Annotated in this window: 50 protein-coding genes (2 of these 50 cut by a window edge); 14 read left to right on the top strand and 36 right to left on the bottom strand. The window is 62.0% G+C overall.

Features of this window, described 5'->3' with window-relative positions:
- The 6 genes from ureC to dps all read right to left on the bottom strand — a co-directional run.
- Positions 1 to 1049, bottom strand: the 5' portion of a protein-coding gene (gene ureC / locus EET67_RS12795) for an urease subunit alpha (RefSeq protein ID WP_128626569.1). The gene continues 664 nt to the left of window position 1, outside the view; 1049 of the gene's 1713 nt are visible here — the first part of the coding sequence; the start codon lies at positions 1047 to 1049; its stop codon lies beyond the left edge, outside the window.
- 18 nt (positions 1050 to 1067) lie between these two features.
- Entirely contained in the window at positions 1068 to 1376 is a 309-nt protein-coding gene (locus EET67_RS12790) for an urease subunit beta (RefSeq protein ID WP_128626568.1), read from the bottom strand.
- Positions 1373 to 1942 carry a HupE/UreJ family protein gene (locus EET67_RS12785; protein WP_128626567.1) on the bottom strand — a complete coding sequence of 190 codons (570 nt, stop codon included), beginning with the start codon at positions 1940 to 1942 and terminating at the stop codon, positions 1373 to 1375. Before EET67_RS12785 ends, EET67_RS12790 begins: the two co-directional genes overlap by 4 nt.
- 15 nt (positions 1943 to 1957) lie before the next feature.
- Entirely contained in the window at positions 1958 to 2260 is a 303-nt protein-coding gene (locus tag EET67_RS12780; RefSeq protein WP_128626566.1) for an urease subunit gamma, read from the bottom strand.
- Between the two features lie 10 nt (positions 2261 to 2270).
- Positions 2271 to 3119 carry an urease accessory protein UreD gene (locus EET67_RS12775; RefSeq protein WP_165899892.1) on the bottom strand — a complete coding sequence of 283 codons (849 nt, stop codon included), beginning with the start codon at positions 3117 to 3119 and terminating at the stop codon, positions 2271 to 2273.
- 211 nt (positions 3120 to 3330) lie between these two features.
- Positions 3331 to 3852 carry a DNA starvation/stationary phase protection protein Dps gene (dps, locus tag EET67_RS12770; RefSeq protein ID WP_128626564.1) on the bottom strand — a complete coding sequence of 174 codons (522 nt, stop codon included), beginning with the start codon at positions 3850 to 3852 and terminating at the stop codon, positions 3331 to 3333.
- Positions 3853 to 4125: 273 nt separating this feature from the next.
- On the opposite strand from dps, the gene glpD reads away from it, so the two are divergent.
- The 8 genes from glpD (at position 4126) to glpK (ending at position 13397) form a co-directional block, all read left to right on the top strand.
- Entirely contained in the window at positions 4126 to 5655 is a 1530-nt protein-coding gene (gene glpD / locus EET67_RS12765; RefSeq protein ID WP_128626563.1) for a glycerol-3-phosphate dehydrogenase, read from the top strand.
- A gap of 16 nt (positions 5656 to 5671) precedes the next feature.
- Complete coding sequence (locus tag EET67_RS12760) at positions 5672 to 6751, top strand: ABC transporter ATP-binding protein (RefSeq protein ID WP_128626562.1); 1080 nt, start codon at positions 5672 to 5674, stop codon at positions 6749 to 6751.
- 9 nt (positions 6752 to 6760) lie between these two features.
- Complete coding sequence (locus tag EET67_RS12755; protein ID WP_128626561.1) at positions 6761 to 7828, top strand: ABC transporter ATP-binding protein; 1068 nt, start codon at positions 6761 to 6763, stop codon at positions 7826 to 7828.
- Position 7829: 1 nt separating this feature from the next.
- Complete coding sequence (locus tag EET67_RS12750) at positions 7830 to 8696, top strand: carbohydrate ABC transporter permease (protein ID WP_128626560.1); 867 nt, start codon at positions 7830 to 7832, stop codon at positions 8694 to 8696.
- Between the two features lie 100 nt (positions 8697 to 8796).
- A complete protein-coding gene (locus tag EET67_RS12745; RefSeq protein ID WP_245450910.1) occupies positions 8797 to 9615 on the top strand; it encodes a carbohydrate ABC transporter permease in 819 nt (272 codons plus the stop codon).
- Positions 9615 to 10019, top strand: coding sequence for a DUF2160 domain-containing protein (locus EET67_RS12740; protein WP_128626558.1), 405 nt, complete (start codon positions 9615 to 9617; stop codon positions 10017 to 10019). Before EET67_RS12745 ends, EET67_RS12740 begins: the two co-directional genes overlap by 1 nt.
- A 74-nt stretch (positions 10020 to 10093) precedes the next feature.
- Positions 10094 to 11818, top strand: coding sequence for an ABC transporter substrate-binding protein (locus EET67_RS12735; protein ID WP_128626557.1), 1725 nt, complete (start codon positions 10094 to 10096; stop codon positions 11816 to 11818).
- A gap of 88 nt (positions 11819 to 11906) precedes the next feature.
- Positions 11907 to 13397 carry a glycerol kinase GlpK gene (gene glpK / locus EET67_RS12730; RefSeq protein ID WP_128626556.1) on the top strand — a complete coding sequence of 497 codons (1491 nt, stop codon included), beginning with the start codon at positions 11907 to 11909 and terminating at the stop codon, positions 13395 to 13397.
- Positions 13398 to 13464: 67 nt separating this feature from the next.
- On the opposite strand, the gene EET67_RS12725 is transcribed toward glpK, so the two are convergent.
- The 16 genes from EET67_RS12725 to EET67_RS12650 form a co-directional block, all read right to left on the bottom strand.
- Positions 13465 to 14586 (bottom strand): CaiB/BaiF CoA transferase family protein, encoded by a 1122-nt coding sequence (locus EET67_RS12725; RefSeq protein ID WP_128626555.1) that lies wholly within the window; start codon positions 14584 to 14586, stop codon positions 13465 to 13467.
- Entirely contained in the window at positions 14583 to 15323 is a 741-nt protein-coding gene (locus EET67_RS12720; RefSeq protein WP_128626554.1) for a FadR/GntR family transcriptional regulator, read from the bottom strand. Before EET67_RS12720 ends, EET67_RS12725 begins: the two co-directional genes overlap by 4 nt.
- Positions 15324 to 15473: 150 nt before the next feature.
- Positions 15474 to 16691 (bottom strand): acyl-CoA dehydrogenase family protein, encoded by a 1218-nt coding sequence (locus tag EET67_RS12715; RefSeq protein WP_128626553.1) that lies wholly within the window; start codon positions 16689 to 16691, stop codon positions 15474 to 15476.
- Positions 16692 to 16700: 9 nt separating this feature from the next.
- The gene (locus EET67_RS12710) at positions 16701 to 17822 is read right to left on the bottom strand and encodes a phosphotransferase family protein (protein WP_165899891.1); all 1122 of its coding nucleotides are present in this window, start codon (positions 17820 to 17822) and stop codon (positions 16701 to 16703) included.
- Positions 17797 to 18552, bottom strand: a complete 756-nt coding sequence (locus EET67_RS12705) for an SDR family NAD(P)-dependent oxidoreductase (RefSeq protein WP_128626551.1) — start codon at positions 18550 to 18552, stop codon at positions 17797 to 17799. The genes EET67_RS12710 and EET67_RS12705 overlap by 26 nt, the downstream gene beginning before the upstream one ends.
- A gap of 388 nt (positions 18553 to 18940) precedes the next feature.
- Positions 18941 to 19285 carry a RidA family protein gene (locus tag EET67_RS12700; protein ID WP_170313230.1) on the bottom strand — a complete coding sequence of 115 codons (345 nt, stop codon included), beginning with the start codon at positions 19283 to 19285 and terminating at the stop codon, positions 18941 to 18943.
- Between the two features lie 14 nt (positions 19286 to 19299).
- On the bottom strand, positions 19300 to 20703 hold the full coding sequence (gene hglS / locus EET67_RS12695) for a 2-oxoadipate dioxygenase/decarboxylase HglS (protein WP_128626549.1): 1404 nt from the start codon (positions 20701 to 20703) through the stop codon (positions 19300 to 19302).
- A 78-nt stretch (positions 20704 to 20781) separates the two neighbouring features.
- On the bottom strand, positions 20782 to 22212 hold the full coding sequence (locus EET67_RS12690; RefSeq protein WP_128626548.1) for an FAD-binding oxidoreductase: 1431 nt from the start codon (positions 22210 to 22212) through the stop codon (positions 20782 to 20784).
- Between the two features lie 46 nt (positions 22213 to 22258).
- Positions 22259 to 23623, bottom strand: coding sequence for an NAD(P)/FAD-dependent oxidoreductase (locus EET67_RS12685; RefSeq protein WP_128626547.1), 1365 nt, complete (start codon positions 23621 to 23623; stop codon positions 22259 to 22261).
- Complete coding sequence (locus EET67_RS12680; RefSeq protein ID WP_165899890.1) at positions 23620 to 25185, bottom strand: FAD-dependent oxidoreductase; 1566 nt, start codon at positions 25183 to 25185, stop codon at positions 23620 to 23622. Before EET67_RS12680 ends, EET67_RS12685 begins: the two co-directional genes overlap by 4 nt.
- A 73-nt stretch (positions 25186 to 25258) precedes the next feature.
- On the bottom strand, positions 25259 to 26938 hold the full coding sequence (locus tag EET67_RS12675) for an ABC transporter ATP-binding protein (protein ID WP_128626545.1): 1680 nt from the start codon (positions 26936 to 26938) through the stop codon (positions 25259 to 25261).
- Positions 26935 to 27783 (bottom strand): ABC transporter permease, encoded by an 849-nt coding sequence (locus EET67_RS12670; RefSeq protein ID WP_128626544.1) that lies wholly within the window; start codon positions 27781 to 27783, stop codon positions 26935 to 26937. The genes EET67_RS12675 and EET67_RS12670 overlap by 4 nt, the downstream gene beginning before the upstream one ends.
- A complete protein-coding gene (locus tag EET67_RS12665; RefSeq protein ID WP_128626543.1) occupies positions 27780 to 28745 on the bottom strand; it encodes an ABC transporter permease in 966 nt (321 codons plus the stop codon). The genes EET67_RS12670 and EET67_RS12665 overlap by 4 nt, the downstream gene beginning before the upstream one ends.
- A gap of 26 nt (positions 28746 to 28771) precedes the next feature.
- On the bottom strand, positions 28772 to 29386 hold the full coding sequence (locus tag EET67_RS12660; protein WP_128626542.1) for a glutathione S-transferase family protein: 615 nt from the start codon (positions 29384 to 29386) through the stop codon (positions 28772 to 28774).
- 98 nt (positions 29387 to 29484) lie between these two features.
- Positions 29485 to 31086, bottom strand: coding sequence for an ABC transporter substrate-binding protein (locus EET67_RS12655; protein WP_128626541.1), 1602 nt, complete (start codon positions 31084 to 31086; stop codon positions 29485 to 29487).
- Positions 31087 to 31323: 237 nt separating this feature from the next.
- Positions 31324 to 32613, bottom strand: a complete 1290-nt coding sequence (locus tag EET67_RS12650; RefSeq protein WP_165899889.1) for an NAD(P)/FAD-dependent oxidoreductase — start codon at positions 32611 to 32613, stop codon at positions 31324 to 31326.
- A 350-nt stretch (positions 32614 to 32963) separates the two neighbouring features.
- On the opposite strand from EET67_RS12650, the gene EET67_RS12645 reads away from it, so the two are divergent.
- The 3 genes from EET67_RS12645 to EET67_RS12635 all read left to right on the top strand — a co-directional run bounded on the left by EET67_RS12645 (position 32964) and on the right by EET67_RS12635 (position 36140).
- Positions 32964 to 33656, top strand: a complete 693-nt coding sequence (locus EET67_RS12645; protein WP_128626539.1) for a GntR family transcriptional regulator — start codon at positions 32964 to 32966, stop codon at positions 33654 to 33656.
- Between the two features lie 33 nt (positions 33657 to 33689).
- Entirely contained in the window at positions 33690 to 34610 is a 921-nt protein-coding gene (locus EET67_RS12640) for a 2-hydroxyacid dehydrogenase (RefSeq protein WP_128626538.1), read from the top strand.
- A gap of 72 nt (positions 34611 to 34682) precedes the next feature.
- Positions 34683 to 36140, top strand: coding sequence for an NAD-dependent succinate-semialdehyde dehydrogenase (locus tag EET67_RS12635; RefSeq protein ID WP_128626537.1), 1458 nt, complete (start codon positions 34683 to 34685; stop codon positions 36138 to 36140).
- A gap of 50 nt (positions 36141 to 36190) precedes the next feature.
- Here the strand turns inward: EET67_RS12635 and EET67_RS12630 are convergent, their stop codons facing one another.
- The 8 genes from EET67_RS12630 to EET67_RS12595 all read right to left on the bottom strand — a co-directional run bounded on the left by EET67_RS12630 (position 36191) and on the right by EET67_RS12595 (position 45723).
- Positions 36191 to 37180, bottom strand: a complete 990-nt coding sequence (locus tag EET67_RS12630) for a branched-chain amino acid ABC transporter permease (RefSeq protein ID WP_128626536.1) — start codon at positions 37178 to 37180, stop codon at positions 36191 to 36193.
- A gap of 8 nt (positions 37181 to 37188) precedes the next feature.
- Positions 37189 to 38070: a branched-chain amino acid ABC transporter permease gene (locus EET67_RS12625; RefSeq protein ID WP_128626535.1), complete on the bottom strand. Its 882-nt coding sequence runs from the start codon at positions 38068 to 38070 to the stop codon at positions 37189 to 37191.
- A gap of 98 nt (positions 38071 to 38168) precedes the next feature.
- Positions 38169 to 38801 (bottom strand): ABC transporter ATP-binding protein, encoded by a 633-nt coding sequence (locus tag EET67_RS12620; RefSeq protein ID WP_210211122.1) that lies wholly within the window; start codon positions 38799 to 38801, stop codon positions 38169 to 38171.
- Entirely contained in the window at positions 38794 to 39600 is an 807-nt protein-coding gene (locus EET67_RS12615) for an ABC transporter ATP-binding protein (RefSeq protein WP_128626534.1), read from the bottom strand. The genes EET67_RS12620 and EET67_RS12615 overlap by 8 nt, the downstream gene beginning before the upstream one ends.
- 24 nt (positions 39601 to 39624) lie before the next feature.
- Entirely contained in the window at positions 39625 to 40989 is a 1365-nt protein-coding gene (locus tag EET67_RS12610) for an ABC transporter substrate-binding protein (RefSeq protein WP_128626533.1), read from the bottom strand.
- A gap of 116 nt (positions 40990 to 41105) precedes the next feature.
- Complete coding sequence (locus tag EET67_RS12605; protein WP_165899888.1) at positions 41106 to 42887, bottom strand: hydantoinase B/oxoprolinase family protein; 1782 nt, start codon at positions 42885 to 42887, stop codon at positions 41106 to 41108.
- A gap of 48 nt (positions 42888 to 42935) precedes the next feature.
- Positions 42936 to 45005 carry a hydantoinase/oxoprolinase family protein gene (locus tag EET67_RS12600; RefSeq protein WP_128626531.1) on the bottom strand — a complete coding sequence of 690 codons (2070 nt, stop codon included), beginning with the start codon at positions 45003 to 45005 and terminating at the stop codon, positions 42936 to 42938.
- 73 nt (positions 45006 to 45078) lie between these two features.
- On the bottom strand, positions 45079 to 45723 hold the full coding sequence (locus EET67_RS12595; RefSeq protein WP_128626530.1) for an isochorismatase family protein: 645 nt from the start codon (positions 45721 to 45723) through the stop codon (positions 45079 to 45081).
- A gap of 289 nt (positions 45724 to 46012) precedes the next feature.
- Here EET67_RS12595 and EET67_RS12590 point away from each other — a divergent pair, with 289 nt between their 5' ends.
- The gene (locus EET67_RS12590) at positions 46013 to 46903 is read left to right on the top strand and encodes a LysR family transcriptional regulator (RefSeq protein WP_128626529.1); all 891 of its coding nucleotides are present in this window, start codon (positions 46013 to 46015) and stop codon (positions 46901 to 46903) included.
- Positions 46904 to 46940: 37 nt separating this feature from the next.
- On the opposite strand, the gene EET67_RS12585 is transcribed toward EET67_RS12590, so the two are convergent.
- The 3 genes from EET67_RS12585 to EET67_RS12575 form a co-directional block, all read right to left on the bottom strand.
- Complete coding sequence (locus EET67_RS12585) at positions 46941 to 48929, bottom strand: ABC transporter permease (RefSeq protein ID WP_128626528.1); 1989 nt, start codon at positions 48927 to 48929, stop codon at positions 46941 to 46943.
- The gene (locus EET67_RS12580; protein ID WP_128626527.1) at positions 48926 to 49954 is read right to left on the bottom strand and encodes a quaternary amine ABC transporter ATP-binding protein; all 1029 of its coding nucleotides are present in this window, start codon (positions 49952 to 49954) and stop codon (positions 48926 to 48928) included. The genes EET67_RS12585 and EET67_RS12580 overlap by 4 nt, the downstream gene beginning before the upstream one ends.
- 105 nt (positions 49955 to 50059) lie before the next feature.
- Positions 50060 to 51013 carry an ABC transporter substrate-binding protein gene (locus EET67_RS12575; RefSeq protein WP_128626526.1) on the bottom strand — a complete coding sequence of 318 codons (954 nt, stop codon included), beginning with the start codon at positions 51011 to 51013 and terminating at the stop codon, positions 50060 to 50062.
- A gap of 179 nt (positions 51014 to 51192) precedes the next feature.
- Here EET67_RS12575 and torR point away from each other — a divergent pair, with 179 nt between their 5' ends.
- Positions 51193 to 51927 carry a two-component system response regulator TorR gene (gene torR, locus EET67_RS12570; protein ID WP_128626525.1) on the top strand — a complete coding sequence of 245 codons (735 nt, stop codon included), beginning with the start codon at positions 51193 to 51195 and terminating at the stop codon, positions 51925 to 51927.
- A gap of 24 nt (positions 51928 to 51951) precedes the next feature.
- Here the strand turns inward: torR and torS are convergent, their stop codons facing one another.
- Positions 51952 to 54876 (bottom strand): TMAO reductase system sensor histidine kinase/response regulator TorS, encoded by a 2925-nt coding sequence (gene torS / locus EET67_RS12565; RefSeq protein ID WP_128626524.1) that lies wholly within the window; start codon positions 54874 to 54876, stop codon positions 51952 to 51954.
- Positions 54877 to 54942: 66 nt separating this feature from the next.
- Here torS and torT point away from each other — a divergent pair, with 66 nt between their 5' ends.
- Complete coding sequence (gene torT, locus EET67_RS12560; RefSeq protein WP_128626523.1) at positions 54943 to 56010, top strand: TMAO reductase system periplasmic protein TorT; 1068 nt, start codon at positions 54943 to 54945, stop codon at positions 56008 to 56010.
- A gap of 52 nt (positions 56011 to 56062) precedes the next feature.
- Here the strand turns inward: torT and EET67_RS12555 are convergent, their stop codons facing one another.
- Complete coding sequence (locus EET67_RS12555; RefSeq protein ID WP_128626522.1) at positions 56063 to 56908, bottom strand: ABC transporter permease; 846 nt, start codon at positions 56906 to 56908, stop codon at positions 56063 to 56065.
- Position 56909: 1 nt separating this feature from the next.
- Positions 56910 to 57671 carry the 3' portion of an ABC transporter permease gene (locus EET67_RS12550; protein WP_128626521.1) on the bottom strand. It continues 135 nt past the right edge of the window, so the window shows 762 of its 897 coding nt (coding positions 136-897); its start codon lies beyond the right edge, outside the window; its stop codon occupies positions 56910 to 56912.

Raw genomic sequence — 57671 nt, 5'->3', positions numbered from 1 at the left:
AGGATGTCCTCGGCGGCGATCGTTTCCAGCCGGATGCGGCTTTCAGCAAAGGCCAGGTCTTCGGGAATGTTGGGGTCGAGGTGATGCGCGGTCATCACCATATCGAGATGCTCATCCACCGTGTTGCGGGTGAATGGCATGGTCGGGTTGGTCGATGACGGCAGCACATGCGACAAGCCGGCCAGCTTGATGATGTCGGGCGCGTGGCCGCCGCCTGCACCTTCGGTGTGGAAGGCGTGGATCGTGCGCCCCTTCATCGCGGCAATCGTCGATTCAACGAAACCGGATTCGTTGAGCGAATCGCTGTGCAGCATCACCTGCACGTCATAGTCTTCGGCGACCGAAAGGCAGCAGTCGATTGCCGCCGGCGTCGCGCCCCAGTCCTCGTGCACCTTGAGGCAGCCGGCGCCCGCCTCGATCTGCTCGGCCAGCGCGCGCGGGCTGGACGAACTGCCCTTGCCGGAGATGACGAAATTCATCGGGAAGGCGTCGAGCGCCTGCATGATGCGCCCGATATGCCACGGCCCCGGCGTGCAGTTGGTGGCCATCGAGCCGGCAGCGGGTCCCGTGCCGCCGCCGACCATGGTGGTGGTGCCGGCGGCAAGCGCCTCATCGATTTGCTGCGGGCTGATATAGTGGACATGGGTGTCAATCGCGCCGGCAGTGACGATCTTGCCTTCGCCGGCCACGATCTCCGTGCCCGCGCCGATGATGATGTCGACGCCCGGCTGCACATCTGGATTTCCTGCCTTTCCGATGCCGGCGATGCGCCCGTCTTTAATGCCTATATCGGCCTTCACGATGCCCCAGTGGTCGATGATCAAGGCGTTTGTGATGACGGTATCGACCGCGCCTTCGGCGCGGGTCGCCTGCCCCTGCCCCATGCCGTCGCGTGTCACCTTGCCGCCGCCGAACTTCACCTCCTCGCCATAGGTGGTGAAGTCGCGCTCGACCTCAACGAGCAGTTCAGTGTCGGCAAGGCGCACCCGATCGCCGGTCGTCGGCCCGAACATGTCGGCATAGGCGGCGCGGGAAATGCGAAAAGCCATGCGTATCTCCTTCGATGATCAGTCCAGCGCGCCCATAACCTTTGCGCCGAAGCCATAGGCCTTGCGCGCACCCCTGAAGGGAACGAGCGTCACTTCGCGCTCCTGTCCGGGCTCGAAGCGGACGGCGGAGCCGGCCGGAATGTCGAGCCGCAGACCGTGCGCCCGGCTGCGATCGAAGTCCAGCGCCGCATTCGCCTCGGCGAAATGGTAGTGCGAACCGACCTGGACCGGGCGGTCGCCGCGGTTGGCGACGATGAGCGTCACCGTCGGTGAGCCTTCGTTGAGCTGGATGTCGCCAGGTCCGGTCAGGACCTCTCCGGGGATCATGCCATCCCTCCAAAGATGAACAGGCCGCTGCCGGCGATCAGCACGCCCAGGGCACGGGCGAGCAGGCGCTGCTGGCCGAGCACGCCACCCACCGCCAGGCCGCCTGCATGCAAAAGCACGGTGGCAGCGGTGAAGCCGAGGCCGAACAGGAGCGCAGAACCGGTGAGTTCAGCGCCATGCGCCTGCCCGTGGAACAGTCCGAACAGGGCTACGACAGCCATCGACGGCGCAAGCGGCAGCCGCGCGGCCGTGGCGATCATCATACCCAATACGACGACAGAAGCCGCGATGCCGGGCTCGATTGCTGGCAGCACCATACCGTTCATACCGAAAACAAAGCCGGCGATCATGGCCGACACGAATGCGGCGGGAACCAGCCAGAAGGCACGCCCGCCGAGGAGGGCGGCCCACAGGCCGACCGCTACCATGGCAAGGATATGATCTGCGCCCGAGAGCGGGTGCAGGAAGCCGAAAAGCACACCCGCCTCGCCATGCCCGGGGTGCGCAAGGGCCGGCACAGTCATGGCGACAAGAGCGGCGGCAGTCAGGAAAGGACGCTGTTTCATGGGACCTCCGGTCTATCAGCGGATTGGATGATGAATGGTGACGAGCTTGACGCCGTCGGGAAAGGTTGCCTCGACCTGGACGTTGGGGATCATCTCGCCCACGCCGTCCATGACCTGGGCGCGCGAAAGCACATGCGCGCCGGCTTCCATGAGTTCGACAACCGTGCGCCCGTCGCGCGCGCCTTCGACGACGAAATCGCTGATGAGGGCCACGGCCTCGGGATGGTTGAGCTTGACGCCGCGTTCGAGGCGCCGGCGGGCAACCATCGCCGCCATGGCAATCAAGAGCTTGTCCTTCTCGCGTGGTGTCAGTTGCATATTTTTTTCCTCAACAGGTCCATAGTCGCGGAAGCAAACGCGGATATCGCAAGATTGCAAGAGCCGGAATCATCGCGCTTCTGAGCAACATTCCGCTTGGTGCTGTAATCCGGGCCACCAGCACATCGCCAACGATGCTGGCGCCCGCCGCCGCCGCCTCGACAGCGGCGAAGCCTGTACGCATCGCGTCGCGCTTTGCTTCCAGATCCTTGCCGACATGGACCAGGGTGGCCATGGCGGCACGGCCGCCCAGCGTGGCGGCATTGCCCACTGTCGCAGCGAAGGCCTCGGCGATGCGCGTTGCGTCGGCAAAGATCAATCCCCCGTCGCGCCGAATCGTCCAGAAATCGGCAAAGAACCCGCTTTCCACGGCTTCGCCCATGGCGGCACGGCCAAACAGGATGGATTCGGCAATCGTCGCCTCGGCACTGCCGTGCAGTTCCACTTCGAAGCGCCGCCGCAGGCGGCTCTTGTCAAACAGGATGGTTTCCTGAGGCAGCCAGTCGAGCCGACCGCCTTCGAGGACGGTCAGGCGCTGCTCCATTACTACATCGTCTTGAAGCGACCGATAGATGCGCTCGGAGCCGGGCGTGGTCACCGTCGCGCTGGCATTCGCGCCAACCGTGACGTCGATCGACACCTTGTCGCCACCGGTCAGCCCGCCCGCAGTGTTGATGACAACGACTTCCGCGCCTTCGCCGCAAGGCGAGCGCGGCAGGCGCAGTTTCAGGCACCCATCCTGGAAAAGGGTCCGTACCCCCGTCGCACCATTGCCCTGCCGGTCAAGACAAATTCTGGCCTGCCCATGCGACCGTTGCAGCTTTGCGACCGCATCGCTTTTTCGGAGAACCGCACCCAATCTTCTGAACCCTGACTCGAACGCAAACCAGACAATAACGCGCCCCAACCACGCCCGCTATCCGATGGTGAGTTCTCATCGTCAGCAAGCGGGTTCAAAGATTTTTAGCGCATCAAATAACGGCGCCACGGTGCCTCATCTCGGCGCCACATTCAAGGCGCTGCCGAGCTTGCTCCGTGGATAAGGAGCCCATCTTTTCAATGCGCCGCGCCTATTCCGATTCCTGCGTATGCGCCTCGAGAAACCACAGGGATTTATCGAGCGCCTGCGAATAGGCCGTGAATATATCCGCGGTTCCCATGTCGCCCGCCTCTTCGGCCTCGGCAATGGCCTCGCGCGCCTTCGTAGCGGCAAGCGCATAGCAATCGATCAGCGCCGCCAGATGATCCTTGGTCTTGAAGATATCCGTCGGATATGGCTTCAGCGGCGTCCTTTCGGCGACAATTTGAGTGGTGCCAAGAGCGGTGCCACCCAGTTGCACCGCACGTTCGGCAATGGTGTCGACATGCATGTCGAGATCGGCCCGGAATCTATCGAGCATTTCATGGACAGCGATGAATTGCGGACCCTTGACGTTCCAGTGGGCCTGCTTGGCGACCAGGGAAAGGTCGATGGCATCGGCCAGACGGGTATTCAGCAGTTCGATGGACATGTTTCTTGCGTTTTGGTTGAGATCATTTCGCGTGCTATGAACTATCAACAGCCACTCCTTATGCGTAAGTTTAGAATACATTATAGATGTGGACATTTTATTTTATTTTTCAATATTTTATTTCTGTAATTTCGATTTGTAGGTCAACATCATTTGAGACGCTACCAGATTCATCTTCCCTGCAAGCAATCCAACCTCATTCATAACCAGGAAATTCAACCCCGCGCCTTGAGCCGCCGTCGCTCTCCCCTACAAGCCGACATTTCGTTTGACATTCGTTCTGTTTTCGAAATAATTCCGAAAAGGTTTCGAATAGCAATAATTGCTGCGTTGCGAAATCGAGGGAGGCCTTTCTTGGACGCATCCCCGATCCATGACATCATCGTCATAGGCGGCGGTATCAATGGCTGCGGCATCGCGCGCGATGCGGCAGGGCGCGGCTTTTCCGTATTGCTTGCAGAGATGGACGATCTTGCCAGCGGCACGTCCTCCGGCTCGACCAAGCTGATCCATGGCGGCCTGCGCTATCTCGAATTCTACGAATTCAGGCTGGTGCGCGAAGCGCTGATGGAGCGCGAGGTCTTGTGGCGCAACGCGCCGCACATCATCTGGCCGATGCGCTTCGTGTTGCCGCATGCCGAGGGGCTGCGTCCGGCTTGGCTGCTGCGGCTCGGCCTGTTTCTTTACGACCATATCGGCGGCCGCAAGCTTCTGCCGCCGACAAAAACACTGGATATGCGCAGCGATTCTGCAGGAAAGCCGCTGAAGCCATTATTTTCAAAGGCCTTCGAATATTCAGACGGCTGGGTCAACGATGCTCGCCTCGTCGTTTTGAATGCCCGCGACGCCGCCGACCGCGGCGCCATCATCCGCACGCGGACCAAGGTGGTTTCTGCCCGGCGCGCCGATGGGCTCTGGACGGTGGTTCTGCATGACCTGAATGCCGACCGCCGCGAAGAGGTCAAGGCAAGGCTTCTGGTCAACGCTGCCGGGCCATGGGTCGACCACGTTCTTTCCGAAGTGGTCGGCCAGAACGCCGTGCACAATGTGCGGCTGGTGCAAGGCAGCCATATCGTCGTGCCGAAGAAATTCGACGATCCGCGCGCCTATTTCTTCCAGAACAAGGATGGGCGCATCATCTTCGCCATTCCTTACGAGGAGGAGTTCACGCTGATCGGCACGACGGACCAGGATTATCCGGGCGATCCGCATGAGGTGAAGATCAGCGAGGCGGAGATCGACTATCTGTGCGCAGCAGCAAGCGAGTATTTCGCCGAACCGGTCATACGTGCCGACATCGTATGGACCTATTCGGCGGTGCGGCCGCTTTACGACGATGGCGCTTCGAAGGCCCAGGAGGCGACTCGCGACTATGTGCTGAAAGCGGATGGCGGGCACAACGGCGATGCGCCGCTCCTCAACGCCTTCGGCGGCAAGATCACGACCTATCGCCGCCTTTCCGAGGCGATGCTGGAAAAGATCGAGGGCTTTCTGGGCAAGCGTGGCAAGCCGTGGACGACGACTGCGCCGTTGCCGGGCGGCGATTTTGCGGCAACCGGGTTCGAGGCCGAAGTGGCGAAGCTGAAGAAGGCCTATCCGTTTCTCGATGCCCGACATGCCAGGCGCCTTACGCGCCTTTACGGCACACGGGCGCATTCCCTGCTCGGTCTTGCCAAATCCAATGCCGATCTCGGCCGGAATTTCGGCGTGGACCTCTACGAGGCGGAAGTGCGCTATCTTGCCGCCAATGAATGGGCGCTGACGGCGCAGGACATCCTGTGGCGCAGGACAAAGCGCGGCCTGCGCCTTTCGCCGGAACAGATTTCGGCGCTTGATGAATTCATGCGAGGCCTGGGCAGCCGGCATTCGGCGGCAGCGGAATAGCGCGGGAGAGGCTCGGATGCTGGAACTGAGAAATGTGTCGAAGGTCGTGGGGGCAGATACCCACATCGCGGATGTCTCACTGACCCTTCACCACGGTTCGCTCAATGTGCTGCTCGGGCCGACGCTGTCGGGCAAGACCAGCCTCATGCGCCTGATGGCCGGTCTCGACGCGCCCACCAGCGGCTCCGTCTGGTTCGACGGCAAGGACGTCACCGGCCTGCCCGTCCAGAAGCGCAACGTCGCCATGGTCTACCAGCAATTCATCAATTATCCGGCCATGACCGTTTATGAGAATATTGCATCGCCGCTGCGGGTTGCCGGTATCGACAAGGCCAGGATCGACAGCGAGGTGCGCAAGGCAGCCGAACTGCTAAAGCTCACGCCCTATCTCGACCGCATGCCACTCAACCTTTCGGGCGGCCAGCAGCAGCGCACCGCGCTTGCCCGCGCCATCGTCAAGAACGCCAGCCTGGTGCTGCTCGACGAACCGCTTGCCAATCTCGACTACAAGCTGCGCGAGGAGCTTCGCGAAGAGCTGCCGAAGATATTCGCCAAGGCCGGCACCATCTTCGTCTATGCCACGACCGAGCCGCATGAGGCGCTTCTTCTCGGCGGCAACACGGCAACCCTGTCGCAAGGGCGGGTCACGCAGTTCGGGCCAACCATCGAGGTTTTCCGGAAGCCGGTGGACCTGGTGACGGCCAGGACCTTCGCCGATCCGCCGCTAAACACGATCGTGCTTGCCAAGAACGGCAACCACTTCCTGCTAGATGGTGGGGTCAACCTCCCGGTGCCGGTTGGCCTCGCCGGCATTGCCGATGGCAATTACACCATCGGCTTTCAACCCCACCATCTTTCTCTCGAACGGCTTGGTGCGGCCGCCGTCCCGGTGCGCGCCAAGGTGTCGGTCACCGAGATCACCGGATCGGAAAGCTTCGTCCATCTCGATTTCGCCGATGTCCGCTGGGTCATGCTTGCCCACGGCATACGGCAGTTCGCACCCGACGACGAGGTCGAGGTCTTCATCGACCCGCGTCACATCATGGTGTTCGACGACAGTGGACGTGCGGTGGCCGTGCCGCAGTTGGCAGCATAGGGGCGAGCGATGGCACGTATCGACGTCAACCACATCCGCCATTCCTATCTGGCCGAACCGCGCAAGGACAGCGACTTTGCCCTGAAGGAAGTGCACCACACTTTCGAGGATGGCGGCGCCTACGCGCTGCTGGGGCCTTCCGGTTGCGGCAAGACCACCTTGCTCAACATCATCTCCGGCCTGCTCAAGCCCTCGCATGGGCAGTTGCTGTTCAACGGCCGCGACGTGACCGGTCTCTCGACGCAGGAACGCAACATTGCGCAGGTGTTCCAATTTCCGGTCATCTACGACACGATGACGGTCTACGACAATCTCGCCTTCCCGTTGCGCAATCGCGGCGTGCCGGAGGCGGAGGTCGAGCGCAAGGTGCGCGAAACACTCGACATGATCGACCTTTCCGATTGGGCGAAGCGCAAGGCCAGGAGGCTCACGGCCGACCAGAAGCAGAAGATTTCGCTCGGGCGCGGCCTGGTGCGTTCTGACGTCAATGCCATCCTTTTCGACGAGCCGCTCACCGTTATCGATCCGCATATGAAGTGGATGCTGCGCTCGCAGCTCAAGCAACTCCATCGCCGCTATGGCTACACCATGGTCTATGTGACTCACGATCAGACCGAAGCGCTGACCTTCGCCGAGCATGTGGTGGTCATGTATGACGGCGAGATCGTCCAGATCGGCTCGCCGGCCGAACTGTTCGAAAGGCCGCGCCACACTTTCGTCGGCTATTTCATCGGCTCGCCTGGCATGAATGTCGTGCCGGTGTCGATCGAAGGCAAAACCGCCCGCCTCGGCTCGCAGTCCATCGAACTGCCGGGCGCGCCCAAGGCGGCAGGCGACAATATCCAGCTTGGCATTCGCCCCGAATATGTCCACGTTGGTTCCCAAGGCATGCCTGTCACGGTGACCAAGGTCGAGGATGTAGGGCGCCACAAGATCGTCCGGGCAACGCTGGAAGGCCGCGATATCGCAGCCGTGATGAGCGAGGACGATCAGGTGCCGGCCGAGCCGAAAGTCCGGTTCGAGCCAGCCGGCATCAATATCTACGCCGACTCCTGGCGCATCGAGATGGGAGGCTGACGTGGAAAGAACCTGGAACAACAAAGCCTGGTTTCTCGTGCTTCCAGTGCTCGTCCTGGTAGCCTTCTCGGCGGTCATCCCGCTGATGACGGTGGTGAACTATTCGGTGCAGGACACCTTCGGCAACAACCAGTTCTTCTGGGCCGGCACCGAATGGTTCGAGGAACTGCTCGCCTCCGATCGCTTCTGGCAGGCGATGGGCCGCAACATGGCCTTTTCCTTCATCATCCTGGCGATCGAAGTGCCGCTCGGCATCTTCATTGCGCTCAACATGCCCAAGAAGGGCTGGGGCGTGCCGGTCTGCCTGGTGCTGATGGCCTTGCCTCTGCTCATTCCGTGGAATGTCGTCGGCACCATCTGGCAGGTGTTCGGGCGCAACGACATCGGCCTTCTCGGCTACACCGTCAACGCGCTGGGCTTCGACTATAATTATGTCCAGGACCCGTTTGATGCCTGGGTCACGGTCATCGTCATGGATGTCTGGCACTGGACGAGCCTGGTCGTGCTGCTCTGCTATGCCGGGCTGGTCTCGATCCCCGACGCCTTCTACCAGGCCGCCAAGATCGACGGCGCGTCGCGCTGGTCGGTGTTCCGCTATATCCAGTTGCCGAAGATGCAGCGCGTCCTGCTGATCGCCGTGCTGCTGCGCTTCATGGACTCGTTCATGATCTATACCGAGCCCTTCGTCGTCACCGGCGGCGGACCTGGCAATTCCACCACCTTCCTGTCCATCGATCTCGTCAAGATGGCGCTCGGCCAGTTCGATCTCGGCCCGGCAGCGGCGATGTCGCTGGTCTATTTCCTCATCATCCTCCTGTTGTCATGGGTGTTCTACACCGTGATGACCAATTATGACGCGGAGCGCTGACATGAGTGGCGCCAATGAGAGAATTGGAGAGAGCCAGGTGGAAGCGCCGGTCGCTGCAGGCAAACAGGCCGGTGCGTCCCAAGACGCCATTGCCCGCCTGATGCACAGACGCGGCGAGGAATCGAAATGGTGGTGGGTCGTACCGGCCCTCTACATCGTCTTCCTGATGCTGCCGATCTACTGGCTCATCAATATGAGCTTCAAGACCAACACCGAGATCGTCTCTACGCTCACGCTCTACCCGCACGAGCCGACGCTCAGGAACTACCGCATCATCTTCACCGATGCCGCCTGGTATTCGGGTTACATCAACTCGATTACCTATGTGCTTATCAACACAGTGATTTCAATCGCGGTAGCTCTGCCGGCGGCCTATGCCTTCTCGCGCTATCGTTTCCTTGGCGACAAGCACCTGTTCTTCTGGCTGCTCACCAACCGCATGGCGCCGCCGGCCGTCTTCGCGCTGCCGTTTTTCCAGCTCTACTCGGCCTTCGGGCTCATCGACACCCATATTGCGGTCGCGCTTGCTCATTGTCTGTTCAACGTGCCGCTCGCCGTATGGATATTGGAGGGCTTCATGTCGGGCGTGCCTAAGGAGATTGACGAGACCGCCTATATCGACGGCTATTCGTTCCCACGGTTCTTCGTGAAGATATTCATGCCGATGATCGCAAGCGGGATCGGCGTGGCAGCCTTCTTCTGCTTCATGTTCTCCTGGGTCGAACTGCTGATTGCCCGTACCTTGACGACGACCGACGCCAAGCCGATCGCCGCCGTGATGACACGCACCGTGTCGGCCTCCGGCATGGATTGGGGACTTTTGGCCGCTGCCGGCGTGCTCACACTGATCCCCGGCGCGCTCGTCATCTGGTTCGTGCGCAACTACATTGCCAAGGGCTTTGCCCTGGGGAGAGTGTGATGAGGGGTCGCCACTGGCAAACCGCACTCGCACTTGTGGTGCTCGTCTTCCTGCTGGCCGCGGGACTGCTGGTATCCATCGTCCCGATAAAGGACGGCGCACGCGACTGGTTCGCGCCACTGGTTGCAGGCGGCTGGATGGCCTGGACCTTCCCCACGGCCGCCTTCTTCCTGACGATCTTTGCGCTGCTGTCGCTGATGGCCGTCTGGGAATACGCCTCGCCGGGCGGCAATCCGCGTATCGGGCTGTTGCGCTTCGAGACGACGCGCGGCGACCGCCTTTTCATTTCGCTGCTTGGCAGCGCCTTTATCCATCTCGCTTGGCTGGGCCTGGTCGGCGCCAGCCTGTGGTGGGCTCTCGCTCTCTCCGTAGTCTACGCGATAGGAGTGTTTCGCTACGTATAGAGGGGGAAATCGTTGGAGCGGCCGCGTGCCGGTGACCGCTCCGATCGCACATGCAACCTTACTGGAGGAAACCAATGCGACGGCAGCTTTTAACATCCACGACTGCCCTTGTCCTCCTGCTTGGCGCAGGCAATGCCTATGCCGGCATGGACGAGGCGAAAGCCTTTCTGGACAAGGAGATAGGCGACGTTTCGAGCCTGGACAGAGCAGGCCAGGAAGCCGAAATGCAATGGTTCATCGATGCGGCCAAGCCTTTCCAGGGCATGGAAATCAAGGTCGTCTCGGAAACCATCACCACCCACTCCTATGAATCGGAAGTGCTGGCTCCCGCCTTCTCGGCCATCACCGGCATCAAGGTCACTCATGACCTGATCCAGGAAGGCGACGTGGTGGAGAAGATCCAGACCCAGATGCAGACGGGTCAGAACCTCTATGACGCCTGGGTGAACGATTCCGATCTGATCGGCACGCATTGGCGTTACCAGCAGGTGCGTAACCTCACCGACTTCATGGCCAATGAAGGCAAGGACGTCACCAACCCGAACCTCGACCTGGCCGACTTCATCGGCACGTCCTTCACCACCGCGCCGGACAAGAAGCTCTACCAGCTTCCCGACCAGCAATTCGCAAACCTCTATTGGTTCCGCTACGACTGGTTCAACGACGAAAAGAACAAGGCCGATTTCAAGGAAAAATACGGCTACGACCTCGGTGTCCCGGTCAACTGGTCAGCCTATGAGGATATCGCCGAGTTCTTCACCGGCCGCGAGATCGACGGCAAGAAGGTCTATGGCCACATGGACTACGGCAAGAAGGACCCCTCGCTCGGCTGGCGCTTCACCGACGCCTGGCTTTCCATGGCCGGCAATGGCGACAAGGGCATCCCGAACGGCCTGCCCGTCGATGAATGGGGCATCAAGGTCGACGAGAATTCGCGCCCCGTTGGCTCCTGCGTGGCGCGCGGCGGCGATACCAACGGCCCGGCTGCTGTCTACTCGATCCAGAAATATCTCGACTGGCTGAAGGCCTATGCACCGGCCTCCGCGCAGGGCATGACCTTCTCCGAATCGGGTCCGGTTCCGGCCCAGGGCGAGATCGCCCAGCAGATCTTCTGGTACACCGCCTTCACCGCCGACATGGTCAAGGACGGCCTGCCGGTGGTGAACGAGGATGGTTCGCCCAAGTGGCGCATGGCTCCCTCGCCGCATGGCGTCTACTGGAAGGACGGCATGAAGCTCGGCTACCAGGACGTGGGGTCGTGGACGCTGATGAAGTCCACGCCTGACGACCGCGCCAAGGCCGCCTGGCTCTATGCGCAGTTCGTGACCTCCAAGACGGTGGACGTGAAGAAGGCCCATGTCGGCCTCACCTTCATCCGCGAGAGCACGATCCATCACCAGAGCTTCACCGACCGCGCGCCGAAGCTCGGCGGCCTGATCGAGTTCTATCGGTCCCCGGCCCGCGTGCAGTGGTCGCCGACGGGCACCAACGTTCCGGACTATCCGAAGCTGGCACAGCTGTGGTGGCAGGCGATCGGTGACGCTTCCTCAGGTGCCAAGACCGCACAGGAAGCAATGGACTCGCTCTGCGCCGAGCAGGAAAAGGTGATGGAACGCCTCGAGCGTGCCGGCATCCAGGGCGATATCGGTCCGAAGCTCGCCGAGGAACACGATCTTGAATACTGGAACAAGGATGCCGTTTCCAAGGGCAACCTGGCTCCGCAGCTCAAGATCGAAAACGAGAAGGAGAAGCCGATCACCGTCAACTATGACGAACTGGTCAAGAGTTGGCAGAAATAGGCTAGCGCGGGTGGCTTTGCCCAAGTCATGAAAGAAGGGGGAGACGGCGTTGCCGTCTCCCCTGTTCTTGTCGGTTGAGGGGGATTTGATGAGCGGTCTTGTGCTGGCGATCGACCAGGGAACGACGTCGAGCCGCGCGGTTCTGTTCGATGGCGACATGAAGGTGGTCGGCGTTGGCCAGAAGGAATTCACACAGCATTATCCGGCCTCCGGCTGGGTCGAGCATGATCCGGAAGAAATCTGGGCAAGCGTGGTCACAACCGTCAAGTCGGCCATGACCAAAGCCAAATGCGGTGCTGCCGATATCGCGGCGATCGGCATCACAAACCAGCGCGAAACGGTCGTCATCTGGGACAAGGCTACCGGCAAGCCGATCCACAACGCCATCGTCTGGCAGGATCGCCGCACCGCGCCGCTCTGCGCAAGGCTGCGCAAACAGGGCCTGGAGCCGAAGTTCAGCCGGAAAACCGGTCTGCTGCTCGACCCATATTTCTCCGGCACCAAGATCGCCTGGATGCTGGACAAGGTGAAGGGCGCGCGCAAGCGGGCCGAGAACGGCGAGCTGTTGGCCGGCACCATCGACAGTTTCCTGACCTGGCGGTTGACAGCTGGCAACGTCCACGCCACCGACGCCACCAACGCCTCACGCACGCTCGTCTACAACATCGAGAAGAACGAGTGGGATACCGAGCTTCTGCGTATCCTCGGCATTCCGGCCGCGATGCTGCCGCAGGTGAAGGATTGCGCCGCCGATTATGGGAGCACGGACAAAAGCCTGTTCGGCGCAGAGATCAGGATTCTCGGGGTCGCCGGCGACCAGCAGGCTGCGACCATCGGTCAGGCCTGTTTCCAGCCAGGCATGATGAAATCGACCTACGGCACCGGTTGCTTTGCGCTGCTCAACACCGGCGCCGACATGGTGCGTTCGAAGAACCGGCTGCTCACCACCATTGCCTACCGGCTGGACGGCAAGACCACCTATGCGCTTGAAGGTTCGATCTTCATCGCCGGCGCAGCCGTCCAGTGGCTTCGCGACGGGTTGAAGATCATCGGCAAAGCCGACGAAACCGGCAAGCTTGCCGCCGAAGCGGACCCTACCCAATCCGTCTATCTGGTGCCGGCCTTTGTCGGCCTCGGAGCGCCGCATTGGGATGCCGATGCGCGCGGCGCTATCTACGGCCTGACCCGCAATTCCGGTCCGGCCGAATTCGCCCGCGCCACGCTGGAATCGGTTGCCTTCCAGACGCGCGACCTGCTTGATGCCATGCGCAAGGATTGGAAGAGCGGCAATGCCAGGACCGTCTTGCGCGTCGATGGCGGCATGGTCGCCTCCGACTGGACCATGCAGCGCCTGGCAGACATTCTTGACGCGCCGGTCGACCGTCCGACGATCCTGGAAACGACGGCGCTGGGCGCAGCCTGGCTGGCCGGTTCCAAGGCCGGCGTCTGGCCGACGGCAGAGGAATTTGCGGAAGCCTGGGCGCTCGACCGCCGCTTCACACCGCAAATGGATGCCGCCACGCGCAACACCAAGCTGAAAGGCTGGCGCGACGCCGTGCGGCGCACCCTGAGCGCATAGGGCAGGCACGATCAGGAGTTCGCCGCGCGGGGCCGCCCCCACGCGAGGTGTGGACGGCATCGACACATCAGTCATTGTCCGCTTTTTTCGTGCCGGCAAAGCGGGCACCCCGATGCTCGTCGAGCCTCGGCGCCCGGACCAGTTCAGCGATGCCGTATTCCGAGAAGCGGATCGGTTGGCGGACAACCCACTGCTTGACGCCATCGGCGCGGGTGAGTTCCTGCAGCATACCGCGCGCCTGAAGCTGCCTGTCGTGCTGCAGATCGGCGAGCCGGTTCACCGGCCCCCACATCTGACCCGAGGCATCCATGATCCTTTCCCATTCCTCCCGGCTGCGCGTTGCGATCGTTGCAGCAATCCGGTCACGCAGGACGGTCCGCTCCGCGACGCGCGCCGACCGTTTCATTCCCGCCAGATCGGCGAGACCCAGATCGAGGCACAGCCGGTCCCAATAGGCATCCTCATGCGCGATCGACAGGGTGATCCATTTTCCGTCAGCGCAGCAGAAAATGTCATAGGCAGGCTCCGCCTGCGGCGGCGGAACGTCCTGCTGGCCAACCATGCCCACAAAAGGCGTGAGGAGCGCCGTTACCGAATCCGACATGGCGACGTCGACATAGCTGCCGCGTCCCGTCCGCTCGCGCGCCTGCAACGCCGAAAGAATGCCGATGACGGCAAAGAGGCCCGAAGCGTTATCGCCCAAAAGAAGCGCAGGCGGCTGCCCGGTTACGGCACCGTCGAGCCGCTCCTCCAGCGCCCCGCCGACGCCTTGCAAGGACAGGTCATGCGCAGGGCGGTCGCGATATGGACCGGTCTGGCCATAACCGGAGATCGAACAATAGATGAGTCGCGGGTTCAACGCCGATAGGGCAGCATAGCCCAGCCCCTGCTTCTCAAGCTTGCCGGGCCGGAACCCCTCGATGAACACATCTGCCGTAGCGACCAGGTCCAGGAGTTCCTTTTTTTGCGCCGGATCTCGTATGTCCAGCGCCACGCTGCGCTTGCCCCGGTTCAGCGCCTCGTAGAACCCGGTGAGAAAACGTGAGGGGTCGCCGCTCCCCGGCCGCTCCACCTGGATCACATCGGCGCCCAGATCGCCGAGAACCATTGTCGCCAGCGGGCCGGGATACTGTTCGGCCATCGACAGGATGCGCAGACCGGCAAGCGGCAGTTTGGGGCTGTCGGTCATGCCTGCACCGGCTTTCCGTAGGCTACCGGCCGGTCGAAATCGAGCGCCGCCTTCAGATAGAAGCGCTTGAAATCTTCGATGTGGCGGCGCGCCCAGGCCTCCGCCTCCACCCCGTCGCGGTGTTCGATGGCAGCGACGATCCGTTCATGCGCGGTAATCATGCGCTCCGACGTGTCGATCGTATCGACCAGATCCGAGACCATCGGCAGGAACAGGTCGTGCAGCGGCTGGCGCATAGTCTGGAAGATCTCGTTGTTGGTCGCCTCGCAGACCAGAAGGTGGAACTCGGCATCGAGAGCCGAGAGCTTTACCTGATTGTCCACCGCAGCCCGGCTTTCCCGCAGGTTGCGGTGCAGCCGCGCGATCTGGGTGCTGCTCGCGCTGGCCGCAGCCAGCCGCGCCAGAACCGGGTCGAAGGCGAGGTTGGCCTCGTAGAGTTCGCGCACGGTGATCTGGCGCATGATCAGCGCCTGCGCGGTACGGTCGGCCAGATGGGTCCCGTCAGGTACGCTGACCACCAGCCGTTTCTGCGACTTGCGCCGCAGCATCCCGGTTTCTTCCAGCAGACGGATGCCCTCGCGCACGGTCGATCGATGCACCCCAAAGCGTTCGGCCAGGGTAATCTCGGGCGGCAATTGTTCGCCCGGCCGGATTTCCCCGGCAAGTATCTGTTCGGAGATCCTGTCAGCGAGCACCCGATAGGCCGGTTGGTTTTGGGCAGTCACGCCATCCGTCATTTCTGTCCTTCACTTTTGCGGGTCAGCCGCTGATCTGCGTAGCGATGCGGCGAGAGTCGAACGTGGGCGCGGGCGGATGGCGGCAGGCTGCGCTGTGGCTCCTACAGTCCTAAATGGCGGCAACAGCATGCACTCTCCTTCTCGCCCGGCTCAGAAATCCGTCAGGTCCGGCAGCATTTCGCTCTCATTCGGCAGCGCGCGGCGGCCGATGGCCATGCGATGCGCCTCGGAAGGGCCGTCATAGATGCGGAAGGCGCGGATCGACCGGTATATGTGTTCGACCGGCGTCATGCTCGTCACCCCCAGCCCGCCGAGGATCTGCACTGCCCGGTCCGCGACCCTCGAAGTTGCCTCGGAGACGAAAACCTTAGCCATGCTGCTTTCGTGACGACCGGTCGCCCCGCTGTCGAGCACCGCGCAGGCATGTGCCGTCACCTGGCGCGCCGCATAAAGATCGATTTCGTTGTCGGCGAGCATGAAGCTTGCACCCTGGTGGCGGCCCAGCACATTGCCGAAAAGATGCCGTTGCGCCGCATGCGACCGCGCGACGTCGTGGCAGCGCACGGCCGCGCCCAGCCAGCGCATGCAATGGGTCAGCCGGGCCGGAGCGAGCCGCACCTGCGCATAGCGGAAGGCCTCCCCCGGCTCGCCCAGGATCTGATCCTTGTGAACCCGCACATTGTCGAGATCGACGATGCAATGGCCGCCGGTGCTGTCATGGGCCATGACCTCCATCGGGCGGATGATGTTGATGCCGGGCGTATCGATCGGCGCCAGGAACATGGTCGGCGGCGCATCTGCCGCCATACCGTCGCGCGCCATGATGATGGCAAAGGCCGCGCCGATCGCGCCGGTAATGAACCATTTGCGCCCGGTTATGACGTAGTCGTCGCCATCGCGCACCGCGACGCTCTTCATCATGGCCGGATCGGCACCGGCACCACCAGGCTCGGTCATCAGAAAGCACGACCTTTCGCCCTCGCATAGCGGGCGCAGATATTCCTCGCGCTGGCTGCCCTGCGCCACGACGTGCAGGAGATGCTGGTTGCCCTCGTCTGGCGCGGCACAATGCAGTGCCGGCGGTCCAAGCAGCGAATAACCCGCCGCCTCGAGTATCTTGGCTTTGCCGCGGTGGTCCAGATCGCGTCCGCCGTAAGCCGAGGGAAGATGCAGCCCATAGAGACCGGCAGCGCGGGCACGCGCCATCAGTTCGCGACGCAGATCCTCGCTCACCTCATGGCCGGTGGCACGCCAGGCCGCCTCCTCCGGAATGCACTCGCGGATCACAAACTCGCGGACGCGCGCGGCCAGATGGTCGATTTCGTCCGCCTCGTCCTTGACCGTCACATGGCTGTATCGATTTGTCATCGCAACACCTCAAATCAATTTGCCGTCAAGCGCATCAAGCCCGAGCGCAAAAGCGCCAGGGGCGGCTGCGCCGAATTTCTCGTTGCGTGCATATCCGGCCGGATCGGCCTGGAAGCGATCATAAAGCTGCAGGTAGATTACCCCGAGCTTTGCAAAAGCAAGGCCGATGAAAAAGCGCAGCTCGGCCTCATCGCGCCCACGATCCCGGCCGCAGGCACGCATATAGGCCTCGACCAGTTCGCGGCGCGTCAGGGCACCCGGCGCCTCGGAATGGGTCAGGTTTATCGCTCGCAACTGAGGCGGATCGTCGGGCGCGGCCCAATAGGTCAAAAGCGTCGCCAGATCGAAGAACGGCGAACCCAGCGTCGCCATATCCCAATCCAGCACGGCTTGCGGCACAAGTGTCGCAGGATCGACCACGATATTGTCGAGTTTGAAATCATTGTGGATGACCGAAACCCGGCCTTCCCCGGGCAGGCTTTCGGCCAGCTTGCGGCACAATAACTCCGCCTCAGGCGGCGATGCGGTTCGCGCGCCATCCAGCCGCGCCGTCCAGCCGCGCAAGGTGCGTGCGGCAAAACCCTCGGCCCGGCCAAGAACTCCCGCGCCGATGGCCGCGATGTCAAATCCATGAAGCTGCGTCAGGATGTCGACCTGCAACGCCGACAGATCTCGCGCCTGCGCCGGCGTCATCGCCGTCCCCAGTGGCTGCTGGCCATGTAGCGGCAGGCCGGCGCGGAACTCCGAAATCAGGAAAGGCGCGCCAAGCACCGCAGGGTCATCGCAAAACGCCATTGGACGCGGCGCAAGCGGCCAGACCGGCGCCAGCACCGACAGCGCCCGGAACTCGCGCCCCATATCGTTGCCGCCCTTGGGAATCTCGCCCAGCGGCGGGCGGCGCAGGACGGCCCATTCTTCGCCGACCCGGATCAGATAGTTGAGATTGCCATAACCGCCCGAAAATTGCAGCGGCCGGGCGGAGGCGTCGAAATCCTGTCCCCTTCCCGCGAGATAGCGCGCCAGCGCCTGGCGATCGAAGGCCACCGTCGCGGCTGGACTTCGCAATAGCACGGCGGCAACGGGGAGTTCGGGCCCCTGATCCATCTCAGACAGCCCAGCTTTGCGCATCATCGACGGCAATTGCCGCGCCATTCACAAAGCTGCTAGCCGGATCGCAGAGAAACAGGAGCGCACTGTCCAGATCCTGCGGTGCGCCGACCCGGCGGCGCGGCAGGCGGGCCAGTTCAGCCTTGCCGCGCTCGGTTTCCCAGAAACTGTCGTTGATCTCGGTCCGGATATAGCCGGGACAGATCGCGTTCACCCTGATTCCGTGCCGCGCCCACTCCAGCGCATGGCTCGCGGTCATGTGCCGCAAAGCGGCCTTGGACATGCAATAGAGCGAAACACCCGCCCCGACGCGCTCGGACAACATCGACGCAATATTGACGATGGCACCACCTGTCTTGTCGGCAATCCAGCCGGAGGCACAAAGCTGCGACAAGCGCCAGGGCGCGCGCAGGTTCACCGCCATGGTCTGCTCAAATTCCGCAAGCGTATTCTCATGCGCCCGGCCCGGCAGGCTGATCCCCGCATTGTTCACGAGGATCGTCGGCGCCCCGAGCTTTGAGCGGACCCCGGCTACCAGCGCATCCGGGGCACTCGGATCGACGGCGTCGAAGGCGAAGGAGGCACAGGAAATGCCTTCGGCCCGCAGCCGGCCCTCCAGCGCCTCCAGCCGGTCCAGCCGACGCGCCGCAAGGGCGACCGCGGCCCCATGACGACCGAGCACTTCGGCAAAGCGTGTGCCGAGTCCACCCGAGGCACCTGTCACAATGGCAATTTGTCCATGAAGATCGGTCATCTCTCTCCTCCAAGAGCCCGAGCCTCTTAAATATCAGGCATATCCCGCATAATGTCGGACATTTTGAGATTTGCAACAAGAAAGGAGCGCTACTTCCCTTACATTGACAGAAATAGCTTGCTCAAATGCCCGACAATATGTCGGACATTGAGCAAGCGTAGGCCCAGATTGTGGATTACGGTATCGGTGCTGACGCCTGCGGCGGTTGGCATACCCATCAGTCATGCCGGGTTTGTCACTGGAGCCCTGACGGCTCTGTCTTGTTGCACTTCATCGTGCCTTTAACGATTAGAAATAGGGATGATGCAGGGAAACGGCCATCGGATGGCGTGCCGTCCGGGCACGCCTGTCAAGAAGATGCCCCCATTTCAATCGAGGCGATCCAGAGCTAAACGGCCGCAGTTACGACGATCTCTACCTTGTATTCAGGAAGCGCGAGACGGACTTCGCCGGTGGCCCGCGCCGGCGCGTTTCCGGGAGCCACCCATGCGTCCCATACCTTGTTCATCTCGTCGAAGTCGGCCATGTCGGCCAGCCAGATCGTGGCCTGGAGAAGCCGTGACTTGTTGGTTCCGGCTTCCTCGAGCAGCCGGTCGATCGACGCAAGGATGGTCCTTGTCTGCTCGCCGGCATTGTCCCCGGGCTTGCCGACCTGGCCAGCTAGATAGACCGTCTGGTTGTGGATGACGATCGCGCTGGACCGAGGGCGGGTGCCGATGCGCTTGATGGTCAAGGCGCTTCTCCTGTCTATGCCGTGACGCATTTGGCGAGTGCCGCCAGACACGCATCGATCGAGGCCTGCTCGATCCCGGCATATTGCTCGAAACTGTCGATCACCCTTGCGCCAAGCTGCTGTTCGAACAGCTTCTGGTTCGGGCTCTCGGCAAAATGCTGCGCCTCGTCATCGCCCAGATTGGAGCGGAAGATGCCAGCCGCGCTGACCGGTAGGAAATCTTCATAGACGATCGGATCGAACTGGAGGACACCCGCCTCGACGAGCTGATTGATGTCGCCCGCAGCAACCGCCTGCTGCGAGGCATTCTTGCCATCACCGGCGAGCGAATAGGAGAAATAACCGAGCCGTTCCTTGCGGATCGCCGCCCACTCGTCGGGGAAGGCCGCAAAAGCGCCCGCCAGCGCATCGACATAGGCGGCCGCATTGCTGCCGTCGGCAGTGGGGCGAATATGCTTGCGCGTCTCTTCCAGCAGCCGGTCATAAAGCGAGCGGCCTTTCGGCGTCAGGGCGATGCCGCGCTGTTCGACCTCGCCGAAGCGGGCGGTGTGGGAACCTGTCGTCCAGGTGCCGTCGCTGCCACGGAAGGAGATGTCTTCCTCCAGCGCCTTGAACGAGGTCTGGCGCAGCAGGATCGGGCACTGGCGCGTGGGCGGGCCCTCAACGAAAGCCTTCGGCGCGATGCCGCGGGCTGGCATGCCACGTTGCACGGCGTCGATGTCGAGCGTGCGCGGCGTCAGATGATTGATGTGGGGACCGTTGAACGACACCACGTCGGCGACCAGCCGGTGCGCATCGTGCAACCGGCGGTAGAGATCGGCATCCACCCTGGCCCTATCATGCCAGCGGAAGGTTTCCAGCACCTCGGCAACGAACAGAGCGGCGTCGCTTTCGTCAAGCCCGCCGTCACGCTCGGCCGTTTCGACCAGGCGGCGCGTCGTCGGCGTGAAGATGTCGCGCGCAGCCAGGGTTTGACGGGCTTCCTCGCGTAACGCCTCGTCGGCCAGAAGGTCGAGCCTAAGCAGCGAAGTGAAGACCCGGAAAGGATTGCGATTGAGCGCTGCTTCGTCGATCGGCCGGAAGGCGGTCGAATGGACCGGCACGCCCGCCGTGCTAAGGTCGTAATAGCCGACCGGGTACATGCCCATGACGGCAAAGACCCGGCGCATCATGGCCAGCTCCTCTGCCGTACCGAGGCGGATCGCCCCGTGCCGCTCTTCCGAGATGCGGTCGAGAGAATCCGAGCGCTCGAGCCGGCTGCGCAATTGCGGGTCATGCTCCAGCATGGCGCGGTTCACCTCTGCCACCAGCGACAGGAGTTCACCATAGGCGGGGACCTCCTTGCGATACATCTCCGACATCGCCGCCGAGAAGGCGGACCTGATGTCATCGGCCGAAACGAACATTTTTTGCTGCATGGCCATTCCTTTACCCATCTAGAAAAAACCCGGCGCTATACGAGGTTGCACCAATTTCTTTGCCAAACTTACGAAGTCTCAGGCGGTGCCGATCACCTTGCCGGGGTTCATCGTGCCCGAAGGGTCGAGGGCGGCCTTGACGCGCTGCATCAATTCCAGCTCGATCGGCTCCTTGTAGTGGCTCAATTCGCCGGCCTTCAGCAGCCCGATGCCATGCTCGGCCGAGAACGAGCCGCCAAGCCGGACGGCGATGCCATGAACGATATCGTTCATCTCCCGCCAGCAATCGAGAAAGGCCTGGGGATCCATGCCTTCCGGCTGGGTCAGATTGTAGTGAAGATTGCCGTCGCCGAGATGACCGAAGGCACACAGGCGCGTGCCGGGCCTTGCCGCGATGACCGCAGCATCGGCCGCGCGCAGGAACTCGGGAATGCGCGAAACAGGGACCGCCACATCATGCTTGATGCTGGCGCCCGCCGGCTTCTGTGCCTCCGGAATACGCTCGCGCAGGCGCCAGAAGACAGCCGCCTGGTCAAGGCTCTCGGCAATCACCGCGTCCTGGATGAGTTCCTGTTCGAGCGCCTCGCCGAGCACCTCTTCCATGGTTTCGCGCAGCGCATTGCCGCCCTGTGATCCGGAAAGCTCCAGCAGGACAAACCATGGATAGGCATCCGCAATGGGCTTTGCATCGCCACTATGGGCGCTCGCCAGATCGAGCGCAAAGCCCGACATCAGCTCGAAGGCGGTGATGGCTTCGCTGGCCCGTGCCTTCAGCCTTGCCAGCAGGGCCAGGGCATGGTCGACATCGGCAAGCACGCACAGCGCGGTATGCCGCTCTCGCGGCAGCGCAAATAGTTTCAGCACCGCCTTGGTTATGATGCCGAGCGTCCCTTCCGACCCGATGAAGAGATGCTTCAGCGCATAGCCGGTATTGTCCTTGTGAAGCGCGCGCAGGCCGTTCCAGATGCGGCCGTCCGGCAACACCACTTCGAGACCGAGCACAAGGTCGCGCGTATTGCCATAGCGCAGCACATTGATACCGCCAGCATTGCTGGCGATGTTGCCGCCAATCTGGCAGCTTCCCTCGGCCCCGAGGCTTAACGGAAACAGGCAATCCTTTTCTTCGGCGGCATTCTGGATCGTCTCCAGAATGGCCCCGGCCTCGACCGTCATGGTGTAATCGATCGCATCGACGCCGAGTATGCGGTTCATGCGCTTCAGCGATATCACCACCTCCCCGGCACCGGTGACTGCGCCACCGACCAGACCGGTATTGCCACCCTGCGGCACGACCGGAACACCCGCCTCGGCACAGATGCGCACCGCCGTCGCCACTTCCTCTGTCGATCGCGGCAGGACGGCGATTTTCGCAGCACCGCGGTAAAGGCCGCGCTCCTCATGCAGGAAGGGCTCAAGGCCGTCGGAATCGGTAATGACGCGATCGTCGCCGAGCGCCTGCCTCAGCCGGGCGGCCAGATCGTCACTTGCGATGGCAGTGGTGGCGTCCATGTTCAAGATCTCCGGTCGGCTTTCATCCATGCTGCACGCATTTGGCCTACAGCCCCAGCCATTGCTCGAGCCGGTCGCGGGTCCGGTAGTAATTGCCGATGATGGGCAGGAACCAGGGGTTGCCCCGGTAGAGCGGATTGGAAGGAAACGCCAATTCCTCGAAGACGGACGGACCGCTGTTACGGCCAAGCAGTTTGCGCGCCGTCTGGTGGCCGAGATGGGTTGCCATCGTCACGCCGGTGCCCTGGCAGCCGCCGGCAAAGTGAATGCCGCCTTGCTCACCCATATGCGGCAGCATGTCGAAGGAAAAGGCGACATTGCCCTTCCAGGCATGGGTGATCCTGGTGTTCTTCAATTGCGGCCACACGTTGCACATGAAGCGATGCAGGGTCTGCGCCGTTTGACGCTCGGCTGAATCGCGAAAGCTCGCCCGTCCGCCGAAAATGATGCGCCTGCGGTCTGGCGAAAGGCGGAAATAGTAGAGAATCCGCTTTGTATCCACGAGCATGCGGCCATTCGGATTGAGTTCACGGATAAGGTCCTCGGGGAGCTCTTCCGTCGCGATGATGAAGCTCGCAATCGGGATCAGGCGACGCTGCAGATAGGGCAGGACACGGCCGCTATAGCCGTTGGTGGCAACGAAAACCTTTTCGGCCCAAAGGTCGCCGCTGGCGGTCTTCAACCGGAAGCCGCCCTGGCTCCGTTCGATCGAAGTCACCGCGCTGAGGCCGTGCAGGCTGCCGCCGGCAGCCTGGAACGCCTGACGCAGCGAGCGGTGATATCGCGCCGGGTTAAGGCCGCCGCCATCAGTGACAAGCATGCCGCCGTGATAGTAGTCGCTGCCTATTTCCTCCCGCTGGCGTTCCCTGGGCACCATGCTGGTGGAGAATCCCGTCTCCTTCGCCAGCGTCACCGCCTGTTTTTCCAGCCGGCGATAGGCACCTGGCGAATGCGCGCCGGTAAAGCGCCCGCAGCGCGAATAATCGGCGTCGAGATTTTCCGCGGCAATGAAGGCTTCAAGGTGATGGAAGGAGTCCACCGCCTCATCGATGACGCGCTTGAAGCGCTCCTCGCCAAGCTTTGCACGCATCGCTGCCGGCAGCTTGAGCCCGCCGCTCACCATGCCGCCATTGCGGGTGCTGGCCCCCTCGCCTATCCGTCCGGAATCGAGCACCGCGACACGCAGGCCCGACCGGGCAAGCTCCAGCCCGGCTGCAAGACCGCAATAGCCACTACCGACGATCGCGACGTCCACCTTGGACGGAAGCGGATTGCGCTCTTCCATCGGTGGCGCCTCGTCCCACCAGAACGGCCTGACCGCGAAGTCAGGATGAAAGATGCCATCGCTGCGGTCGGATACTGTCGATCCTGGTGCGACGCGCGATGAACGGGTCTCCGTGAGCGTTGTCATTGCGCCACCTTCTCGCGGGCATGCGCGGGGTTGAAGTTCTCGCGCACGAAGCGCTCATATTGCTTGACCTCACGATCGACCCGCGCTGCGTCCCAGCCCAGGGTATCGGCAACCGCCTCGGCGGCGAGGCGCGCGGCTTTCAGCCCCATTGCGTGCGTCCAACCAAGATCGGTGCGCCGGAACAAGAGGTCGACAAGCGTTTTTACATGCTCGTGACGGGCGGCATGCTGCAGGTCGGCCAGCTTGAACTGCGGGTATTCCGGATCGACCGGCAACGAGTTCTGGTTCTCCGGAAAGAGCTTGGCTGCATGAGACAGGGGCTGTGCGGTGCGTGTCGGCTTCAAGGTGCGGCCAACGCGTTCGGTGATCTTCGATCCCGCGTAGCGATGGTTCATGATCGGCGTGCCGGTCAGCGCGACCACATTCGGCATGCCCTCGTCGGCAAGTTCATGAATGGTCAGCGCCTTGATGCCTTCCTTTGCCATGCTCGACGTACGCGGACGGATGCCGCACCACGAGTAGATCACGTCGCTGGGCTTCAGCTTGAGGGTCGGGAACAACCGATTGGCTTGGTCGAGGATGAAATCGATCTCCTCCGGCAACACGCGGGCATCGTCCGGGTCGCCCTCGAACACCGTCTCCGTCGGCCCGAAGAAGTGGTATTTGCCCCAAGGCATGCAATAGAAGGGCTGGTCAATGCTGCTGATCGTCTCCAGCCCCTGCCCTTCGCATTCGGGCGGCAGCTTGACGACCACATTGACACCCTTGATGCCGACGAGGTGCTTGCGCGAAGGCTTGCCGACCGTGGCGTTGACCCGGTCGACCCAGGGCCCCGCGGTGTTGACGATCATCTTTCCGGTGACGGTTACGGTATCGCCCGGCGAAAGCGCATCCTCGACGGTAACGGCCCAGCTCTCTTCCCCGCGCTGCTCCAGCCTGGTCACGCGGGCATAGTTGCGGATGTCGGCGCCGAGGCGCTCGGCATCAAGAACCGTATCGACGCAGATACGCTCGGCCCAGTTATACTGGTATTCGGTATAGACGGCGATGCTCGACAGATCCTTGTGCTCGGCCATCAGGCCGACCATGCCGTATTTGCGGGCCGCCTTCTTGACCGCCATGCGCCTATATTGAAGGCTGACGCGGCGCAGGCCGAGCCACTCCAGGGCGCGGAACCCCAGATCGACCTTCCAGCCGGGATATTGCCCGCCCTTGTAGACGGGGAAGAAGAAGGTCAGCGGCTTCAACCGCTCCGGCATGGTTTTCACCAATTGCGCGCGGCACTTCATCGCCAGCCCCGCCATCCACAGCCGGCGGACGAGATCACGCGGGTGAATGATGAATTTCCAGATCGGATAGTCGGGCGACAGATGTGCAAGGCCGCAATAGAGAAGCCGGCTGGACCTGCTGCTGGTGCCGCTGCCGAAATCGCCCTTGTCGAGCAGCAGGACCTTGTAGCCGGTTGCGGCAAGGTTCTGCGCCGCACTCGCGCCAGCCGCGCCACCGCCAATCACGACCACGTCGTAAGCCTGATTGTCGATCTCCGATAGTTGCTTGGTCACTAAAATGCTCCAGAAATTTGCATCATGGTTGCCGCTCAGACAGAGCGGCCATGCAGGGAGGGTTGCGCCGCCGTCACACCCTGGCTTCTGCAGGTAAAGCCGTTTCCTTCCAGCGGGCCGCACCCGGCGCGGAATCTTCCAGCCACCTTGTACGTAGCTCCGGCACGGAACTGAGCAGCAGTTGCGTGTAGGCACTTTGCGGCTGCGACAGCACCGCGCGCGCCGGACCAGTCTCCACCACCGCGCCTTTCTGCAGCACGACGACTTCATCGGCGAGTGCTGCGACGGTCGCCATGTCGTGGCTGATGAACACGATCGCCAGATTGAGCCGGTCGCGCAGGTCTTCGACCAGGCTGACGATCGACGCCGCCACGACCGTATCGAGCGCCGACGTGATCTCGTCGCACAGCAGGACTTCGGGCTCGGCCGCCAGCGCGCGGGCGAGGTTGACGCGCTGCTTCTCGCCGCCGGAAAGCTGGCTTGGCCGGCGGTTGGCATATTCAGCCGGAAGCCGGACCATCGTCAGCAGCTCGGCAATGCGGGCCGGCCGCTGGGCGCGCGGCACGTGACCGAAGAACCGCAGCACGCGGTCAAGTATATTGCCGACCGTGTGCTTGGAATTCAGCGCCGTGTCGGCGGACTGGAACACCATCTGGACCCGCCGCAATTCCTCACGCGACCGCTTGCCGATGGTGCGAGGCAAGACACCTCCTGCCAGGCTGACCTCACCGCCTACCTGCGCATGCAGGCCGGCGATGACCCGCGCCAGCGTGCTCTTGCCGGAGCCGGATTCCCCGATCACCGCAACCACCTGGCCGCGCTTCACCTTGAGCGAGACATCCTTGAGGATCGTTACCGCCGGTTTGCCGTCGCTCACCGGGCCGAAGCCGGCAACGATGCGGTCGGCCTCAAGATGGACCCTGCCCGCCGGACGCTCTTCGGCCGCAGGCGGCGTGGAAATCGAAACCGGCCAGCGCTTGCAGGCGGCGATGAGTTCGCGCGTATAGGCCTGTTGCGGGTTGGTCAGGATTTCAGCCGTGGTGCCGCATTCGATCAGGTCGCCCTTCTTCAGGACCGCGATGCGGTCAGCCACCTGCGCCACCACGGCAAGGTCATGGCTGACGAAGAGGGCAGCCGTCTCGTTGTCACGGATGCCGGCCTTGAGCGCGCGCAAAACTTCGACCTGCGTGGTCACGTCCAGCGCACTGGTCGGCTCGTCGCAGACGACGAGATTGGGATGGAGCAGCAGGCCCATGGCGATCATGAAGCGCTGTAACTGGCCGCCCGAGACCTGGTGCGGATAGCGCGAACCGATGACATCGGCATTGGGCAGGTCGAGCTTCCGGTACAGTTCATGCGCCCGGCGGATCGCTTCCGCCGTCGGCATCGCGTCATGCATGCGCGCCGGCTCGGTGACCTGCCGGTCGAGCCGCATGCGCTGGTTGAACGACATGGCCGCACTTTGGGCGATATAGGATACCGCGCGTCCGCGCAATCGGCGCAGATCGCTTTGGGACGCCGAAATCATGTCGCGGCCGTCCAGCCGCACGCTGCCGCGACGCACCATGAGGCCGGGCCGCACCCGGCCGAGCGCGCTCAGTGCCAGCGTGGTCTTGCCCGAACCGGATTCGCCGATCAACGACAGCACCTCGCCCTTGGCGACGCTGAGAGATATGCCGTTGACGACCGGCCGGCCGCCCACACTGGGCGTGACCAGAAGATTGTCGATGTGAAGCAAGGGAGAGCCGTTCATTTCTGTGCCACCGCCGCTTCGCTGCGTTCGCCGAGCGCGTCGACCAGTAGGTTCAGCGCAATCGACACCAGGGCGATCGCAGCCGCAGGATAGAGCGGTGCCAGCGAGCTACCGGCAAGCCCTGGAAGGTTTTCCCGCACCAGGCCGCCCCAATCGGCTAGCGGTGGCTGCACGCCAAGCCCAAGGAAGCTCAGGCTGCTCATGAACAGGATGGCAAAGCTCATCCGGATCGCAAAATCGGCAGCCAGCGGCCGCACCACATGCGGCAGGATCTCGCCGAACAATATCCAGCCGAGGCCCTCACCCCGAGCCCTGGAAACCTGGACGAAGTCCTGCGCCACGAGATCGCGCCCCAGTGCGCGGGCGATGCGAAAGACGCTGGCGGAATAGACCAGGCCCGCGACCACCACGATGACGGTGATGGACGAGCCGAGTGCCGCCACCACGACAAGCCCGACGATGATCTTGGGCAATGACAGGGATACGTCGACGATGCGGCACAGCACCGTGTCCAGAACTCCACCGCGCGCGGCAGCCAGCAAACCCAGCACGTCGCCTACAACATGGGCAAGCATGGTGGCTGCGAGCGCCATCAGCAGAGTGAGGCGGGTTCCGTCGATGAGACGGGAAAACAGATCGCGGCCGAGATAGTCGGTGCCGAGCCAAGCGCTGCTGCTTGGCCCCTCGAAGGCCATGTCGGACACGAATTCGGTCGGATCGTGCGGCGCCAGATAAGGGGCGAGAAGCCCTATCACAATGCAAAGCACGACGATCGACGAACTGATCCAGAGAGCCAGCGGCAGCTTGCGCTGCGGCAATGGGGCAATATCCTGATTGGCGTTCATGACGATTTCCCTTCGGCCCGGGCCGACGACAGGCGTGGATCGAAGGCATTGGCCAGCGCGTCGGCAAGCAGGATCAGGACGACGTAGACGGTGCTGAACAACATGGCGCAGGCCTGGACCACGGGCATGTCGCGCGCCTGCACGGCGTCGGTCATCAGCCGCGCGAGGCCGGGATAGGCAAATATCGTTTCAACGACCACGACACCGCTGACCAGATAGGCGACGTTGAGCGCAACAATGTTGGCGAGCGGGCCGACCGCCATGATCAGCGCATGCTGGCCGACGATGCGGTAGCGCGGCACGCCTTTCAGCATCGCCATTTCGGCGAAAGGCTGGTCGAGCAGATTGCCGATGATCGCGCGCGTCATGCGCGCGATCTGCGCAGTGACGACGATGACGAGTGTGGCCACCGGCAGGAACAGTGCCTGGGCGGTTTCCCACGCGCCTGCTCCCGGCGTCAGATAGGCCACGGCCGGGAACCAGTGCAGCTTGACCGCCAGCAGCAGGACAGCCAGCGTGGCGATGAGAAATTCCGGCGTCGCCGACAGGCCGAGGATGACCACCGAGCCCGCACGGTCGAGACGCCCCCCGGTGCCAAGGCTCATCACCAGGCCCAGCCCGATGGAAAGCGGCACGGCGATCAGGGTGGTGATGCCCGCAAGCAGCGCGGTGTTTGCGGCGCGCTCGGCAAGCATCGTAACGACGGGCGTCCTGGTCGTGATGGACTGGCCCCAGTCGCCCTGCAGCATGCCCAGCAGCCAATTCAAGTAGCGCTGCGGTGCCGGCTGGCCGAGGCCCATTTCAATGCGCAGAGCGGCGACGTTTTCCGGCGTCGCGAACTGTCCGAGCGCAAGCTGGGCGACGTCGCCCGGCAAGATCTCGCAGCCGATGAAAACCAGCAGTGACACCAGCCATAACACCAGCACCGCGAGCAGCAAGCGTTGCACCAGAAAACGTATCATCGAAAACCTTCTCGATCAGCCCGGCATCACGGCAGCGGCACGCCCCGAAATGCGGGCATGTCCTCGCAGCGGTCCGTCAGCGCGCAAAGCCGTGGAAAGCGCACCGCCGCCCTCTCGCCCGCTTCCGCGTCGAGCCGGCGCAGGGTGGAAATTGCCACTGCAGCCGCAATGTCGGCATGCGAAAAATCCTCTCCCGCCAGCCATGCGCCGTCGAGTTCGGACTCAAGATAGGCATAGCCGTCAAAGGCCTGTTCATCACACGCCTCGACCCAGGGACGATAGATGAACTCTGCAGGTCTGCGGTGCTGCTCGTAATAGGACAGTATCATTTTCTCGGCCGAGCCAAGCGCAATCGCGGTGAGCGACAGGATGCGGACACGGCCGGCGCCGGCTGGCGGAACCAGCCGTTTCTCAGGCGCCACCTGCGTATCGAAATAGTCGATGATGACGCTGGAATCGACAATCCTGGTGCCATCGGCAAGCTCGATGACGGGCACACGGGTGATCGGGTTGAAGGCCTTGATACCGTCGCGGCCGTCAATGGTCGAGAGCGGAACGTTCTCATAGGCAAGGCCATAGTGCCGGGCGGTCACAGCCACGCGCCTGACAAAGGGAGACATATACCGACCTACAAGTTTCATCGTCCGGCTTTCCTGTCTTTGCCCACTGTCGTGAAAAGTGGCGGCCGGGGCTATGAAGCGACCCCGGCCGCGCTGGGAGGATGCGGTGTAGATCGACGTCAGGCGGTCAGCCAGACGCGATCTGTGAAGTTGAAGCCGCCGAGCGCGCCGACGGGGATCGGCGTCAGCCCCTGCACCTTGTTGGACACGCCGTCGACGAAGCTGATGAAGGCCGGCAGGATCAGGGCGCCGGAATTGTGGATCGTCGTCTGGATGTCGCTGTAGATTTCCGCCCGCAGCGCTTCGTCCAGCGTAACGCGCGCCTTGTCGATCAGCGTGTCGAGTTCCGGATTGCTGTAATGGGAGAAATTCCAGGCAGCGCCCGACTTCCAGGCCAGATTGAGCAGCATGTTGTAGGTCGGCCGCGGATTGAACGTTGCGGCAAACAAAGCGCGCTTGCCTGCAACCGCACTCCAGTAGCTGTCCGCAGGCTCGCGCCGTAAATCGAGGTTCAGGCCGACCGTGGAGGCCTCGCGCTGCAGCAGCTGGCCGATCTCCACGCTGAAGGCGGAAGCGTCGGATACGTGCAGTTCAATGCGGCTATTGCCGATTCCGGCCTTTTTCAGATGGAACTTCGCCTTGTCATGGTCCAGCACGCGCTGCGGCAGCGCCGCATCGTAATAGGCCGAGCCGCTCATGAGCGGATGATCGTTGGCGATAACACCGTTTCCGCGCAGGATCGTCTTCATCATCCTTTCGCGGTCGATGAGGTAGGACAGCGCAAGGCCGAGATCCTGCCGATCGCCCGGCGGAATGTCGACGGCGGCCTGGATCGAAGTATAGCGCGGCGCATTGGTGATGAACGGGCTCGCCACCGAGGACCTCGCCACCTCGTCGATGCTGGGGCCGCGCAGATCGACGACCATGTGGACGTCACCTGACAGAAGCGCATTGGCGCGGGCCACGTGATCGACGATCGAAAACATCTCGAACCCGTCAATATAGGGCTGGCCTTCCTTCCAGTAATTTTCGTTGCGCTCGCAGATGGTGCGCACGCCGGGGCTGAATTCCTTGACCTTGAAAGCGCCGGTCCCAACCGGCGAGGAGAAATCATAGGTACCGTTCTTGACGATGGCGAACTGGAAGGTACCGATCAGCGCCGGCAGGTCGGCGTCCGGCTCGCTGAGCTTGACGACGATCGTGTCGGAACCATCGGCGACGACTTCCTTGACGTTCTGGACAAGCGGCTTGGCATTGGATGCCACCTTCTCTTCCTTGTGCCGCAGGATGGAGAAGATGATGTCGTCCATAGTCAGCGGCGCGCCGTCATGGAAACTGATACCCTTGCGGATCTTGAACGTCCATTCGGTGGCGTCGGCATTCGGCTCGAAGGATTCGGCCAGTTCCGGCTGAGCCTTGCCCTGCTCGTCAAGTCGGGTCAGATGGCCGAACAGGCTGGTGCAACGGATATAGTCGCCGGGATGGACGAGCTTGGCGGGATCGAAAGTATCGTTCGTGCTCTGTGAAAACAGCGCGACCTTCAGGAAACCGCCGCGAACCGGCGCGGCCTGAGCCGGACGCACGCCCGCCAGGACGCCGCTGCCCGCCCCGAATGCAGCCATGCCGGCTCCGAGCAGCAATCCACCGAATTGGCGGCGGGTGAAATCGTTGCGGCCGGCGGCAATGCCCGCAGCAAGGGTATCCGATACGCATTTAGCCATTCCCAGTCCTCCCGGTTACTCGCAGCGCAGCGCATGCTCGCCGATTTCGGTATACATAAACAGAGATTTTTTTACTATGCAATGGGAATTTGAGCAAACCACACAATTTGGGTATACCTGAATCGAATGCAGTGACCCAGGCACTCCCGGGCAGCGCCGATGATGAGCGCTTCGAGCCGCAGGCGGCGTGAGGCACAACCTGCGGAAAAACCGGCATCAACTTTTCGGCTCGACGCCCTAGCTACGCATGGCTTTTTTCATGCGCGACAGGTTGAAGCTGACACCGATGCTGCGCAGCGGTTCTGGCGGGATCCAGCTGGGCTTGGAAAACCGTTCGGTATCCTGCAGCAAAGCGCTGTCTACGCCCTTTATCGATTCGGCCAGAAGCTTGCCCAAAGCGGTCATCTTCAGAATGCCGGAGGCATTGCAGGCCGACAGCGCATAAACATTCCTGGCCATTTTGCCGAAGATCGGATCACCGTTCCTGGTCATGCTCAGCGCACCGCCCCAGCTGTATTCGAAGGTGTGGTTCTTCATCTGCGGAAAATGCTTGGAATACATCTCGCGAAGGACGGTGCCGATCTCGGCGGGAGGCAGTTCGTTTTTATAAGAGAAACCGGTTCTGAACAGGAAGCGCCTTGACGTCAGCTTGCGCGTGGTGGCGCCAAGCCTTTCCACCGGGGTGGCGCCCCAGGTGGCACCCATCCCAAGCTTGGCCATTTCCACGTCATCGAGCTCCGGTGTCATGCCGGCATAGGTGTAAACGGTGAGCTGCCGGTCGCCGCCATAGCCGAAAAACGGGAGGGTGACATTGGTGCACAAGATGACGACATCAGCCTTGATTTCATGCGGCCCCACGTGAAGCGTGTGAGGGTTGCCCATGGCGATGCGATCGACCGGCGATTTCGTGTAGACCTTGACCTGTTCGGGCAAGGTACTCAGCAGGCCATGTATGAGCCGGGCCGGCTGAACGAGCACGCAGTTGGGGAGCCATACGCCATTGGTGCAATGCGCGGTGCCCATCTCGTCGCCGATATCCTGGCTGGAAAGGCGACGGTAGGATATCCCTTTTGAATCCAATCTGGCCAGCAGGCCGTCGAGTTCACGAGCCCCCTGCAGCGTCGTGGAAGTCTTGTAGTGCCCGATATCGTGCCAATCGCAATCGATGCCGTGACCCGATGTCGTTTGTTTCAGCCATCCCAGCCCCGCCTGCAGGATCGCCGTTTGCCAATCGGCCTGCGGTCCGGTGTTTCGGGCGTCGATCTTGGTCTCAACTCGATCCAGCATGAAACCCGAGCTTCTTCCCGCCGCCCCTTCGCCGGCCGGAAGGGCGTCCAGAAGAATGATCTCCTCGCCGGGGTAGAGCTCGGCCAATCGCCGCGCCGTCGCGGCCCCAGCAAAACCGGCGCCGACGATGGCAAATTTCGCGCGCTGGTTGCCTTCCAGAACTTTGTCATGGCAACGTCCGCTGTCGGTTTGGATCTGGTTCCATCCGCTTACGCTGTAATAAGCTGTATAAGGTCGCATGGAGCCCCTCGCTGTTGGTCTTTGGGTCGATTTCATTTCACGGAGGAAAAGCGGAACTTGGGCTAGGCTGCAGCGAAGGACCGCAATGGCGCCGCCGCACCAAGGGGGACCGGATCACCGACACGTTTCATTGCACGACTCAATCGACAGGCCTCACAAGCGGTCACGGAAAGCGACCCGCAACGCTGAAGCCAGTGAACGTGCCCACATTCGCAATCCTCCCAGATAAGCGGCGTAGCGCCGGTCTGCATTCCGGTATACATAAGTTGGAATTTCTGGCTGTGCAAACGCTTTAGTATTGATATCTGAGACAAACAAGGGCAATTGAGTATACCTAATGGAGGAAGGCGATGCTCGACATTGAAACAGTGACGGCCGGCTGGCAGGCGCCTGGAATGGCGCTTGGCAGCACGGTCTATGAGCGCCTGAAGGCCGACATCTTCTCGCTTGAGTTCACGCAGGGGACGACATTGCAGGAGATCGAGCTCGGTCAGCGTTACGGCGTCAGCCGCACACCCGTTCGCGAAGCGCTGCGCCACCTTCTGGACGAAGGCCTTGTTACGCGCGATGGGCGTTTCTATCGCGTGACGGAACTCACTTCCACCGATATCCGCGACATCTACGAGGTCCGTGAAGCACTCGAGACCACAGCGGTGCGGCTTTGCATCGAACGCGCCGACGATCAGGCTATGGCGAAGCTGTCCGCCCAGGTCGAAGACCAGTCCGCGGCACTGGTGCGCCATGATCTCGCGGCGTTTGCCGGGCTCGACAGCATGTTCCACCTGACAATAGCGGCGGCCGCGCAAAACGCCTTCCTGCTGCGCCAGTTGGTCTCAACCCATGACAAGGTTCGGCTGGTACGCGGCCGCGAAGTGGTGACGCCAGGCTGGGTGGAGCGCGCCATTGTCGAACACAAACGAATCCTGAGCGCTCTGCATCGCCGCGACGCAGCCGTCGCCGACGCCGAGATGCGCTACCACATCCACAGCTTCGCCCGGCTGCATCTCGGCCTGCCCCAGGAGCCGATCAGCACCTTGGGCTGAAACCAGCTTTTTCCACCAGTTCAGGTACGCAATATGAAGAGTGTTTATATCGACTGCACCGATTTCGGGCAGTCAGTTCTTACGCCGGCCATTCTCGACAAGGTTCCGGGCCTTGCCATCCATATGGGTGATCCGGACCCGGCAACGCTGGAGGCGATGTTGGATGGCGCCGTCGGCGTGATCAACGGCCACACGATCATGGATGAGGCGATGTTGAAGCGTTGCACGGCGCTGCGCACCATCGTCTTCCTTGGCACGGGCGCTTCGACCTACATCGACGTCGCCGCCGCCGAAAAGCTGGGCATCAATGTGCGCACTGTGCGCGGCTATGGCGATCGCACCATAGCCGAACATGCTTTCGCGCTGATTCTGGCCGGCGCGCGGAGCCTTACCAGGATGGATCGCGAAATGCGGCGTGGCGAATGGGTGGCCCCCGTCGGTGTCGAGCTTGCCGGCAAGCGGCTGGGCGTGATCGGCACCGGCGGCATCGGGCGCGAACTCATCCGGATGGCTGACGCCTTCGGCATGGAAGTAGTCGCCTGGAACCGCAGTGGCGTCCCGGCCGACCTGCCCTGCAAAGAGGTCACTTTAGACGACCTGCTACAAACATCGCATGTCGTCTCGCTCCATCTGGCCCTCAACGACGCTACGATCGGTCTGATCGACCGGGAAAAACTTGAGAAGCTGCGCCCGGACGCCGTTCTGGTGAATGTCGCGCGCGGCGCTATCGTCGACGAGAAGGCGCTTGTCGATCTGCTGCGGGAGAGACGGATCGCACATGCCGCCCTCGACGTTTTCGAGCAGGAGCCGCTGCCAGGTGATCATCCGCTCACAACACTCGATAATGTGACGCTGACTTCCCACGCCGCCTTCAAATCCCGGGAGGCGATGGTTCGCCTACTGTCCGGAGGGTTTGATCTGCTCCAGGAAGATCTGCGCGCACTGTCAAGCTGAACAGGCCGAACCGCAATCATAACGACCCGGCTGCCGGGTCCCTCTTTCAGTCCTTCAAGGAAAGGCAAGACGATGCTCCAGAAGACCAGTCATTTCATGCGCGAGGCCAATCTGATCGACGGTGCGTGGGTGCAGGCCGACAGCGGCAAGACGATCGACGTGATCAACCCGGCCACCGGCTTGAGGCTCGGCACGGTGCCGCGCTCAGGCGCGGCCGAGACCAGGCGGGCGATCGAGGCCGCCCATACAGCCTTCCAGAGCTTCCGCAAGACCTCGGCGCTGGAGCGCTCGAAGCTTTTGCGCAAGCTGCACGACGCCATCATGGACAACCAGGACGCGCTGGCCGAGCTTTTGACGCTGGAGCAGGGCAAGTCGCTGACCGAATCGCGCGGCGAGATTGCCTCGTCGGCCGCCTATGTGCTGTGGTTTGCCGAGGAGGCGCGCCGCGCCTATGGCGATGTGGTGCCCTCGCCCTGGGCCGACCGCCGCGTCCTGGTGACGCGCGAGCCGGTGGGCGTGATCGCCGCCATCACGCCATGGAACTTCCCGTCCTCGATGCTGTCGCGCAAGATCGGCCCGGCAATTGCGGCGGGCTGCACGGCGGTGGTCAAGCCGGCCTCGCAGACGCCCTATTCGGGCCTCGCCTGGGGGGCGCTGTGCGAGGAGGTCGGCATGCCGAAGGGGGTGGTCAACATCGTCACCGGGTCGGCCGGCGAGATCGGCGACGAGATCTGCGCCAACCCGCTGGTCAAGAAGATCACCTTCACCGGCTCGACCGAGGTCGGCAAGCTGCTGATCGAGAAGTCGGCCTCCACGGTCAAGAAGGTGTCGATGGAGCTGGGCGGCAATGCGCCGTTCCTGGTGTTCGACGATGCCGATCTCGACCGGGCGGTGGAAGGCGCGATCGCCGCCAAATACCGCAATTCGGGCCAGACCTGCGTGTGCACCAACCGCTTCTTCGTGCAGGCTGGCATCCATGACGCCTTCGTCGACAAGCTGGCGGCGGCGGCCAAAAAGCTCAAGGTCGGCCCGGGCGTGGAAGACGGCGTGCAGCAGGGGCCGCTGATCGACGTCAAGGCGGTGGAGAAGGTCGAGGAGTTCATCGCGGACGCCGTTGCCAAGGGCGGCAAGGTGGTGTCGGGCGGCAAGCGCCATGCACTCGGCGGTTCCTTCTTCGAGCCGACGGTGATTGCCGGCGCGACCACCGGCATGAAGTTCATGACCGAGGAGATCTTCGGGCCGCTGGCGCCGGTGTTCAAGTTCGAGAAGGAGGAGGAGGCGGTGGCGCTTGCCAATGACACCGAATTCGGGCTGGCCTGCTATTTCTACACCGGCGACCTCGGCCGCGCCTTCCGGGTCATGGAAGGGCTGAAATACGGCATGGTCGGCGTCAATGAGGGCATCATCACCACGCCCGAGGCGCCGTTCGGCGGGGTAAAGGAATCCGGCCTCGGCCGCGAGGGCGGCCATCAGGGCATCGACGACTATCTCGACACCAAATATGTCTGCATCGGCGGGTTGGGGCTCTGAAGAGGCGCTGGGCGGTCGCACTCTTCAGCACGCCGGCGAATGTCTATAGTTCAGCGAAGCGGCGTGCGTGGTGCAAGCCGCTCGCATAGTCCGACAATGCCATGCGGGCAAACGACTACGAAGACGGCGGTAAAGAGGCCGATACCAACCATGCGCCATTCGACAAGATCCTTCACCAGCTCGTCAAAAAACATAAGCACTGCACAACCAAGGAGCGGCCCCCAGAAGCGACCGACACCGCCGACAATCATGGCCGACAACAGAAACAGCAGGGTGGAGATGTCGAGCACGGTCGGGCCGATCGCTTTGTAGTGGCCCGCGTAGAACCCGCCGAACAATCCGGTGAAGAATGCGGAAATTGAGAAGACCATGACCTGGTACTTGACCCGATCGATGCCGCGCGCAGCCGCGCAGACCGGATTGTCGCGCAAGGCACGGAAGGCGTGGCCGAGCGGACTGTTGATCACCGTGAAAGCGAAAGCGCTACCCAGTGCCGTAAGAAGCAGAGCCAGATAGAAATTTCCGATCGTCGCATAGCTATAGCCGAACCACTCGCGAAAGCCGAAGTCTCCGAATCTCGACAGCCCGCTGGCGCCACCTGTCAGCGTCAGGCAAACGCCGTCGTCCAGCGAGAAGCAGTCCGTATCGACGATGATCAGCGCCTGCATGGCGCATGCCAATGCAAGCGTAAGCAATGCAACATAAGCGCCGCGCTGGCGCAGTGTCGCAAAGCCGATGACGGTGCTGGCCAGAACCGCCGCCAGGCCGGCAACCGGGACGCCTGCCCACATCGACCATCCAAGGTGCGTGGCAAGCATCGCCGCGACGTAGCCACCGATGGCAAACACCATCATCTGCGCCAGGGAAAAGATGCCGGCGACGCCGAACACCAGGTTCCACTGCGTCACCACGCCAACCCATATGAGGAAGAGGGTCAACTGGCCGAGCAGATAGCGCGAGGAATCCACTGCAGGCACAAGCGCCAGGGCAATGAGCAGCGAAAAATAGAGAAGAACGTGCTGTCGGGTCGTGGTCATCATTGAGGCTCTCAATTTCTCGCGATCCGCTCATTTCCGAAGATGCCCGCGGGGCGCCAGATCAGAATGAGGATCGCGGCGCACAGCATGACGGGGAAGCCCCATTTTGAGGCGACAGCGTATTGGATCGTCACCTCGACCAGTGCGAGCAGGAAGGAAACAAGGATCGTTCCGGGGATATTTCCAAGGCCCGCCACCACGCAGATGATGAAGACTTTGAGCATGGCGTCGTCACCAAGCGCTGGCGAGACATTGGCAATCGACGAGACCAGTACGCCCGAGATTGCCGCCAGGGCACCGCAGATCATCATCACTTGCAGGAATACCCGCTCGGCGGGCACGCCCATGAGAGCGGCCGCGCGCCTGCCCTGCGCAGTGGCCCGGATGGCAAGGCCCATGCGCGTCTTGTAAAGTATCGCCGTCAGCGCAAGCATCAATGTGAGCGTGACCGAGACGATTAGAACGGTCTGATATGGCACCATGGTGCCGGCGAGCTGGAAGCCGCCTTCCAGCGTGAAGGGCTGGCGCTTCGGATAGCCGGAAAAGGCAATGATCAGCAGGCTTTTTACCGCGATGGCAAAACCCACCGTCACGATGATGATGTTGGTTTCGTAGCCCGCAGAGCCAAGCATCCACCGGACACTGGCAAAAAACAGCAGCCAGCCGCAGATGCCGCCTATGATGACGGCCGCAGGCAAGCCGAGCATCCAGGGAATGCCCAACTGCGCGACTGCGTAGACAGAAGCGTAGGCCCCGACAGCCATCAGCGCGCCCTGGGCCATGTTGAGCATGCCCATGACGCCCCATAACAGTGCGAGGCCGATGGCGCTGATGGCATATATGCCGCCGAGCGTGAGCGTGCTGACGAGAATTTGCAGTATGGATCCAACCATCTCACGCTCCCAGATAGGTTTGGAGCAAGGCGTCGTTCTGCTCTAGTTCGGATGGATGCCCGCACCAGACCACTGCGCCGTTGTCGATCAGATGAACTTCATCGGCCAGGTCGGTGAGGCGGGCAGGATTTTCCTCCACCACCACTATCGTCAGGCCGCTTTTTTTTGAGCACACGAAGGACTTCGTAAATCTGTTCGATGATGATCGGCGCAAGGCCGAGCGACGGTTCATCGACCAACAGGAGGCGGCTGTCGCCCATAAGGCCACGGCCTATAGCAAGCATACGCCTCTCTCCGCCCGAAAGGCTGCTGGCGCACTGATTGCTGCGCTGCCCGAGCTTGGGAAAGATCGAATAGACATAGTCCAGCCGCTCACGCTGCCGCGCCGCTGATCGCTCCAGATAGGCACCCATCGACAGGTTCTCGAATACGGACAGGTCCGGAAACACCAGATCACCTTGCGGAATATGGGCAACCCCGCTCGCTGCGATCCTGTGCGGCGGCAGGCCATCGATCCTTTGCCCGCCCAACCGGATACTGCCCTTTGACAATCTCACGAAACCGGAAATCGCATTCATCAGCGTCGTCTTGCCATGGCCGTTGGGGCCGATGATGCCGAAGACCGTACCCGGCCGGATGCTGATCGAGACATCGCGCAGCACCGTGAATGAACCGTAACCGGCTGAAACCCGGGTAATGTCGAGCAGTGGTGCGGGAAGGCCGCTATGCATGGCAGGCCTGCCTTTCGGCCGCATCCCGGAGCCGCCTGGCGGCCCCCTCGCCAAGATAGACTTCGACCACCTGGCGGTCGCCGGCAAGCCCGGAGATCGGACCTTCGTAGATCTTGCGGCCGTGATGCATGATCACGATCCGGTCGCACAGCGCCACCAGGAAGCGCATCACATGTTCGATCAGGATGATCGTGACCGGCCATTCGTTCCGGACCTTGTCGATCATCTCGATGGTCTGGTCGATCTCGGCGACGTTGAGCCCGCCGACGGGCTCGTCAAGAAGCAGCACGGAAGGACGGGTCGCCAGCGCGCAGGCGATCATCAACTGCTTGCGCTGCAATACCGTCAGGCTGCCGGCCTTCCGGTCGTGGGCAGCTTCGAGCCCGGTGGTGGAAAGGGCTGCACGAGCGGCCTCCCGCGTCGCCGGCGGATAGCGAAGCTGCGGAAACAGGATATTGGCGCGGCCGAAATAGGCCGAGCACAGCACGTTTTCCTCGACCGAGAGCGAATCGAAAGCAGCGTTGAGCTGGAAGGTCCGGGCGAGCCCTTGCGGGCTCGCCTTATGGGGTGGGAGTCGCGTTATGTCGCGGCTCTTGAAGACGATCCGGCCTTCCGTTGCCTTCGTCACGCCGGAAATCATGTCGAACAAGGTCGTCTTGCCGGCGCCATTGGGTCCGCCGATACCAAGGACCTCGCCGGCCCTCACCTGCAGGCTCAGCCGGTCGACCGCAGTCAGGGCGCCGTATCGCTTGACGATGTTCTCGCAGGACAACAGCGTATCGTCGGTTTCTGTCCTCATCGGATATGCCCCGGCAATATCGGCTTAGGAAAGCCAGGGCGGCAGGACGAAGGCATTCGCATCGTAGGGTACGGGTGCGATGAGCTTCGGCTGCTGCTGATGGTCCTGCACCTGATAGAACAGATGCGGCATGCCGAGCGATGGATCACGCTCCTCCAGGTCCGGATAAGGGATCGCCGACTGCCATTGCGGATGGTAGTTGATGGTGCCGAATACGGTGCGGAAAGGCGTACTTCTGAGCACGCGCGCCACCTTCCCGTTCTGCTCGACATTACCGGGCTCGCCCGTCCCGCCGGCGATGGCGGCTGCAATGGCGTAGTGGTGCAGCAGGCCATAGGGTACGCAGCCAGATATCGCGCCGGTCGAGCCGGCGACAAGATCGAAGCGCTTGCTGTATTTTTCCATGAAGGCCTTGCCCATCGGGTCTTCCAGCAGTCCCATGACGGTGGAACTGATGACGCCCTCGGCGCTTTCCCCGCCGATTTCGCGGAACGCCGCCTGGAGCGGCCCCCACGGGAAATAGATTAGCGTTTCGGTAGGCTGCTGCCGGAACTGGATCATGAACTGCGCGATGTCGCCCGCCGCAAGGTGGGAATGCAGCAGCAGAGCGGGATCGGCTTCGCGCAGCTTGGAAAGAACCGGTCCCCATTCGGTCGCAGGCGTCTTCACGATCTCGGGGCCCATGACGATTTCCCAGCCGAACTGCGCGGCGGTCTTTTCGGCGGCCCTGATGACGTTGATGCTGTAATCACTGGAGCCGGCGATCAGAGCCACCTTGTTGTTGCGCGGCTTCCATTGCCCTGAATCGCGCAGATGCGCGGCAAAGCGCAGCCAGCCGGGGCCGTACCAGTATTCCGATGGGTCGCCCATGAAGATGCCGAAATAGCGCTCGGGGTCCTTCTCGACGAGTTTCTCGTGCGACAGCAGCGTATTGGTATGAATGTAGACGATGCCGGCATCCGCGATCGGTTCATATTCGGCATTCTGCGCACCGATATTGTGGCCGTTCACGATGGCGTGCACGCCATAGCGGTCAATCAGCAGGTTCGCCGCCCCGGTGACCTCCTCGGCATTCGGGTTCTTCGTGTCGACGACATGGCCTTCGAGCGGACGACCAAGAATACCACCGGCCGCGTTGATCTCCTCGATGGCAAGCTCGAAGCCACGCTTCGTCTCCAGCGCCTCGGCTGCCGGCCAGCCCGACAGCCCGGCCATGCAGCCGATCGGAATGGGATTGCTCGATGAGGCTTGCGCCTCCTTGTTCAGCTCCGCCAGAAGGCCGAGAGAAGCCGCGCCTGCTGCTGTGGCGGACAATCCGGCGCCACGAAGGAATGAGCGGCGGCCCGTATTGATTGCCTGTTGTGATGTGTTTTCGATGGGCTTGTCCATTGCGGTAGTCTCCCATTACCGCGAGCGGCGTCATGCCGGTCGCCAGTCAACCAGTTCCCGTTTTTCTATCGTTAAGGAGAAGAAGACCCGCCGGCCGGAGCCGGCAGGCCAGAAGCTCAGGTCATGGCCGAGCGAAGCCGCTCCGTAGCCGGGCGATCAATGGTGAGCGCTGCCGGATCGATAGACACGCCGTAATCGGATGCTGCGTCTTCAATGGTGATCAGCCCGTCCAGCACATCATCGAGCACCAGTTGCGGATCGCGCTCGGCCGGATTGCCATAGCCGCCACCGCCGGCGGTGCGATGGCTGATCACGGTTCCGGCCGGAACCTTGACGCCGCTGGCACGGGCATAGACGCGCTCCTGGTCGCTGCCCGGATTGACGACAAGTCCGCTTGGGCGCCCGTTGCGGCCACCAAACAGGCCGTAAGGCGGATATTTGTCGCGGTCAAGCGCAACGGTGAACTCGCCCGGAAGGGTCATCAGATAGTCATAGGCGATGCCGTAGCCACCCCGGTGCCGGCCGGCACCCGCGGAGCGTTCGATCAAACGGTACTGCTTGGCAACGAGGCCAGGGAATTTGGTTTCCATGACCTCGCAGGGCACGTTGAAATTGTCGCCGCTGCCGAGCGACACCATCGCGCTGTTGCCGTCCGCATGAGAACGACCGCCCCACCCGCCGGCATAGGGCGAGAAGTGCACGAACTCAACGCCGGTCTCCTCATCGAAACCGGCCAGCGTGAGGCAACTGAAGTTGCCGAACGTCCCGGCGATCACCTCCTGCGGCAGCACGTCGGCAAGTGCCTGGAAGAGAAGCTCGATCAGCCGCGTACCCATGTCGCCCATGCCGGTGGTGACCGGCGCGGGATAACTGGGGCGGAACACCGAGCCTTTTGGTGCGATCACATGGATGGGCTTGTAAGAGCCTTCGTTGCCGCCCAGGGCGATGTCGGTCAGGAACATGATGAACTCGCGCGTCATCGACACCGTATTGACCCAGTGACAGTTGCCGGCGGCACCTTCGCGCTGCTTGTCGCTGCCGGTGAAGTCGACATGGATGTCGCCGCCCTTCACCGTGACGGTGACCGCAATGCGGATCGGATCGTCCGTGACACCATCGGAGTCAGCAAAGCCGCTCGCCTTGTAGACACCGTCCGGAATCTTCTCGATGGCCGCCCTGGTGATGCGCTCGCCATGGTTGATCAGTTCGTTCACCGCACTCTTGAACAAGGCGATGCCGTTCTTCTTGAGCCAGGCATGCGCGCGCAGTTCGGCCGTCTTGCCGGCCGCGATCTGCGCGGCAAAGTCACCGCGCGAAAGTTGCGGAACGCGCATATTGGCAAACAGGATCTCGGTGATGGCCTCGTTGATCACCCCTCTTGTCGCCAGCTTCATCGGCGGAATGCTCAGCCCTTCCTGGAAGGTGTTGCGCGCATCCGAGGACCAGCTTCCCGGGTCTTTCCCGCCGATGTCGAGGTGATGGGCTTTGCTGGCGCTCAGCATTACCACCTCGCCTTCCCAGAAGATCGGCATGACGATGTTGATGTCGTTCTTGTGCGTGCCGCCCCCGGTATAGGGATCGTTGGAGATGAAGATATCGCCGGGCTGCATTTCCGCGACCGGGAAGCGGGCAAGCACGGCATCGATGACGAAATTCATGCTGCCATTGAAGATCGGTATGCCCTCGGCCTGGGCGATCAGCCGGCCCTGCCCGTCAAACAGCACGCAACTGTAATCGTGCACTTCGCGGATAATCGTCGAGTAAGACGTGCGGTCCATCGTGATCGACATTTCGTGCACGATGGACACCAGTCCAGCGCGTACGACTTCGAGCGTGATCGGGTCGATCTGGACCTGTTCTGTGGTGTTTGCCGCTCTCATAGGCGCTACATTCGACATGAGTTTCCCCTTTTCAATCCTAGTTCTCATCGAGACGGTCGAGCGCGCTCAGGCGTCGATTTCCTCAATCAGGATGTTCTTGTAGCCATCGACCGTCGCCTGCTGATCGGCGAGCACGACAACCGTCGAGTTCGGGTCTTCGATGACCAGCGGCCCCATCATGGTGTCGCCGGGCCGCAGGCTTTCGATCCGGTAGATCGGCGTGTCAGCAAAGCGGCCGCCGAAATAGACCTGGCGGCGGGTGTCGGGCTTCAGCGGCCCATCGGCAGCGCTGCGGGCGGCGTAGGTCGGGAATTTCGGACGCATCACCTTGCCGAGCGCGGTCAAGCGCAGATTGACGAACTCGCACGGGAACAGTGAGGTCGAGTAGCCGTAGACCCGTTCGTGCTCCTTGTTGAATTCCGTTTCCAGCATGGCCACGTCGAGCGGGCCATCGTCGACCGGGATCTTGAGATAATATTCCTGCCCGACATAGCGCACGTCGACATAGCGCTCGACCAGCACGTCCTCGGCGCGCAGGCCCTCCTCGACCAGCTTGCCACGGGCTTCGGTGTCGAGCCGTGCAAACACTTTGGCAACCTCGTCGGCGTCCGCCGACTTCAGCGCCCGCACCAGCGTTGCCGAGGCGTCGTAGCGGAAATCGGTGACCAGCATGCCGATGGCACAAAGCGCGCCGGGATTGTTCGGTACCAGCGCGCGCTTGACGTCGCTCGCCCGCAACAGGTCGCCGACCACCATGCCGCCCGCCCCGCCGAATGCCATCAGCGTGAAATCGCGCGGATCGAGGCCACGTGCGACAAGGATCTGGCGCATCGCCTTGGCCATGTTAGCAGTGACGACGGTAATCATTCCCTGGGCCGCTTCCTCCTTGCTCATCTTGAGCGGACCGGCGACCTTTTCTGAGATGACCCAATTGGCGCCATCAACGTCGAGATCCATGCGGCCGCCGAGGAAATAGTCCGGGTCAAGCCGGCTGAGCACCAGGCAGGCATCCGACACCGTCGGCTCGTCGCCGCCGCGGCGATAGCAGACCGGGCCGGGAACGGCACCCGCGCTCTGCGGGCCGACACGAAGGCCGCCGCCCGAGTCCAGCCAGCCGATGCTGCCGCCGCCAGCGCCGATCGCCAGGATCTCGATCATCGGCGCCAGGATCGGCCAGCCGTCGACATGGCTTTCATCGACGGTGACGGCGCGGCCATGCGCTACCAGACCGATGTCGGTGCTGGTGCCACCCATGTCGAGCGTGACCACATTGTCGAGGCCGATTTCGTTGGCGAGATAGGCACCGCCCACCACGCCGCCGCTCGGACCCGACAGAACGGTGCGGACAGGCAGGTCGCGCGCCACATTCGAGGTGATGACGCCGCCATTCGACTGCATTACGTAAAGATCGCGCTGCAGGCCAAGGTCGCGCAACTCGCCGCTGAGGCGGTCGAGATAAGAAGTGATGATCGGCACGGTCGCTGCGTTGATGCTGGTGGTCGAGGTGCGCTCGAATTCGCGCTGCTCGCCAGCGACTTCCGATGAAAGGCACACCACCATGTCGGGGCATGTTTCGCAAATGATGTCGCGGACGCGCTGCTCATGGGCCGGGTTGGCATAGGCATGGATGAGGCACACGGCCACCGCCGTGGCACCCGATGCCTTCAGTTTCAAGGCGACTTCGCGCACACCGGCTTCGTCCAGTTCCGTCATCACCTCGCCGGTATGGAGGACACGCTCGCCGATCTCGAAGCGCAGGCGGCGCGGTATCAGCGGTGCCGGCTTCACATAGCGCATGTCGTACATGAACGGATTGTTGGTGCGCATGATCTCGAGCACGTCGCGGAAGCCCGCCGTTGTCACCAGCGCGGTTGTCGGCAGCTTGCGCTGGATGAGGGCATTCAGCACCACGGTCGCGCCATGCACGAAGTATTCGACGTCCTTCATCGCGATCTCGGTGCCCTTGCCGCGGGTCTCGTTGGCTGCCGCAAGGGTGATCTGGACGCCGTTCAATACGCCGTTTTTGAAGTCGTCAGGGGTCGATGGCGTCTTCTGGACGTGCAGATGGCCGGCCTCGTCGAGCAGAACGAGATCGGTAAAGGTGCCGCCGATATCGGCGGACAAACGGCTGCTCATAATGAAATTCCTCCCAATGAATTCAATTGCGTGTGCGACACCCAGCGATGCAGCCGGGTGTCGCGGTGGCCAATCACGCGGCGGCCGGCACGGCGCTCTTCACCTTTTCGAGCACGAAGTCGAATTCCTCCACATCGACATAACGCATGCCTATGTCCTTAAGATTCTGGACATGGGCAGCCGAGCCTTGATCAAAGACGCATTGGTGAGGAACGATGGTCCGATAGCCAAGCGCAAAGCTTTCGATCGAAGAGGCCCGAATGCAGCCGCTGGTATTGGCACCGGTTATGATGACCGTATCCACCCCATGCATGTTGAGGACTGAGGCGCAATGGGTCCCGAAGAAGATCGACGGCGTCTTCTTGCAGACCAAAACGTCACCCTCGCGCCAGAGCCGCTTGTCGATATCGACCACCGAAGAACCGATGATCCATTCGCGCATGCATTCGATCTTCCATGGCGGCATATCGCTCAGATCCGCCTGGAATGCCGTGTTGCAATGGACGATCGGGATATTGTTCTTGCGAGCGGCATCGAGCAGGATCGCGGTGTGCTCCACTGCCGCCTGTGCCATCGGGCTACGACCCATGCGTTCGCTCGGGTTGGTAACCCCGTTCATGAAATCGATCGAGACGATGCCGATCTTCTTGCCGAACCCGATCTTTCGATATCCGTATCCACCCACGGAGTAGAGTTCGAAGTCTTCCATTTTTCCCATGATTTCTGCCTTCACGTTGAAACCCTTGGATGACTTTCAGTAGATATGTTAAAATTTATAGTTACTTCACAGTTATATTTTCTGATATTTCGGGTCATTTCGAAATATCACCTGAGAAGTTATTCACATACTCATCATCTATTCTGATTAGACCACCTTGCTTCCGTCAGGGAAATCACGCAGATTTCATATGTCCATAACTCTGACGTCATGAATTGGCTTTGTTGGGCCTAGACTGATCTCGGAGGAGACGGCATCGCGAGAAAGACCATGAGGGGTCCACGGCAGCATGAACCTGGAACTGAAGCATTTCCGTATCTTCGCAACCTTGGCGCGCACGCTGCATTTCGGCCAGGCGGCAGAGAAGCTGAACATGGCCCAGCCGCAGCTCAGTCGGCTGACGACGTTCATCGAACAGGAGGTCGGCCATCCGCTGCTGGTCCGTTCCACCCGCAAGATCGCCCTGACCCCTGCAGGCGAGGTATTTCTCGAGCAGTGTCTGGCCACAATCGGCCAGGCCGAGCAAGCCTTGCATCTGACGCGTCAAACCGCACTCGGCCTCAGCGGCAATCTCAGCCTGGCCTATATGGATTTCGCCATTAGCGGCCCGCTGCCACGCATATTGCGAGCCTTCAAGGCCAAGTTCGAAAACATCGATGTCAAGCTCAGCCATATGTGGTCCGAACAGCAGCGGGGCGCGCTGCTCGACCGCGAAATCGACGTCGGTTTCCTGATCGGCCCATTTGACAATCCGGAGATATCCACCATACCGGTCAGCCGCAACAGGCTCATGGCCGTCCTGCCGGAAACACACCCGCTTTCAAACCGTGCCGTAATCGACCTGCGAAGCGTCGCCAACGAACCTTTCGTGTTCGGAGCCATGTCCAAATGGCGCCCGTTCCGTGACATTGTCGAGAAAGTCTGCCTGCGAAACGGCTTCCTGCCCAAGACGATTCATGAGCCGTTCAACAGCGACGCAATTTTCGGCTTCGTCGCGGCCAATCTCGGGATCACCATCTATCCTGAGCGTCCTCACAGCATGTATCCGAGAGGCGTCATCGTCAAACCGATCGAAGGCGTCGAGGAATGCATCGTCACGGTGGCTGCCTGGCACAAGCGCAACCCATCGAAGATTCTGCACAATTTCACCGAGACGGTTCTGCAATACGCCGAGCCATAGGCACGGCCACCTCACCGCCAGAGGATACCGGGCGGCTCTATGCCAGACCCAGCCTGCTCTTCCGCTCTGCCGACCATGCGGTGATGAGCTTGTCGGCGGTGAGCCCCATGAATGCTACGCACAGGCCGAGAACCAGGCCCTTGCCGGCATCGTTGAAGGTCAGGGCCCGGAAAATCTCCTGGCCGATGTCCTTGGTGCCGATGAAGGCTGCGATGATAACCATGAACAGGGCGAACATGATGGTCTGGTTGATGCCGAGCATGATCTCCGGAAAGGCCAGCGGCATGCGGATGTTCCACAGCAATTGCCGCTTTGTGCAGCCGGACGTTATGCCGGCCTCGACAATGTGCTGCGGCACGTTGCGCAGGCCGAACACCGTATAGCGGATGATCGGGATCATCGCGTAGATGATGATTGCGGCAATCGCAGCGACATCGCCGACCTTGAACAGCATGATCACCGGGATCAGGTAGATGAAGGAAGGGAAGGTCTGGAACGTGTCGCACCACAGCTTCGCCATTTCGGCCCGGCGCTCGGTCTTCGAAGCCCAGATGCCGATCGGCAGCCCGATCAGGATGCACAGCACCACGGCGACGGCGACCATATAGGCGGTGATCAGCGACCGTTCCCAAAAGCCCGCAAAGGCGATGAACAGCACGAAGCCGGAGACGATTGCCGCAAGGCGCAGGCCGCCGAGCATCCAGCCCGCCATTGCAACGAGCGCCAGCATGGCCGTCCACGGGATCTGCTGGAACAGGCTGCGCACCGGGATCAATACGTAGAGCAGCATGGCGTCGCGGAAATATTGCAGCGGGTCGAAGAAATAGAGCATGACCCAGTCGACCAGCCCGTCCCACAAGGGCGCCGTGCTCAAGGTGAGCTCGGCCGGCCACACGCTTGCATAGGGCGTAATTGCGGCCAGGAACAGCGAGATACCGACGACGGCGATCCCTGCCGACAGGAACGGGAAACGTGCAATCCAGATGCCGCTCGTTTTGGCATGGCTGGGCTGCTTTTCGGCGGCAGCGCGGCTCAACTGGTCGAGTACGATTGCCATCAGCACGATGGCGACACCGCTTTCCAGGGCCTGGCCGATCTTGAGCGATTGCAGCCTGAACAGCAGATCGTGCCCGAGCCCGCGCGCGCCCACGAATGATGCGATGACGACCATGGCCAAACATTGCATGATGACCTGGTTGACGCCGACCAGCAGCGCCTGGCGGGCGGCCGGCACTTCCACCATCCACAGCATCTGGAAGCGGGTGCAGCCGGCCATCCGGCCAGCCTCACGGATTTCTTCCGCCACGCCCTTGAGGCCAAGGATCGTCAACCGTGCCATCGGCGGGATGGCGAAGATGACGGTGGCGATGGCACCCGCTTTGTGGCCAACGCCGATGAAGACGGCGATCGGGATCAGGTAGGAGAAATGCGGCAGCGATTGCAACACATTGAGGATCGGCACGATAGCCGCCTCGAACCAGGGCTTCTTGACAGCCAGGATGCCGGCCAGAAATCCGATCATGCCGGCGATCGGTGCGGCGACCAGCACGACGGACAGAGTGATCATCGACAATTCCCATTTGCCGAAGACCGCCATATAGGCAACGCCCGCCGCCGCCAGCGCGCCGAGGCGCCAGTCACGCAGGAACCAGCCCAAAACGCCGAACAAGCCGGCCGTCATCACCCATGGCATCGCGGGCACGCCCACATCCGGGAAACCTGATACGAGCAGGCCTTCGACCAGTGCCAGCGGCCAGGTGATGAGGTCGGCGACCCATCGGGTCAGGTCCCGGAACGAGAAGAGGCCGAACATCATATCTTCGCGCAGATGGTCGATAAGCGTGTTCGTCCAGTCGATGAACGGGATCGCCCATGCCTTCGGCACCGTTGTCATCCAACCCGGAAGCGAGGGAGCAGCCAAGAACAGGATTAGGAAGGGCAATATCACCAGAGCCGGCCTGGTCGCCTTGCCCAATATCGTCGCCTCGTCAACCTTCACAGGCCTGTCGAGAGCCACCGCGCTCATCGCGTCGGCTCCTGCTCGTAAAGGGTGTCGATATAAGCTGCGCGATCCAGCGTGCCCACCAACATGCCCTCGCCGTCCACGACATCGACGGGGCTTTCGCTGGTCACCACCTGGCGCGCCACGCTGGCCAGCAGGTCATCGACGCAAATAGCGTTCTTCGCTGCCTTGCGGGGTGCGGCCGGCACCATCGCGCTGCGCACCGACAAGAGCCGATCCCTCGGGATGTTTTGCGTGAATTTGGCGACGTAGGGCGTGGCTGGCCGGGTGACCAGTTCCTCGGCCGTGCCGAGCTGCTCGACGGCACCGTCCCTCATGATGGCGATCCGGTCGGCGACGCGAATGGCCTCGTCGAAATCATGCGTGATGAAGACGATCGTCTTGTTGAGGACTTTCTGCAGGCGCAGGAACTCGTCCTGCATTTCCTTTCGGATCAATGGATCAAGCGCCGAAAAGGGTTCGTCGAGGAACCACAGCTCCGGCCCGACAGCGAGCGAGCGGGCAATGCCGACGCGTTGCTGCTGCCCACCGGAAAGCTCGCGCGGATAGTAGGCTTCGCGCCCCTTCAATCCTACCAGCTCGATCACCTCGCGTGCGCGGCTCTCCCGCTCCTGCCGGCTGGTTCCCCGTACTTGCAGGGGAAAGGCGACATTGTCCAGAACCGTGCGATGCGGCAACAGGGCGAAATTCTGGAAGACCATGCCCATCTTGTGCCGACGCAATTCGATCAGTTCGCTTTCGGTGGCTGCCAGCATGTTGCGGCCCTCGAACATGACCTCGCCGGCGGTCGGTTCGATGAGGCGGGAAAGGCACCGCAGCAAGGTCGATTTGCCGGAACCGGACAATCCCATGACGACCAGGATCTCGCCAGGCATGACGTCGAAGGAGACGTCGCGCACCGCGGGAATGTAACCCTCGGCACGAATGGCCTCGATCGCCGGCTTGCCACCGTGACGCCGCAGAAATCCCTCCGGATCGGCACCATAGAGTTTCCAGAGGTTCCGGCATGCGATCTTGGGTTCGTTCATAAGGTTCCCTTTGCCGTTGGGATCGCCATATGTGTGCGCTCGATGGGCAGCGCCTGCGCGGGGCAGGCACTGCCGATCAGTCGGGCGATTGCTTCAGCTGCCGGATCAGCTGGCCGAGTTCAGCCATTCCTTCCAGCGGGCCTCATTGTCGGCAAGCCATTTGTCGGCGGCCTGCTCCGGCTCCATATTGTCGATGTCGGCAAGCTTGGCCTGGACGGCGACATCCATATTGGTGAAGTTGATCTTCTGTAGGATGGCATAGGCCTTCGGCCACTTGTTCGGGAACTCCTTCCAGGCCCCGATCTTCAGGTAACCATCCTTCGGATTGCCGCAGTCATAGGTGAGGTCCTTGTTGGCACCCCAGGAAGCATCGTCCTTGCACTTCGGATCGAATTCGGGGAACTCGACGAAGGCACCTTCATAGAGCGCTTCAATGAAGTTCGGCGTCCAGTTGAACAGGACGATAGGCTCCTTGCGCTTCTCAGCTGAGGCAAGTTCCGCCCAGAGTGCGGCAGCCGACCCGGCATTGACCACCTCGAAATTCATGCCAAGTGCTTCGACGCGCTCCGCGTCATGCTTGAGCCAGTCGACCGGTCCGCCGAGGAAGCGGCCCCTGGGTGCTGTTTCGGCGGTCGAGAACTTGTCGGCGCACTGGTTAAGCGCCTCCCAGGACGGCAGCCCCGGGCAGATTTCCTCGACATATTTCGGATACCACCATTCCTCGCGGGTCTTCGCGTCATGGGTGGCCGCATCGACGACGCAACCGTCGCTCACGACTTTTTCGAACGCGACGCCGAAGGCGCCTTCCCAGACCTCATGCACGAGATGGACGTCGCCTTCACACAGCGCGGTATAGACGACCTGGCTATCCGACGAGACATATTCGACTTTCGCGCCGGCCTTTTCGAGCAGCTTGCCCACGATATGCGCGCCGACGATCTGGCTCGACCAGTTATGCGTGGGTATCTTGATGACGTCCGTGGAATCCTGGGCAAAGGCCGTGCCTGCGGTAAACGCCATGATGGCGGCTACACTTGCGGATATCGTAAGCTTTCTCATCTCTTCTCCCTTTTTGCCTTCGTCGTTCCCTGACGAGCGGAAAGTCCTTGTCTGATTGTTTTCAGACCGCCCCGGCCAACAAGAATAGCGGTGAGAAGTGAACCGGTGTCGTGTGCCGTGTAAAAGTCATAGCTTCTAATGTGAAAAGATGTTAACCGGGCTGCGGGAGGAGTACTGTAATGCGGCTCCAGCATCACATCGTGATCGTGGAGGACGATCCGGTAACGCGCGCGAAGCTTGCCGGATACTTCCATGCTGAAGGCTACAAGGTCAGCGAGGCTGGCGATGGCGAGCAGATGCGCAGCATCGTGGGGCGCCATCCAGCCGATCTTCTGATGATCGACATAAACCTGCCGGGCGAAGACGGGCTCAAGCTCACGCGAGAACAGCGCGAGCGGTCGGATGCCGGCATCATTCTCGTGACCGGGCGATCCGATACGGTCGACCGTATCGTGGGGCTGGAGATCGGCGCCGACGACTATGTGACCAAGCCGTTCGAACACCGGGAACTTTTGGCCCGGGTCAAAGGCCTGCTGCGGCGGGTCGGCAAGGGCCGGCAGCATAACACGGACATGCCGACGCGCAGCTTCTACGGCTGGACCCTGGACACCACCCGTCGCACGCTTCAAGCCGCCGATGGAACCTTCATCGAACTGACAGGGGCGGAATTCAAGCTGCTTGCTGTGCTGACGGCCAATCCGGGGCAAGTCCTGTCGCGTGAACGCCTGCTGCATGAGATATCGCGGCGCGAGTGGGACGCCAGCGACCGGACAGTGGATGTTCTGGTCAGGCGGCTGAGACAGAAGCTCAAGGACAATCCGCGTGCACCGCGCATCATCGTCACTGCACATGGGGAAGGCTATTTTTTCACGCCCGAAGCGACGCCACCAGCCCAGCGCCACCCACAATGGTGACCAGATCGCGATAGGCAGACAGCGCTATTCCGCCGCTGCCCTCTCAGTGTTTCGATCGGCCGACAGCATGGTCTCCAATTGGAAAAGGCCGGCGGTAAAGGCCGCGTCGCATTCGCCAATCAAACGCTCCAGCTCCGGGCCCACAGCCATCGCCGCTGCTGCTTCGAGCGAGGCTGCGGCGGCAAGCAGCCTTGGAAAACCGAGCGATCCGGCAGAGCTTTTCGTTGCGTGCGCAAGATCCCTTAGAGCCTTGCGGTCATTTTCCCCCACCGCCTGGTGCATTGCCTCGAAACGCTGCGGCAGGCTGTCCAGCGCAATCCCCCGAAGACGCTCGACCATCTGCGGTCCAAGAGCTTCGATGTCGGCCTTGCAGGCAGCCTCGTCGAATGCGGGCAAGATGGAGCGATCGTCGGACACGCGGCGGGAAAGCGCATCGACCGCTTCGAGCAGGTGGTCGTCGATGATGGGCTTTGCCACGAATGCATCCACACCGGAGTTGAGGTAGCGCTCCACCTCCGAGGTGAAGACATGCGCCGACATCGCAATGACCGGCAGGCCCGGCGTCCCGAGTGCGTTTCTTACCCGCCTCATGGTTTCGAGCCCGTCAATGCCCGGCAGGCTGATGTCGATTACCAGAATGTCCGGCTTGAACTCCCCAAGCGCCTCGAGTGCCGCAAAGCCGCTACTCACCGCCTTCACCCTGTGGCCGGCCTGAGACAGGACGGTATCCGCCACCAGCCGCGTTGCGGCGTCGTCCTCAACCAGGAGGACGTTGCGGGGCGAAACAGGCAGACGGGCATAAGAGCGGCGTGCCTCCACCGGCTTTCGCCGGCGCACCGTTTTCAGCGTCAGCTCGAAGCTGAACGTGCTTCCGGCGCCGGGCACGGAAACGACCTTGAGATCGGCGCCCATGAGGCGCGCCAGTTCGCGGCTGATGGTAAGGCCGAGCCCTGTGCCGCCGAAACGACGCGTGATCGAAGCGTCAGTCTGCGTGAAAGCCTGGAATATCTGCTCATGATGCTCCGGTGAAATGCCGATCCCGGTATCGGAAACGCTGAGGCTCACACGCTGCCTGCCCTTGCCGCCTCCCTGCACCGACACCTCCACGCATATCTCGCCGCGTTCGGTGAACTTGATCGCGTTGCTCACCAGGTTGAACAGCACCTGCCTTATCTTGGTTGCGTCCGCTGAAAATGCCGGCGCGAGGGTCGGGTCGATCTTCATGCCGAGATCGAGCCCCTTTTCGGTTGCCATCGGCCGCATGAAGGCAACGACGCCTTCCACCAGCGCCGCCATGTCGAAATCGACCTCTTCCAGCATGACATTGCCGGATTCGATCTTCGAATAGTCGAGGATCGCGTTGAGGATACCCAGCAGAGCCTCGCCTGAATTGGCCGCAATCGAAAGGTGTTGGCGCTGTTTCGTGCTCAATCTGGTGTCAGCAAGCAGGCGCATCATGCCGAGCATCCCGGTCATCGGCGTGCGGATTTCATGGCTCATCGTCGCCAGAAAGGCGGACTTGGCATTGCTCGCCTGTTCGGCGCGCTGCCTTGCCTGGACGTGGTCCATCGCCTCCTGGCGAAGACGGGTGTTGGCAAGCCTGATCTGCTCGGTCTGTTCCTCGACCAGTTGCCGCAACTCCTCGCGGTGGCGCCGGAGTTCGACCGTTATACGCTCACGCTCCTGTTCAAGGTCCAGCCGGCGCCGTGATTCTTCACGGAAGCGGTTTACAGTCACCGCCATGGTGCGCAACTCGTCATCGCCCTCTTCCGCGACCTCCACACTGAGGTCGCCGGCGGTCAGCCGCTGCATCGCCCGCGAGAGGCCCCCGAGCCGCCGCACCAGGTTCCTCTCGACGTAAAGCCACACGATCCCGCCCGACACCATCACCGCGCCAACCAGCGTCAGGATGAGCACGATGACGCCGATCTGCACGGCGTGGTCGGCCCGCTCGGCCGTGCTGCGCGCGAATTCGTCGGAGCGATCAAGGATGCTTCTGGCGACCGCATTCTGCTTAACCGAAAGATCGCGATTGGCCTCCGCCATGGTGTCGAGCCTGCCGATCAGGTCGACAATGCGCTGGCGGCGTCCGAACAACGAGCCGGCGACGGGCACATCGCCGGCGGCCGCTTCCATCGTGCTGAAGAACTCAAGCGCCTGCGCGCGGCGCACCGGATCATCGATGCCCAGTATGCGCCGGCGGATCACCTTCATATGATCCTGGAAGATGCTGCTGATCTCGCGGATTTCGGGCAGCGATTGAGCGCGGGTCAGGCGGTTTACCAGAAGGCTGATCTGGGCGCTGCGATGGCGCAGTTCGTACATTCGCTCCATCAGGAAAATATCGTGCTCGATCAGCCGGTCGATGGCGCTATAGGCGTCCTCGCGCCGCGCAGGGTCGTCGATCAGGCCATAGAGGTTGGCGGTGACAGCCGAAGCGCCGGCCGAGGCATTGGAAATCAGCGTCTCCGACAAAAGCAGAATCGACTGCGCCGCATCGGCCACTTTCTCGGCACGGTCGCGATAGGCGGCCTCCTGCTCCAACCGTTGGCGCACGAGTTCGTAGTTGCTTTTCAGATTGGCGAGCATCTTCTCGACCGCGCCTGCGAACTCCTCGACAAGTGCGGTGTCGATCGCCAGTTTGCGCGCCTCATCCAGCGAGGCCACCATCGCCTGAGCAAGCCGCGACAGCTTGGTCTGCTCGCTCGACAGTTCGGCGCTCGATTGGACGGCGGCCAGCACCGGCGCGGTGGCGACGAGCTTGGCGCTCAGCTCGGCAGTGCGCTGGGTCGCTGCGACGGCAGGCAAGGCCTGGGTGTTGACGACCGCCTGGGCGGCAGCGATATGGCGCAAGATCAGCCAACTGGCGATGCCAGAAGTCAGCGACAGGCCAGTGATGCACAGGAAGGCGAGAAACAGCCTCCCACCGATGCCGAACCTACTAAGCATGCCGCATATAACCACGGTTTGCACTGCCGGCGTAAGCCGTCTAGCGTTCCGTTCATGAAAACGATCATGAGCTTCATGCACCTTTGCGTGCTTTGCACGGCAACGCTGGGGCTGGCCGTTGCGGCCGGCAGCGCCAATGAGAGGCCGGCAGCATGGCAACTGGGTACGTGGGAGCCGCCCTTCGACTATTCGCGCCCACCCATGACAATCGACTACCAGCCGGTGACCAAGGCGGCGAAGCCCTGGAAGATTTGCGCGTCATATCCGCATTTGAAGGATTCCTATTGGGTCAGCGTCAATTATGGGATGGTCGAACAGGCAAAGGCCGCAGGCGTCGGACTGTCCGTGGTGGAGGCCGGCGGCTATCCCAATCTTGAACGCCAGATCGAGCAGATAAAGGCATGCAGTGGCGATGCCGATGCCCTCATCGTCGGCACCGTCTCCTATGACGGTCTCACTCCAACCATCAAGGAGATCGCCCGGCATATTCCGGTAATTGCGGCCGTCAATGACATCGATGATGCCGGCATCACGGCAAAGACCGGCGTATCATGGGAAGAGATGGGCCGGTCGATCGGCGCCTATCTGGCAGGCCTCCATCCGGCAGGGTCCAAGCCGGTCAAAGTCGCCTGGTTCCCGGGCCCGAAAGGAGCGGGCTGGGTACAGTTCGTCGAAGCAGGCTTCCAGAAAGCCATCAAGGATAGCTCGGCGAAGATAACCGCGGTCAAATGGGGCGACACCGGGCTTGAGATCCAGCTTCTGCTGATCGAGGAACTGCTGGAAGCGCAGCCGGACATCGATTATATCGTCGGCAGCGCGCCGACCGCCGATGCAGCTGTCAGCGTGCTGCGCGCCCAGAACAGGCAAGGCCAGATCAAGATACTGGCCGACTATTTCACCCACGGCACCTTTCGGGAAATAAACCGGGCCAAGGTGCTCGCTGCCCCAACGGATTCGCCGCCGCTTCAGGGCCGGATCGCCATCGACCAGGCAATCCGGGCCATCGAGGGCACACTTGAGCACAGGCATGTCGGCCCGCATGTCGAGATCGTCGACAAGAACAATGTGCTGTCGCTCGACCTCGACCAGAGCCTTGCCCCAGCCTGGTTCAAGCCCACCTTTGAAGTCAGGTAGGGTTCACGACCATCCATCTCTTGGTGCCGCAGGCTCAATGGGGCCTTACCGCTTATGCCGATGCCGGCTGCTGCTTGGCGCGGGCGACGATCTGGGTCGGATTGACGAAGCGCAGCGCAATCAAGAGCCAGACCAGCGTGGTAATCATATAGATCACTGCCATGGCGTCGATCGACTGCACGGCACGCACGCCCGAGGCGAAGACCGAGTAATAGAGCGCCACCACCAGCGTTTGGCTGGTCGGGCCGGCCGTCAGGAAGGTCAGCTCGAACATGCCGACGGTGCGCACCAGCACCAGAAGCAGCGCCGCAAGGATGCCCGGTATCAGCATCGGCAGCAGCACATGCAGGAAAAGCTGGAAGGTGTTGGCGCCGAAGACGCGCGCCGCCGCTTCGATCTTGGGGTCGATCTGCTCGATGAAGGGGATCATCACCAGGATGACGAAGGGAACCGTCGGCACCAGATTGGCCAGCACCACGCCCCAGAAAGTGCCGCCAAGGCCGGCCTGGTAGAGCACGGTTGCCAACGGGATGCCGAAGGTGATCGGCGGCACCAGGAGAGGCAACAGAAACAGGAGCATCACCAGTTTCTTGCCGGGGAAGTCGCGCCGTGCGAGCGCGTAAGCCGCCGTAACGCCAAGCAAACCTGAAAGCGCCACCACGGTGAAGGCGATCTGGAAGGTAACGATCAATATGTCGTAAAGCTGGAATTCTGCCCAGGCGGTGAAATACCAGCGCGTGGTGAAGCCGGCCGGCAGCCAGGTTCCGAGCCAGCGCGTGGCGAAGGACGACAAGATGACGGTTGCGATCATCGCCATCAGGTTGATGACGAAAAAGGCGACCACCACCCAGATCGCGGTTATCCAGAGCTTGGCGCCGATTGTGGTATCGCGGATCATCTCAGCCCTTCCCGCCTGCGGTCGTGCCGCGATAGAACAGGTTTCGCAACATCAGCACGGCGACGACGATGACCAGTTGCACCGCCGCCATGATCATGGCGATCGCCGAGGCCATCGAATAGTCATATTGCTCGAAGGCTGCCTGATACGCCGCAATCGAGATGACGCGCGTCGGCCCCGCCGGCGCACCCAGTAGGATGGCGGAAGGGAAGACGGCGAAGGCCTGCACGAAGGACAGGCAAAAGGCGATTGCCAGGCCCGGCACCAGAAGCGGCAGGAAGACATGGCGGAAACGTTGCCAGGCGCGCGCGCCATGTGTCGCGGCAGCCTGCTCCAATGCCGGATCGATGCCGGTGACGTAAGACAGCGTCAACAGGAAGGTGAACGGAAAGCCGGTGATGATCAGCGAGGCAAACACGCCCCAGTAATTATTGGTGAGCTTGACCGGGCTGTCGATGATCCCGAACAGCATCAGCGTGCGGCTGAACCAGCCCTGCGGCCCGAGGAAATTCAGCAGGCCTTCGGCCACCAGAACCGTGCCTAGCGTGACCGGCAGGACGAGGATCGTTGTCAGCAACCGCTGGCGGGTCATCAGCCGGACACGGAACGCCACGGGAAGCGCGAAGGCCAGGCTGATGATGGTGACCGGAACGGCAAGCCAAAGCGTCGTGGCGATGGTGTCATAGAGGAACGGGTCGGAGAAGAAGCGGGTGTAGTTGGCGAATATACCGCCTTGCTTCGGCTCGAAGGACAAAAGCAGGCC

The sequence above is a fragment of the Borborobacter arsenicus genome (assembly GCF_003934165.1).
Classification (GTDB): domain Bacteria; phylum Pseudomonadota; class Alphaproteobacteria; order Rhizobiales; family Rhizobiaceae; genus Pseudaminobacter; species Pseudaminobacter arsenicus.
This window is presented reverse-complemented; position numbering and strand designations above follow the sequence as displayed.

Excerpts from the sequence above, each read along its gene's own strand:
- EET67_RS12585 (WP_128626528.1), bottom strand. The coding sequence starts at position 48,929 with ATGAGCGCGGTGGCTCTCGACAGGCCTGTGAAGGTTGACGAGGCGACG.
- EET67_RS12785 (WP_128626567.1), bottom strand. The coding sequence starts at position 1,942 with ATGAAACAGCGTCCTTTCCTGACTGCCGCCGCTCTTGTCGCCATGACT.
- EET67_RS12610 (WP_128626533.1), bottom strand. The coding sequence starts at position 40,989 with ATGGACAAGCCCATCGAAAACACATCACAACAGGCAATCAATACGGGC.
- EET67_RS12780 (WP_128626566.1), bottom strand. The coding sequence starts at position 2,260 with ATGCAACTGACACCACGCGAGAAGGACAAGCTCTTGATTGCCATGGCG.
- EET67_RS12735 (WP_128626557.1), top strand. The coding sequence starts at position 10,094 with ATGCGACGGCAGCTTTTAACATCCACGACTGCCCTTGTCCTCCTGCTT.
- EET67_RS12640 (WP_128626538.1), top strand. The coding sequence starts at position 33,690 with ATGAAGAGTGTTTATATCGACTGCACCGATTTCGGGCAGTCAGTTCTT.
- EET67_RS12655 (WP_128626541.1), bottom strand. The coding sequence starts at position 31,086 with ATGGCTAAATGCGTATCGGATACCCTTGCTGCGGGCATTGCCGCCGGC.
- EET67_RS12745 (WP_245450910.1), top strand. The coding sequence starts at position 8,797 with ATGCACAGACGCGGCGAGGAATCGAAATGGTGGTGGGTCGTACCGGCC.
- EET67_RS12635 (WP_128626537.1), top strand. The coding sequence starts at position 34,683 with ATGCTCCAGAAGACCAGTCATTTCATGCGCGAGGCCAATCTGATCGAC.
- EET67_RS12605 (WP_165899888.1), bottom strand. The coding sequence starts at position 42,887 with ATGTCGAATGTAGCGCCTATGAGAGCGGCAAACACCACAGAACAGGTC.
- EET67_RS12705 (WP_128626551.1), bottom strand. The coding sequence starts at position 18,552 with ATGACCGATCTTCATGGACAAATTGCCATTGTGACAGGTGCCTCGGGT.
- EET67_RS12660 (WP_128626542.1), bottom strand. The coding sequence starts at position 29,386 with ATGAAACTTGTAGGTCGGTATATGTCTCCCTTTGTCAGGCGCGTGGCT.
- EET67_RS12755 (WP_128626561.1), top strand. The coding sequence starts at position 6,761 with ATGGCACGTATCGACGTCAACCACATCCGCCATTCCTATCTGGCCGAA.
- EET67_RS12690 (WP_128626548.1), bottom strand. The coding sequence starts at position 22,212 with ATGGACGCCACCACTGCCATCGCAAGTGACGATCTGGCCGCCCGGCTG.
- EET67_RS12590 (WP_128626529.1), top strand. The coding sequence starts at position 46,013 with ATGAACCTGGAACTGAAGCATTTCCGTATCTTCGCAACCTTGGCGCGC.
- EET67_RS12580 (WP_128626527.1), bottom strand. The coding sequence starts at position 49,954 with ATGAACGAACCCAAGATCGCATGCCGGAACCTCTGGAAACTCTATGGT.
- EET67_RS12630 (WP_128626536.1), bottom strand. The coding sequence starts at position 37,180 with ATGATGACCACGACCCGACAGCACGTTCTTCTCTATTTTTCGCTGCTC.
- EET67_RS12685 (WP_128626547.1), bottom strand. The coding sequence starts at position 23,623 with ATGACAACGCTCACGGAGACCCGTTCATCGCGCGTCGCACCAGGATCG.
- torS (WP_128626524.1), bottom strand. The coding sequence starts at position 54,876 with ATGCTTAGTAGGTTCGGCATCGGTGGGAGGCTGTTTCTCGCCTTCCTG.
- EET67_RS12650 (WP_165899889.1), bottom strand. The coding sequence starts at position 32,613 with ATGCGACCTTATACAGCTTATTACAGCGTAAGCGGATGGAACCAGATC.
- torT (WP_128626523.1), top strand. The coding sequence starts at position 54,943 with ATGAGCTTCATGCACCTTTGCGTGCTTTGCACGGCAACGCTGGGGCTG.
- EET67_RS12625 (WP_128626535.1), bottom strand. The coding sequence starts at position 38,070 with ATGGTTGGATCCATACTGCAAATTCTCGTCAGCACGCTCACGCTCGGC.
- EET67_RS12760 (WP_128626562.1), top strand. The coding sequence starts at position 5,672 with ATGCTGGAACTGAGAAATGTGTCGAAGGTCGTGGGGGCAGATACCCAC.
- EET67_RS12595 (WP_128626530.1), bottom strand. The coding sequence starts at position 45,723 with ATGGGAAAAATGGAAGACTTCGAACTCTACTCCGTGGGTGGATACGGA.
- EET67_RS12790 (WP_128626568.1), bottom strand. The coding sequence starts at position 1,376 with ATGATCCCCGGAGAGGTCCTGACCGGACCTGGCGACATCCAGCTCAAC.
- EET67_RS12725 (WP_128626555.1), bottom strand. The coding sequence starts at position 14,586 with ATGACCGACAGCCCCAAACTGCCGCTTGCCGGTCTGCGCATCCTGTCG.
- EET67_RS12710 (WP_165899891.1), bottom strand. The coding sequence starts at position 17,822 with ATGATGCGCAAAGCTGGGCTGTCTGAGATGGATCAGGGGCCCGAACTC.
- EET67_RS12575 (WP_128626526.1), bottom strand. The coding sequence starts at position 51,013 with ATGAGAAAGCTTACGATATCCGCAAGTGTAGCCGCCATCATGGCGTTT.
- EET67_RS12740 (WP_128626558.1), top strand. The coding sequence starts at position 9,615 with ATGAGGGGTCGCCACTGGCAAACCGCACTCGCACTTGTGGTGCTCGTC.
- glpK (WP_128626556.1), top strand. The coding sequence starts at position 11,907 with ATGAGCGGTCTTGTGCTGGCGATCGACCAGGGAACGACGTCGAGCCGC.
- dps (WP_128626564.1), bottom strand. The coding sequence starts at position 3,852 with ATGTATTCTAAACTTACGCATAAGGAGTGGCTGTTGATAGTTCATAGC.
- EET67_RS12645 (WP_128626539.1), top strand. The coding sequence starts at position 32,964 with ATGCTCGACATTGAAACAGTGACGGCCGGCTGGCAGGCGCCTGGAATG.
- EET67_RS12715 (WP_128626553.1), bottom strand. The coding sequence starts at position 16,691 with ATGACAAATCGATACAGCCATGTGACGGTCAAGGACGAGGCGGACGAA.
- EET67_RS12670 (WP_128626544.1), bottom strand. The coding sequence starts at position 27,783 with ATGAACGCCAATCAGGATATTGCCCCATTGCCGCAGCGCAAGCTGCCG.
- EET67_RS12665 (WP_128626543.1), bottom strand. The coding sequence starts at position 28,745 with ATGATACGTTTTCTGGTGCAACGCTTGCTGCTCGCGGTGCTGGTGTTA.
- EET67_RS12720 (WP_128626554.1), bottom strand. The coding sequence starts at position 15,323 with ATGACGGATGGCGTGACTGCCCAAAACCAACCGGCCTATCGGGTGCTC.
- EET67_RS12555 (WP_128626522.1), bottom strand. The coding sequence starts at position 56,908 with ATGATCCGCGATACCACAATCGGCGCCAAGCTCTGGATAACCGCGATC.
- EET67_RS12675 (WP_128626545.1), bottom strand. The coding sequence starts at position 26,938 with ATGAACGGCTCTCCCTTGCTTCACATCGACAATCTTCTGGTCACGCCC.
- EET67_RS12615 (WP_128626534.1), bottom strand. The coding sequence starts at position 39,600 with ATGAGGACAGAAACCGACGATACGCTGTTGTCCTGCGAGAACATCGTC.
- hglS (WP_128626549.1), bottom strand. The coding sequence starts at position 20,703 with ATGCAGCAAAAAATGTTCGTTTCGGCCGATGACATCAGGTCCGCCTTC.
- EET67_RS12620 (WP_210211122.1), bottom strand. The coding sequence starts at position 38,801 with ATGCATAGCGGCCTTCCCGCACCACTGCTCGACATTACCCGGGTTTCA.
- EET67_RS12600 (WP_128626531.1), bottom strand. The coding sequence starts at position 45,005 with ATGAGCAGCCGTTTGTCCGCCGATATCGGCGGCACCTTTACCGATCTC.
- torR (WP_128626525.1), top strand. The coding sequence starts at position 51,193 with ATGCGGCTCCAGCATCACATCGTGATCGTGGAGGACGATCCGGTAACG.